Source organism: Mycobacterium sp. MAC_080597_8934, assembly GCF_000523975.1.
GTDB lineage: Bacteria > Actinomycetota > Actinomycetes > Mycobacteriales > Mycobacteriaceae > Mycobacterium > Mycobacterium avium.
On sequence record NZ_JAOS01000013.1, the window covers coordinates 171,619 to 218,608 of the forward strand.

Annotated in this window: 23 protein-coding genes, 1 tRNA gene and 4 pseudogenes (1 of these 28 cut by a window edge); 22 read left to right on the forward strand and 6 right to left on the reverse strand. The window is 68.1% G+C overall.

The window, feature by feature from the left end; translation table 11 throughout:
- The 4 genes from NF20_RS28900 to NF20_RS07305 form a co-directional block, all read left to right on the forward strand.
- Positions 1–91 carry the 3' portion of a DUF1490 family protein gene (locus NF20_RS28900; RefSeq protein ID WP_075362272.1) on the forward strand. 386 nt of this gene lie to the left of the window's left edge, so only the last 91 of its 477 coding nucleotides appear in the window; its start codon lies off the left edge, out of view; the stop codon is at positions 89–91.
- A 5-nt stretch (positions 92–96) separates the two neighbouring features.
- Positions 97–2,463 (forward strand): heavy metal translocating P-type ATPase, encoded by a 2,367-nt coding sequence (locus NF20_RS07295; protein ID WP_224120009.1) that lies wholly within the window; start codon positions 97–99, stop codon positions 2,461–2,463.
- Between the two features lie 48 nt (positions 2,464–2,511).
- On the forward strand, positions 2,512–2,793 hold the full coding sequence (locus NF20_RS07300; protein ID WP_369798138.1) for a DUF1490 family protein: 282 nt from the start codon (positions 2,512–2,514) through the stop codon (positions 2,791–2,793).
- Between the two features lie 423 nt (positions 2,794–3,216).
- The gene (locus NF20_RS07305; RefSeq protein ID WP_033712782.1) at positions 3,217–3,753 is read left to right on the forward strand and encodes an HD domain-containing protein; all 537 of its coding nucleotides are present in this window, start codon (positions 3,217–3,219) and stop codon (positions 3,751–3,753) included.
- 10 nt (positions 3,754–3,763) lie between these two features.
- Here NF20_RS07305 and NF20_RS07310 read toward each other — a convergent pair whose 3' ends face one another.
- Both NF20_RS07310 and NF20_RS07315 read right to left on the reverse strand, forming a co-directional pair.
- On the reverse strand, positions 3,764–4,231 hold the full coding sequence (locus NF20_RS07310; RefSeq protein ID WP_014379999.1) for an NUDIX hydrolase: 468 nt from the start codon (positions 4,229–4,231) through the stop codon (positions 3,764–3,766).
- A 7-nt stretch (positions 4,232–4,238) separates the two neighbouring features.
- Positions 4,239–5,054, reverse strand: a complete 816-nt coding sequence (locus NF20_RS07315) for a helix-turn-helix domain-containing protein (protein ID WP_019733121.1) — start codon at positions 5,052–5,054, stop codon at positions 4,239–4,241.
- 236 nt (positions 5,055–5,290) lie between these two features.
- Between NF20_RS07315 and NF20_RS26115 the strand changes: the two are divergent.
- From NF20_RS26115 to NF20_RS26120, 4 genes and pseudogenes are all read left to right on the forward strand, one after another.
- Positions 5,291–5,634, forward strand: a pseudogene (locus tag NF20_RS26115) (hypothetical protein).
- A gap of 87 nt (positions 5,635–5,721) precedes the next feature.
- Complete coding sequence (locus tag NF20_RS07320; protein ID WP_014380002.1) at positions 5,722–7,155, forward strand: FtsK/SpoIIIE domain-containing protein; 1,434 nt, start codon at positions 5,722–5,724, stop codon at positions 7,153–7,155.
- Entirely contained in the window at positions 7,152–8,657 is a 1,506-nt protein-coding gene (locus tag NF20_RS07325; RefSeq protein ID WP_014380003.1) for a replication initiator, read from the forward strand. The genes NF20_RS07320 and NF20_RS07325 overlap by 4 nt, the downstream gene beginning before the upstream one ends.
- A 186-nt stretch (positions 8,658–8,843) precedes the next feature.
- Complete coding sequence (locus NF20_RS26120) at positions 8,844–10,490, forward strand: recombinase family protein (protein ID WP_023899425.1); 1,647 nt, start codon at positions 8,844–8,846, stop codon at positions 10,488–10,490.
- Here the strand turns inward: NF20_RS26120 and NF20_RS07335 are convergent.
- A tRNA-Leu gene (locus NF20_RS07335) sits at positions 10,472–10,557 on the reverse strand. The two genes, NF20_RS26120 and NF20_RS07335, sit on opposite strands and share 19 nt — an antisense overlap.
- 114 nt (positions 10,558–10,671) lie before the next feature.
- Here NF20_RS07335 and NF20_RS07340 point away from each other — a divergent pair.
- From NF20_RS07340 to NF20_RS07350, 3 genes and pseudogenes are all read left to right on the forward strand, one after another.
- A complete protein-coding gene (locus NF20_RS07340; protein ID WP_003878107.1) occupies positions 10,672–12,027 on the forward strand; it encodes a M20/M25/M40 family metallo-hydrolase in 1,356 nt (451 codons plus the stop codon).
- Between the two features lie 36 nt (positions 12,028–12,063).
- Positions 12,064–12,594 carry a YbhB/YbcL family Raf kinase inhibitor-like protein gene (locus NF20_RS07345; RefSeq protein ID WP_003872213.1) on the forward strand — a complete coding sequence of 177 codons (531 nt, stop codon included), beginning with the start codon at positions 12,064–12,066 and terminating at the stop codon, positions 12,592–12,594.
- Between the two features lie 131 nt (positions 12,595–12,725).
- A pseudogene (locus tag NF20_RS07350) lies at positions 12,726–14,132 on the forward strand (HNH endonuclease signature motif containing protein).
- 1 nt (position 14,133) lies between these two features.
- On the opposite strand, the gene NF20_RS07355 reads toward NF20_RS07350, so the two are convergent.
- From NF20_RS07355 to NF20_RS07365, 3 genes are read right to left on the reverse strand one after another with little or no spacing between them, the layout of a single operon-like run.
- Complete coding sequence (locus NF20_RS07355; RefSeq protein WP_050485452.1) at positions 14,134–15,195, reverse strand: quinone-dependent dihydroorotate dehydrogenase; 1,062 nt, start codon at positions 15,193–15,195, stop codon at positions 14,134–14,136.
- 47 nt (positions 15,196–15,242) lie between these two features.
- Entirely contained in the window at positions 15,243–15,512 is a 270-nt protein-coding gene (locus NF20_RS07360) for a DUF5703 family protein (protein WP_003872209.1), read from the reverse strand.
- Positions 15,509–16,636 (reverse strand): YncE family protein, encoded by a 1,128-nt coding sequence (locus NF20_RS07365; protein WP_224112370.1) that lies wholly within the window; start codon positions 16,634–16,636, stop codon positions 15,509–15,511. The genes NF20_RS07360 and NF20_RS07365 overlap by 4 nt, the downstream gene beginning before the upstream one ends.
- An 81-nt stretch (positions 16,637–16,717) precedes the next feature.
- Between NF20_RS07365 and NF20_RS07370 the strand changes: the two genes are divergently transcribed.
- From NF20_RS07370 to NF20_RS07425, 11 genes and pseudogenes are all read left to right on the forward strand, one after another.
- Positions 16,718–17,020 (forward strand): hypothetical protein, encoded by a 303-nt coding sequence (locus NF20_RS07370; RefSeq protein WP_003872207.1) that lies wholly within the window; start codon positions 16,718–16,720, stop codon positions 17,018–17,020.
- A 46-nt stretch (positions 17,021–17,066) separates the two neighbouring features.
- Positions 17,067–17,861: a histidine phosphatase family protein gene (locus NF20_RS07375; protein WP_019734232.1), complete on the forward strand. Its 795-nt coding sequence runs from the start codon at positions 17,067–17,069 to the stop codon at positions 17,859–17,861.
- Between the two features lie 62 nt (positions 17,862–17,923).
- A complete protein-coding gene (locus NF20_RS07380; protein WP_003872205.1) occupies positions 17,924–18,511 on the forward strand; it encodes a DUF3090 domain-containing protein in 588 nt (195 codons plus the stop codon).
- Positions 18,495–19,340 carry an SCO1664 family protein gene (locus NF20_RS07385; protein ID WP_011724744.1) on the forward strand — a complete coding sequence of 282 codons (846 nt, stop codon included), beginning with the start codon at positions 18,495–18,497 and terminating at the stop codon, positions 19,338–19,340. Before NF20_RS07380 ends, NF20_RS07385 begins: the two co-directional genes overlap by 17 nt.
- An 85-nt stretch (positions 19,341–19,425) precedes the next feature.
- Positions 19,426–20,193, forward strand: coding sequence for a 3'(2'),5'-bisphosphate nucleotidase CysQ (locus NF20_RS07390; protein WP_031347952.1), 768 nt, complete (start codon positions 19,426–19,428; stop codon positions 20,191–20,193).
- 382 nt (positions 20,194–20,575) lie between these two features.
- Positions 20,576–21,822, forward strand: a pseudogene (mshC, locus tag NF20_RS07395) (cysteine--1-D-myo-inosityl 2-amino-2-deoxy-alpha-D-glucopyranoside ligase).
- Positions 21,823–22,565: 743 nt separating this feature from the next.
- Positions 22,566–25,241: a helix-turn-helix transcriptional regulator gene (locus NF20_RS07400; RefSeq protein WP_011724746.1), complete on the forward strand. Its 2,676-nt coding sequence runs from the start codon at positions 22,566–22,568 to the stop codon at positions 25,239–25,241.
- Positions 25,242–25,634: 393 nt separating this feature from the next.
- A complete protein-coding gene (locus NF20_RS07405; protein WP_033717244.1) occupies positions 25,635–28,226 on the forward strand; it encodes a LuxR C-terminal-related transcriptional regulator in 2,592 nt (863 codons plus the stop codon).
- Between the two features lie 483 nt (positions 28,227–28,709).
- The gene (locus tag NF20_RS07410) at positions 28,710–30,437 is read left to right on the forward strand and encodes a thiamine pyrophosphate-binding protein (protein WP_019733795.1); all 1,728 of its coding nucleotides are present in this window, start codon (positions 28,710–28,712) and stop codon (positions 30,435–30,437) included.
- Between the two features lie 444 nt (positions 30,438–30,881).
- Positions 30,882–31,115: an MbtH family protein gene (locus NF20_RS07415; protein WP_003872197.1), complete on the forward strand. Its 234-nt coding sequence runs from the start codon at positions 30,882–30,884 to the stop codon at positions 31,113–31,115.
- 17 nt (positions 31,116–31,132) lie between these two features.
- Positions 31,133–46,990, forward strand: a pseudogene (locus NF20_RS07425) (amino acid adenylation domain-containing protein); the annotation flags it as partial.

Below are 46,990 nucleotides of genomic sequence, written 5' to 3' on the forward strand. Positions count from 1 at the left end.
ACTTGAGCCTCGCAAGCGTCCCGGCAAAGCGGGCAAGCGGCCACCGCAGGCGGCGGCAAAATCCGGCGACGACCACCACCACGGAGGCTGATGATGCTGACCACTGACGTTCGCCCTGATGCCGGCGCCAAGCTGACCGTCGTATCCGACGCGGCGGGCCGGATGCGGGTGCATACCAGTGGGTTTCGGTTCGACGCAGTGCGGGCCGCCGCGATCGAGGACACGGTCGGCAAGGTGACCGGTGTGCGGGCCGTATATGCCTATCCGCGAACGGCATCGGTGGTGATCTGGTATTCGCCGGGGCGCTGCGACAGTGCTGCCGTGCTGTCGGCGATCGCCGATGCCCAGCACATCCCCGCGGCGTCGGTGCCCGCGTATGCCCCGCACTCGGCTGACATCCGCGGTGTAGTGCACAGCGTCATCGACTGGACCGCGCGAACGCTATCGGGCCGTCCGGCGGCTGTCGTCGCCGGGCAGCGACCGCGGGTGGTGAGCGATGCCTGCGGCTGCGACCACGATGACATTGAGTGCGAGCCGGAACGGCTCTGGCAAGTCTCCAAGTTGCGACGAGCCGCGCTGTCCGGGGTGCTGCTGGGCGCCTCGGTGGTTACCGCATGGGTCACCCCAGTTGGGCCGATCGCGCTGGGACTGAAGGTCTTCGCGTTGGCGGTGGGGGCCTCGACGTTTGTGCCCTCCAGTCTGCGACGACTGACCGAGGGCCGTATAGGCGTGGGCACCTTGATGACCATCGCCGCGGCGGGCGCTGTCGCACTGGGTCAGGTCGGCGAGGCCGCCATGTTGGCGTTTTTGTTCTCGATCAGCGAGGGCTTGGAGGAATACGCGGTGGCGCGCACCCGCCGTGGCCTGCGTGCCCTGCTGTCGCTGGTGCCGGATCAGGCCACCGTATTGCGCGAGGGCATCGAAACCGTGGTCGCCGCCGCCGACCTGCGTGTCGGTGATCAGATGATCGTCAAACCGGGGGAACGCCTGGCTACCGACGGCATCATTCGTGCCGGGCGCACAACCCTGGACGTCTCAGCGATCACTGGCGAATCGGTGCCGGTCGAGGCCGGACCCGGTGACGACGTGTTCGCCGCCTCGATCAACGGCTCGGGAGTGCTGCAGGTGCAGGTCACCGCGACCGCAGAGGACAACTCGCTGGCGCGCATCGTGCACATCGTGGAAGCCGAACAGGCCCGCAAAGGCGCCAGCCAGCGGCTGGCCGATCGCATCGCGCGACCGCTGGTGCCCGGCATCATGATCGCCGGGGCGTTGATCGCCGCGACGGGCATTGTCGTCGGTAGCCCGTTGATCTGGGTCGAACGTGCTCTGGTGGTGTTGGTCGCGGCTTCCCCGTGTGCGCTGGCCATCGCCGTGCCGGTATCTGTGGTGGCCGCCATTGGCGCCGCCTCCAAACTCGGCGTGCTGATCAAGGGCGGCGCCGCGCTGGAAGCGCTGGGCACCATCGGCGGGATCGCCCTGGACAAAACTGGAACGTTGACGGCCAACCGGCCTGCTGTCATCGACATCGCCACCACCAACGGCGCCACTCGCGAGGAGGTGCTGGCGGTGGCCGCCGCGTTGGAGGCCCGCAGTGAGCACCCCCTGGCCGCGGCCGTCCTCGCCGCCGCCCCAGCCCCGACGGCCGCCGGCGACGTGCAAGCCGTCCCGGGGGCCGGGCTGACCGGCCAACTCGACGGGCATGCTGTGCGGCTGGGGCGCCCGGGCTGGCTCGAGCCCGCCGACCTCGCCGATGATGTGGCGCGCATGCAACAAGCCGGGGCCACAGTGGTCCTCGTCGAACGCGACACGCTGCTGCTCGGGGCCATCGCCGTGCGTGACGAACTACGCCCCGAAGCCGGCGAGGTCATCGCCGCCCTACGCGCCGCCCGCTACGAGGTGGCGATGCTCACCGGCGACAACCACGCCACCGCTGCCGCTCTGGCGGCCCAAGCCGGAATCAAACATGTGCATGCCGAACTGCGCCCTGAGGACAAGGCGCAACAGGTCAGACAGCTGCGTGCCCGGCGACCGATCGCGATGGTCGGCGACGGCGTCAACGACGCTCCGGCCCTGGCCGCCGCGGATGTGGGAATTGCGATGGGGGCGATGGGAACCGACGTCGCCATCGAAACCGCCGATGTCGCGTTGATGGGCCAAGACCTGCGCCACCTGCCCCAAGCGCTGCAGCACGCGCGCCGCTCGCGGCGGATCATGCGGCAAAACGTCGGACTGTCGCTGGGAATCATCACCGTGCTGATGCCGCTGGCGTTGTTCGGGTTCCTCGGCCTGACCGCGGTGGTGCTGGTGCACGAGCTCACCGAGGTCATCGTCGTCGTCAACGGTGTGCGCGCCGGACGCACCAAACCACTTACAGCTCAGGGCAAGACACCCGAGAGTATTACGACTCACGGTGAGACGAGGATCGTCGCGACAGGTCGGTCGGCGCGGCAACCGACATAGTCTTCGCAGGATAGCGTGAACGGGTGCCAACCAGCAGAAAAAATGGCGGTGGAGATCCAGGAGTCCTTCGGGAAGTCGGGCACGATGGTACTCGCCGGGGTTGTCGGGGTGGGCGCCTACGAGCTGCTATGCAAGGTGGTGGGCAAGGCGCCGATTCATCAAGCCCGTGTGGCGGCGACGGAGTTGGGTCTGCGCGGGACTCGGCAGGCCGAAAGGGCTGCCGAGTCGGCCCGGCTCAAGCTCGCCGACGTGATGGCCGAGGCGCGTGAACGCATCGGTAAGGAGGCGCCGGCGCCTGCGGTCACCGGTGTCGACGAGCATGAACACTGATCCCCCGCCATGACTGTGGCGGCTGTGAGCAACGCTGCCCTGGAATCTGTTTCGGATACCTCGATATCAGTAGAGAAAGTTCTCACACCGTAGGTCGGAGGCGGTGTATGAGCGTTTGCGCGCCTGCTGCCACGGCAGCTCGGCGCGGCGAGGAGCGAGGACAGGTCTGGGTTGTCGTGAGACCCGGGGTGCTGAGGCCTTTGAGGTGTGGGCGCTGACTGGTCGTAGACAGCTGGTGGGGCGGCGGACGGAGGGCGAAGCGTAGCGACCGGCGCGGACGGCAGCGCCAGCGGACGGGAGCAAAGGGAGCGGAGCGAAGCCCGCAGGTAGCCGCCAGATTCCTGCGGGGCCTGTGCGGTCACGGCTGCGCTGAGCATCAGCTGTGGGTCTGCGCGGCGGCGATGAGACTCGTAGGCTGGTGGTGTGAGCGGGGTTCTGGCGCAGCGTGCGCGGCGGGAGGCCGAGGCCCGGTTGGTGGGGCAGCCTGGGCGGTTGGCGCATGTGCGGGGTGTGGTGGCGGCAGCGCAGCAGCTTGGTCGGCATTTCGACGCAGAGACTGCCGATTGTTTGGTGGCGGCGGCGTGGCTGCACGATATCGGCTACGCGCCGTCGGTGCGCCGGACGGGGTTTCATCCGCTCGATGGGGCGGAGTTTGTTCGATCGGCCGGATTTGGGAAGCTGGTTGCGTCTCTGGTCGCGTTTCATACCGGAGCGCATGTGGAGGCATCCGAGCGCGGTCTACAGGGGTTGTCAGAGTTCGGTGATCCGCCCAGCGACGTTCTGGATGCGTTGACGTTTTGTGATTTGACGACCGGGCCGGACGGGTCGCCGGTGTCAGCCGATGATCGATTAAGCGACGTATTGACTCGTTACGCGCCCGAGGATCCGGTGCATCGCGCGGTCGATGCGGGCCGCGAGGAGCTGTTAGCCGCGGTCCAGCGAGTGCGCGACTGGCTCTAACCGCGGTGGCTCAGCCGAGATAGGGTTTGTCGCGGTGTTGGAGGTAGTGGTCGATGCGCAGTCGCATCGACGGGTGCATATCCAGGGTGGGGATGTCGTCGGGATGGGCCCAGGCGATGTCGGTGCTTTCGTGGTCTATGGCTAGCTCACCGCCGATTAGGGTTGTGGTGAAGCACAGGGAGAATTGTTGGCGGACTTCACCGTCGGTGAACGCCACGACGTGGTGCGGGTTGGTGTAGACGCCGACCAGGGCGGTGACTTCGACGTCGAGACCGGTTTCTTCTTTGACTTCGCGCACGGCGGTGCCTGCGATCGTTTCGCCGATGTCGTGCCCGCCGCCGGGTAGCGCCCACAGGGTGTTGTCGCGGCGTTTGACCAACAGAATGCGGCCTTGTTCGTCGGTGACGATGGCCGAGGCGGACGGGACCACGCTGTTGGGCTGGGGGGCGTCGGGGTCGTTGTAGTAATCGGTCCGCATTCCAGAATCAGCCTTTCCTGATCAGTGGGTTGGCACTGTCCCAGATATGGGCAAATGCTTGTTCGAGGGTGGCCCACAGTCGGGGTTCGTGGTGGCGGGAGAGCACGAGCACAGGGTTGTTGCGTCCCGGTGAGCCGTAGATGTGGAAGTTGACGATCATGGTGTCGTCGACCCGGAAGGTTGACGTGTACAGCGTGGTGTCGTGGGTACGGATGTGCAGCCCCGGTGTGCCGGCGTGCGGAGCGAGCAGTTCGACGGAGGTGCGGCAGCGTGCGATGACGGCTTCGCCGATGCCTTCTTCCTCACCGCGCAGGATCGTGGCGGCGGTGTCGGGGTCACCAATGAGGAATCGCACCTGAACACCACGGGCGGCGGCGGCGAGCAGGGTGTCGAGAAATCCGTCGAGCGTGTCGAACAGGAACGTGGCCGCCAAGACGAGTATGTCGATACCTGTGGCGGCGTCGGCGAAATGCTGCTGCCACGCAGTGATCGGTAACTGGGTGCGGCTGGCGTACAGCGTCGCAGTGAACGGCCCACCCGGGTTTGTCGCCAGCGCGCGTGCGGTGGAGGGTTGGAATTGATTGGGCCACAGGTCGTGCGGGGTACAGCCGAGTACCTCGGCGGCACGGTGGGCGTTATCGTCGCGGACCTTGTAGGTGGCGTTGGCCAACCAGCGACGGACCGTTTTGACATCCACACCCGCCTCCGTGGCAAACCGCCGATGGGACAGCCCCTTGGTCCGTAGCCGTTGTGCTAGGCGATCGTTCGGGATTGCTGCGGTGCCAGCATCGCCGTCCTGATTGTCTGTCGTCTCAGCGCACATCTTCCCGTGTCGTCCCTGTCCGTCCCCAGCCCGTGGTTCCTAGTTTGCCACGCGCCGGTCTCAAACTGGGTCGGTGATGTCCCGCAGATGTCCGGCGTCATGTCCCTCTCGTGTCGGAAATGTCTGGGTCGTGTCGGCAATGCCTGCAAACGTCCTCGCAACGTCCGCGGTGTCCATGTGAACTGAGTCCAGCGCCTCACCTGGCGCAGACAGATCACGAAAGGAACAGCAGGACAATGCGTTTGAGAATCGACACGTCAGGAACCCGGTTCATCGTCACGCGGGCGGCCGAACCACGGCTGAACTTCGATACCGGCAGCCCCAAAGTCGACACCGCTACCGGCGTACCGCTCTACGCCGCGCAGCTGCTGGCGCTCGATGACAGCGGCGGTGAGGTGCTCAATGTCACCGTCGCTGGGGATCCGAAAGTAACAGTGACACAGCCAGTGTCGGTGTCGGGACTGGTGGCCATCCCGTGGGCTCAAGGCGATCGCAGCGGTGTGGCGTTCCGCGCCGATGCCATCGGCCCACGAACCCCGCCGCTGTGCAGAGTGACCAGGCGTCCCGCGCGCAGAAGTAACGAGATTGCTGGGGCGCGGCGCTCGTGGGTGTCGCGCCCCCGCACCGGAGCTGCTATCGGCCATTCACTCACGGAGGGACGCCTGTCATGGCATCGAACAACAAGAACGGCAACAACTCTCAATCCAACGATGACGACTGGATCACCGACCTCATCCTCGCACTGTTCAAGGCGCTCGGATATCTGCTGTGGTGGGCGGTGCTCTTCCCGGCCGTCAGCATCCCGATCATCGCCAGCGTGGGGATAGCCATCACCCATGGCCCACGCTCGGGGCTGATCGTCGGTACTGCTCTCGTTGCTGCGTATGGGGTATGGGCGTGGCTGGAGCCGCGATCGTTTCGCGGATGGGTCACCGAGCCGGTGCGGCGGCGCTGGTTAGCCTGGTTGCGCTACACGCGCACCTGGGAATCGCTGTGCACCCTGCACGGGCTGACCGCCACACTTGGCGAACGCACTTTGGTGCCGACCTTGCAGTCGGTGCGCATCGGCAAGACGACCGACGTCCTGGCGCTGCGCGTGGTGACCGGCCAATCCCTGACCGATTGGCACAAGCAATCGGAGGCGCTGGCCGCCGCCTGGCGTGCCGACCGGATCACCATCCGCGCGACCGCGCCCGGAGAGCTACGCATCACCTTGATGCGAGGCGACGCGCTGGCCGACCCGATTGCTCTGCCCATGCCCACGACGACGACTGCGGTGGATGTGGGGTCGGTCCGGGTCGGCATCACCGAAACCCGCCGCTGGTGGCACCTACCTCTGCTCGGCAACCACCTGCTGGTGGCTGGCGCGACCGGCGCGGGCAAAGGCTCGGTGTTGTGGTCACTGATCGCCGGCATCGCCCCCGCAGTGAAAACCGGGCAGGTACGGCTCTGCGTCATCGACCCCAAGGGCGGCATGGAACTGGGCGCTGGAAGACCGATGTTCACGGTGTTCACCCACGACGCGACCGACTCGACCTTGCACCTGCTGCGGCAACTGGTGGAGGTGATGCACGCCCGCGCCAATCGGTTACGCGGCAAGACGCGCCTGCACACCCCCACCTCATCCGAACCGCTTTTTGTCGTGGTTATTGATGAGATCGCCGCTCTGACCGCCTATGTCACCGATCGCAGGGTGCGCAGCGAAATGGAACAACTGCTGGGTCTGCTGCTCTCCCAAGGCCGCGCCGTCGGCATTTCGCTGGTGGCTGCGGTACAAGACCCGGCCAAAGACACCCTGTCAGTGCGGCAGCTGTTCACCGTGCGGATCGGGCTGCGGTTGACCGAAGCCACTCAAACCGCCATGGTTCTCGGCCAGGGAGCAAGGGATGCCGGTGCGGAGTGCGACCGGATCGCTGATGCGACGCCGGGTGTCGGGTACATGATGATCGATGGCACCGCCCGCCCGGTGCGGGTACGGGCATTTCACGTCACCGACCACGACATCACCACCCTGGCAGCACGATTCCGGGCGCCCCGTGCCGCGACCCGCCCCGACCAGGCTAACGGCGAGCGCACTGACACCGATCGGGGTCAGCGGTGACTATTGCAACGACGGCCCCCACGCTGGTGTTGCCCGGCATAGCCGCCACAATCGACACCAACACGGCGGTGGATCAGATGGTGCGCCGCGCGTCCTCGATGGGGTTCGAATCGTGGTGGCGGCGAGCGGAATCCGTTGGCTTCTGCGCCAACCCCATTCAACTCACGGGTATCGACGAGTTCGGCCGCGATCGGGTGGTGTGGACACGGTGCAATAACCGCCGCGCCCAGATCTGCCCGTCGTGCTCGGACCTTTACGCTCGCGACACGTGGCAACTCGTGCACGCTGGCACCGCCGGCGGCCACCACGATATCCCCGAAGCCGTGGCGGACCGCCCGCAGGTGTTCGTCACGCTGACCGCACCCAGCTACGGGCCGGTCCACACCACCGCACGTGCGGGCGACAAGCGCCTCCGGGTGTGCCGCGACCACCACGGGCCTGGCGGCTACCGCCGTTGCCCGCATGGAAAACCACTGTGGTGCAGCACAACCCACGGAGAAGGTGACATCCATGTGGGACAGCCGATCTGCGCGGACTGCTATGACTACACCGGGCATGTGCTGTTCACCTGGCATATGCCAGAACTGTGGCGACGCTTCACCATCACCCTGCGACGCGCGCTGCGCCGCGAGCTACGCGCCTCGGGCGCCGACCCGGATGCGGTGCGGGTCAGCTTCATCAAAGTCGTCGAGCTGCAAGCCCGGCTCGTCCCACATATTCATGCCCTGATCCGTCTCGACCCGCGCGACAGCGACAACTGCGGTGGTCCGGAGTGGCAAGCGCCCCTCACAGCCACTGAACTGGCCACCATCATCCAACAGGCCGCTCGAACCGTAGCCGTGACGGTCACCGACCCATCCTCAGATACCGCGACACGGGTGATCAGGTTCGGCACACAAGTCGACACCCAACCCATCGAGAACCGGCACGCTGGCACGGACAGCCCTGCTGTGCAGGAGGATTCATCACACGGCCGGGTGCTGCCAGGCCACCGCGTAGCTCGCTACCTCGCGAAATACGTCACCAAATCCTTAGCTGACGTCGGGATCAGCGCACGACGCATCTCCACCGAGGCCATCGCCGACCTGGATGTGTCCGATCACGTCCGGGCGATCCTGACCACCATCAGCCAACTCGCCGATAGGGGATTGGCCGGTGTCGGCCGGTGGCTGCACACCCTGGGCTACCGGGGCCACATCACCAGCAAATCCCGCCGCTACTCCACCACGATGACCGCGCTACGCGAACGTCGCGCCACCTGGACACGTGAACAACGTCTGAAAAGCACTGGACACCAACATGGTTTCGGCTTCAACTCCACCGATGGCGATGATCTAGTGGTGTGGGAGTTTGACCGTGCCGGCCTCACCAGTCTCGGCGACCGCACCCTCGTGAACTCCGCGGCCCTCCGACGCATGGAAATCCGCCGGATCGGACTGATGGAAGTCCGTGGCCTAGCCCGCAACCAACGATGGGATTCGCAAGGGGGCAGCGATGGCTGACGGATCCCGAACAGCACATGCCCGGTATGAGCGTGACGCTCGAATCGATGCGCCGACGATGTCAGAGAGGCGTGTTGAAATTGTCGTGCCCGACCACTATCGACTTCCGCGCGAGGCGAACAGCGCGCTGGTAGACGTGATAATGGCTGTGCGGGACCGGATGCTGGGATCAGGGAGGGGAGTGGCGTGAGCCTGAGGTTCGCCTTCTATGGCCGAGTGAGCACGGAGGACGCTCAAGACCCGGAGGCGAGCCGCAGCTGGCAGAAGCGGCGTGCCATAGACCTGATCGCTCCGCACGGCGGAGTCCTCGCCGCTGACTACTTCGATGTGGGACAGAGCCGTTCGCTGCCGTGGAAGCGCAGGCCGGAGGCATCACGTCTCCTTGGTGATGTCGCTTGTCGGGACCGTAACTTTGATGCCGTAGTGATCGGGGAACCCGCCCGTGCGTTCTACGGGCCGCAGTTCGCGCTCACCTTCCCTATCCTCACGCACTACGGCGTCGGCCTGTGGGTACCCGAGGTCGGCGGAGCAGTCGATCCCGGTTCTGAGGCACACGACCTGGTGATGACTCTGTTCGGCGGCATGAGCAAGGGAGAGCGCGCACGAATCCAGATGCGGGTCCGTACGGCGATGTCAGCACTCGCGCAGGACACGTCGAGATACCTCGGTGGTCGACCACCCTACGGTTACCGGCTCGTCGACGCCGGCCCGCACCCAAACCCTGCCAAGGCAAATCTTGGGCAGCGGCTTCACCGCCTCGAACCTGACCCCGCGACGTCGCCGGTCATCGAGCGAATCTACCGCATGTACGCCGACGGAGCGGGCCTGCGCTACATTGCGCAACAGCTCACCGACGATGGCGTGCCGTCACCGAGCCAGTACGACCCGGCGCGGAATCGTCATCGTGACCCGCGAGGCTGGTCCCATTCTGCGATCCGCGCGATACTCGACAACCCGGCGTACCGCGGTATCCGTGTTTGGGGCAAGCAGGAGAAATACGAGGTCCTGGTCAGCCCCGACGATGTCGCGGCGGGGTACGAGACTCGTATGCGGTGGCGTGATCAGGCCGACTGGATCGCACCAGACCGCCGCACGCATGAAGCGCTGATTCCCGATGAACTGGTGCAGGCTGTTCGTCTTCGGACGCAGGCACGGCGTGGTCCCGGTCTCGTGTGCAGCAGAGAATCGACCGTGCCGTATGCGCTGCGCGGGCTCCTGTTCTGTGCCGCGTGTGGACGGCGGATGCAGGGCGCCGCTCGCGTCGGGAAACGAACGACCCGCATCCTCTACCGTTGTGAGCTGGGCAAGTCGCGTTCTGTACCTGTTGACCTGAGTGATCATCCGCGCACCGTCTATCTCCGTGAAGACGAGGTGACTGCGCGACTTGACGAATGGATCGCCACCCTGGCCGATCCGGAAGACCTTGCACGCGGGCAGGACGTGGACCCGGCAGGCGGTACTGGCTACGCCGCCCTACAGCGCCAGCTTCGCGAGGCGAATGCCAAGGTTGCTGCTTTGGTTACCGCCGTGGAGTCTGGCGTGGCCGTGGAGGACTTGACCGCCGCATTGCGTCGCCGCACCGCCGAGCGCGACGAGCTGAAGGCCCGTCTTGAGCAAGCGGAGCGGCCCCGTCTCATGTCTGCCGCACAGATCAGCGAATTGGTCGAGGAACTGGGCGGGCTGTCAGCTGTGCTCGGTGCGGCGACCGGGGCGGAACGCGCCGAGGTGTACGCGACCCTTGGGCTCCGCCTTGATTACGATCCGCATCTGCGACAAGTTAAGGCGACGGCCGATTTGAGTCGTGTCGCCGGCTGTGTCCGAGGGGGGACTTGAACCCCCACGCCCATTAGTAGGGCACTAGCACCTCAAGCTAGCGCGTCTGCCATTCCGCCACTCGGACAAGACCAACCGGCATGGGTTGGCAGCTAAGGCTATCGGATTGCCCGCCGCTAACCCAATCCAGCTGCTCGGGCCCGGGCCCGGGAGCCCTCCGGCAATGGTAGGAAAGGAGGTTGTGACCATCCAGAGCGGGGCGAGCGAGGTGACGGCCAACCCGAGCGACGACGTTGTCGAGGTGGTCAGCACCCTGATCCGGTTCGACACCACCAACACCGGCGAACCGGAGACCACCAAGGGCGAGGCCGAGTGCGCGCAGTGGGTCGCCGAGCAGCTGGCCGCGGTGGGCTATGCGCCGCATTACGTCGAGTCCGGCGCGCCGGGCCGCGGCAATGTGTTCGTCCGCCTGCCGGGTGCCGACAGTTCGCGCGGCGCGCTGCTGATCCACGGGCATCTCGACGTGGTGCCGGCCGAGCCGACCGAGTGGAGCGTGCACCCGTTCTCCGGCGCGGTCAAGGACGGTTTCGTCTGGGGCCGCGGCGCGGTCGACATGAAGGACATGGTCGGCATGATGATCGTGGTGGCCCGGCACCTGAAGCGGGCCGGCATCGTGCCGCCGCGCGACCTGGTGTTCGCGTTCATCGCCGACGAGGAGCACGGCGGGACGTTCGGCGCGCAGTGGCTGGTCGACAACCGGCCGGAGCTGTTCGCCGGGGTCACCGAGGCGATCGGCGAGGTGGGCGGCTTCTCGCTGACCGTGCCGCGCCGCGACGGCGGCGAGCGTCGGCTCTATTTGATCGAGACGGCCGAAAAGGGGCTGTCGTGGATGAAGCTCACCGCCCGCGGCCCGGCCGGGCACGGGTCGATGGTGCACGACCAAAACGCCGTCACCGCCGTCGCCGAGGCCGTCGCCCGGCTGGGCCGCCATCAGTTTCCGCTGGTACTGACCGACACCGTCAACCAGTTCCTGGCCGCGGTCAGCGAGGAGACCGGACTGACGTTCGACACCCAATCGGGCGACCTGCGCGGCGTGGTCGAAAAGCTGGGCCCGATGGCGCGCATGCTCAAGGCCGTGCTGCACGACACCGCCAACCCCACCATGCTCAAGGCCGGGTACAAGGCCAACGTCGTCCCCGCGATCGCCGAGGCGGTGGTGGACTGCCGGATCCTGCCGGGCCGCAAGGCGGCGTTCGAGGCCGAGATCGACGAGCTGATCGGGCCGGACGTGACGCGGGAATGGATCAAGGACTTCTCGTCCTATGAGACCGGCTTCGACGGCGACCTGGTCGACGCCATGAATGACGCCGTGCTGGCGCTGGACCCGGATGCCCGCACCGTGCCGTATATGCTGTCCGGCGGTACGGACGCGAAATCCTTTGCGCGCTTGGGTATTCGCTGTTTCGGTTTCAGTCCGCTGCGGTTGCCGCCCGACCTGGATTTCACCGCATTGTTCCATGGTGTCGATGAGCGGGTACCCATCGATGCGCTGCGGTTCGGCACCGACGTGCTGACCCACTTCCTGACCCACTGCTAGTTGACCGACGCAAGCCGATCACACGAGAGGACCGCCATGAGCACAGCTCCTGACCCGTACGCATCGCTGCCCAAGCTGCCGACCTTCACGCTGACCTCGCAATCGCTGACCGACGGTGGAACCCTGGCCAAGCCCCAGGTCAGCGGGATCATGGGCGCCGGCGGGGAAGACGTCAGCCCGCAGCTGAGCTGGTCGGGTTTCCCGGCCGAGACCCGCAGCTTCGCCGTCACCGTCTACGACCCCGACGCCCCGACGGCCTCCGGGTTCTGGCACTGGGCGGTGGCCAACCTGCCGGCCGACGTCACCGAGCTGCCCGCCGGTGCCGGCGACGGCAGCAATCTGCCCGGCGACGCGCTCACCCTGGTCAACGACGCCGGGCAGCGCCGCTACATCGGGGCGGCGCCGCCGCCCGGACACGGCCCGCACCGCTACTACATCGCCGTGCACGCCGTGGACACCGAAAAGCTGGACCTGCCCGAGGACGCCAGCCCGGCTTTCCTCGGGTTCAACCTGTTCCAGCACGCCATCGCGCGCGCCGTCATCCACGGCACCTACGAGCAGAAGTAGGTCAGCACCCCGGCCGCTGCCGCCGTTCCGGGCGCCCCGGCCGCTCCGGGCGCGAAATCACTTGCGCCACATTCGTCCCGGTGTTCCCAGCGCGGCGGTTTTTGTCGTAGGCCCGCCGTAGTGTTTCGAACATGCATTCGAGCACTCGGGAGGAGATCCGGGCGGACGTCGACGCGCTGCGCGCCGCGGTCTCCCGCGTGCTCGGGCATTCGTATGACGCGCTGACCACGCCGGAGCGGCTGCGGTTGCTGGAGATCTTCGAACGCGAGACGCGCCGGCTGCGCGCGCCCGGGTACCAGCTGATCAACCAGCTTGCCGAGCAGTCGGATCCCACCGAACTCGGCGGCAGGCTGTCGTTCGCGTTGGCCGAGCGGCCGCACATCACTCGCAGCGACGCGAGTCGCCGGATCGCCGAGGCGGCCGACCTGGGCCCGCGCCGGGCGCTGACCGGCGAGCCGTTGCCGCCGCTGCTGCCCGCCACGGCGGCGGCCTGGCGCGACGGGGCGATCGGCACCGACCACGTGGCGGTGATCCGGCAGTTCTTCGACCAGCTGCCGGAGGCGGTGGACGTCGAGACCTGCGAGCATGCCGAACGGCAACTGGCCGCCCAGGCAACCCAGTTCCGGCCGGATCAACTGTCCAAGCTGGCCCGCCGGCTGATGGACTGCCTCAACCCCGACGGCCGCTACAGCGACGAAGACCGGGCGCGGGCGCGCGGGCTGGTGCTGGGCAACCAGCAGGCCGACGGCATGTCCCGGCTGAGCGGATGGCTGACCCCGGAGGCGCGCGCGGGCTGGGAAGCGGTGCTGGCCAAGCTGGCCGCCCCGGGGATGTGCAACCCCGACGACGACGCGCCGGTGGTGGACGGACCGCCGCCGGAAGCGGCGGCGCAGCGCGACAGCCGCAGCGCGGCCCAGCGCAACCACGACGGCCTCAACGCGGCCCTTCGTGCGCTGCTGGCCGGCGGAAAGCTGGGGCAGCACAACGGGTTACCAGCATCGATCATCGTCACCACCACGCTGCAGGAGTTGGAATCTGCTGCCGGACAGGGCCTCACGGGCGGCGGCACCCTGTTGCCGATGTCCGATGTGATCCGGCTGGCCCGCCACGCCCACCATTAGCTCGCCGTCTTCGGCAACGGCAAACTGCTGGCGCTGTACCACACGAAACGCCTGGCCTCGCCGGGGCAGCGAATTGTCTTGTACGCCAAGGACCGTGGCTGTTCGCACCCGGGCTGCGACGTTTCGGGCTATTACTGCGAAGTCCATCATGTCACCGGTTACGCCAAATGCGGCCGCACCGACATCGACCAACTGACCTTCGCCTGCGGCGGCCATCACCCGCTGGCCGAGCAGGGCTGGATCACCCGCAAGAACGGCCGGGGCGAGACCGAATGGATCCCACCACCGCATCTGGAGCGTGGTCAGCCACGGGTGAACTCGTTTCACCACCCCGAGGACATGCTGTGCGACACCGAAGACCAGCAAGATCAGGCTGACCAACAAGACGGAGCCGACGAGGAGGACGGCGCCGCGTGAGTCAACCCGATTCGCACGCCGACGACCCGACGGCATCGTGCAGCGAGGCGAACCCGCCGGCGCGCAGCCGCTGCGCGATGCCGTCGTGAATCTGCTTGGCCCACAAGCCTCCTCCGTACACGAAGCCCGTGTAGCCCTGCAGCAAGGATGCGCCCGCGGTGATCCGCTCCCAGGCGTCGTCGGCGGTCTCGATGCCGCCGACACTGATCAGCACCAGGCGATCGCCGACCCGGCCGTAGAGCCGGCGCAACACCTCGACCGCGCGGCGGGCCACCGGCGGCCCGGAGATGCCGCCGGCACCCAGCTGGTCGACCCCCGCGGTGCGCAGGCCGTCCCGCGACACCGTGGTGTTGGTGGCGACGATGCCGGCCAGGCCGAGTTCGACGGCCAGGTCCGCGATGTCGTCGACGTCGGAGTCGGACACATCCGGCGCGATCTTCACCAGCACCGGTGTGGACGTCTCGGCGAGAACGGCCGACAGGATCGGCCGCAGCGACCCCACCGCCTGCAGATCGCGCAGCCCGGGCGTGTTCGGCGAGCTGACGTTGACCACCAGATACGACGCCAGCGGGCCGAGCAGCCGCGCGCTTGCCCGGTAGTCGTCGACGGCCTGATCCGGCGGCGTCGCCTTGGTCTTGCCGATGTTGACCCCGATCGGGATGTCGGGCTGTCGGCGGGCGAGCCGCACCGCCAGCGCGCCGGCGCCGAGATTGTTGAAGCTCATCCGGTTGAGCAGCGCCCGGTCGGCGGGCAGCCGGAACAGCCGCGGCGCCGGGTTGCCGGGCTGCGGGCCGGCGGTGACGGTGCCGATCTCGGCATATCCGAAACCCAGCGCGCCCCAGGCGTGCAGCCCCAGCCCGTCCTTGTCGAAGCCGGCCGCCAGCCCCAGCGGCCCCGGGAAGCGCACCCCGAACACCGTGCTGGCCAGCACCGGATCCGTCGGAGCCAGCAGTCGGCGCAGCAGTCGCCGGGGCCAGCCGACGGCCGTGACGCCGCGCAGCAGCGCGAACACCAGCGTGTGAATCCGCTCGGCGGGTACCAGGAAAAACAGCTGCCGCGCCACGCCATACCACCGATGGCCGCCGCCGCGCGGTGCCGGGGGCGCCCCGCTCACAGTTGCGGCTGGTCGGGCCGCCGCCCCTCGAAGCCGCCAGCATCGACACGAGATTTCTTGCGGCGCAACAACACTCGCCTGCTGCCGTCGGTGTACAGCCGCACCCTGGTCAACTCCCAGCCGCGGTATTCGGCCTCGATGGACAACCGGGTGGACGCGCTGACCCGGGTCACCTCCGGCGGCAGACGCAGCGGCACCCACTCGTATTCATCGGACAGCTCGCTGTCCCAGCCCGCGGGCAAACGGGCGCGCCGCGCCGCCGTCAACGTTTACCCGCCGCGTGGTCGATCACCTGAACTCCCGCGCCGGACCCGGACACCACGTACAGGGTGTCCGACGCTTCGTCGAAGGCCAGGGAGTTCGGTTGCTGCACGGTCGGGTAACGCACCTTTTCGACGGGAATTCCGGTGGACAGATCGTAACCAATGACGATATTGGAAACGGTCTGCGAAACCCAGGCTAACGCGCGGGAACCGGCCAGGCCGTAGGGCGCCTGAGGAACCGGGTAGGCCTGGCGCAGGATCAGCGGATCCACGCCGTACACCAGCAACTGGCCGCCGCGGGTGTCGGCCACCAGCACCCGGCCCGCCGCGTCGGCGGCCATGGTGGTGGCGCCCCGGCCGGCCCGCAGCGCCTGCTGGGCCCGGCCGTCGGCGCCGATCGTGGTCACCGAGGTCTGCCCGCGGTCCAGCACCACCGTCGTATTGCCTTGGGTGGCAAGCGAATCGACCCGCGCGAAGATCTTGCTCCGGTTGGCGACGGCCGCGGTAGACCCAGTGATAGACCGAGTGGTAGGCCCAGTGGTAGGCACAGCCGGCGTCGGGGAGGCCAGCGTGTAGACGGCGCCGTCGGCGCTGCCCAACACCAGGGCCCCGTCGGCGCGTTGGGCCACCGCGGTGAACTCGGTCTGCGCCGCATCGGCGACGCCCACCCGCACGACGCGGCCGGTCCCCAGATCCAGCACGAAGTAGCCGCCGCGGGTGGCCAGGTAGACCGTGCCGCGGCCGTCGCCGGTCAACGCGGTCGCCGGGCCGGGCAGGGCGGCGACCCGCGGCGGGACCTGCGGGTCGCCGAACAGGGTGACGCTGGCCGGATCGGAAGCCGCGGCCAGCACCGCCAGCTGGTGGGTGCCGGCGTCGAACACCGCCGCCGCGGCGTGCGTGGCCAGTGGCCGCACCGACCCGGCCGGCTGCTGCGCTGACGGCGGCGACACGGCCGCGCCCGCGGGTTCGATGGTCGGGGGCGCGCCGCGCAGCGGATTCGACGAACACCCGCTCAGCAAAAGCGCGACACCCCAAATGCAGCCTTGAATCGCCAGCTTGTGGCGCCCTCGCCGGAGCAGCGCGTGTGGTAACAGCAATGGGTTTCCCTGGGTGCGACGGCGGGTCAACACAAATTCTAGGGAACGGTTTCGCATCCAACCGGGCCGTGCTGCCTGCGTCCGGGCCCGGGGGCGAGGTATGGTCGGCCTATGGCCGTCACCGCTGACCGTCATATGGCGCAGAAAGAGTTTGCTGTCGAAGACATGTCGACAGGAATTTTCGCTAGCGGATATGGACAAGTCGGAGATGGACGCAGTTTTTCGTTCCATATCGAAAACCGCTCACTTGTCGTCGAGGTTTACCGGCCGCGCCTGGCCGGGCCCGTTCCGCAGGCCGAAGACGTGGTCGCCACCGCAGTCCGCAGCCTGGTCGACATCGACCTCACCGACGAACGCAGCTTGACCGCTGCGGTGCGCGACTCCGTGGCCCACGCGGAGCCCGTCTCCCGGTAGTCGTTTCGGGTCCGGGCGCCGCCCACCGGGTAGCGTCGGGGTCGACATGACCGTCATCCTGTTACGACACGGCCGCTCCACCTCGAACACCGCGGGCGTGCTCGCCGGCCGTTCCGAGGGTGTCGACCTCGACGACAAGGGCCGCGAACAAGCCGCCGGCCTGATCGACCGGATCGGTGACCTGCCGATCCGCGCGCTGATCAGTTCGCCCCTGCTGCGCTGCCGCCGCACTCTCGAGCCGCTGGCCGACACGCTGTGTCTGGCGCCGCTCGTCGACGACCGGCTCGCCGAAGTGGACTACGGCGAATGGACGGGCCGCAAGATCGGCGAGTTGGTGAGCGAGCCCTTGTGGAAGGTGGTGCAGGCCCACCCCAGCGCGGCGGTATTCCCCGGCGGTGAGGGCCTGGCGCAGGTGCAGGCGCGCGCGGTGGCGGCGGTCCGGGAACACGATCGGCGGCTGGCGGCAGAGCATGGCGCCGACGCGCTGTGGGTGGCGTGCACACACGGCGACGTCATCAAGGCGGTGATCGCCGACGCGTACGGCATCCACCTGGACGGCTTCCAGCGGGTCACCGCCGACCCGGCGTCGATCAGCGTGATCCGGTACACCGAGCTGCGCCCGTTTGTGTTGCACGTCAACCACACCGGCGCGCGGCTGTCCGCGCCGCTGCGGGCCGGACCGGCGCCGCCACCAGACCAGCACGACGACCAACACGACGACCAAGACCACGACACAGGCGACAAAGCGCACACGGATCCTAAGTCCAACGGCGAATCGCAGGCGGCGCCGGCGACCTCGGTGCCGTCCAGCGACGCGGTGGTCGGTGGTTCGACGGATTAATTCGGCTGCCACCTCGATCGGATCGCACAGCGATGGCGGCAGCCGGTATTTTGGAGGTTGCCATGGCCCGCGCAATTCACGTCTTCCGCACACCCGACCGCTTCGTGGCCGGGACCGTTGGCCAGCCGGGAAACCGCACCTTCTACATCCAGGCGGTGCACGACTCCCGGGTGGTGTCGGTGATCTTGGAGAAGCAGCAGGTTGCGGTGCTCGCCGAACGGATCGGCGCGCTGCTGCTGGAGGTGAACCGCAGGTTCGGCACGCCGGTGCCGCCGGAGCCCGACGAGGTCGAGGACCTGAACCCGTTGATCACGCCGGTGGACGCCGAATTTCGGGTCGGCACCATGGGGCTGGGCTGGGACTCCGAGGCGCAGACCGTGGTGGTCGAGCTGCTGGCCGTCACCGACGCGGAGTTCGACGCCTCGGTGGTGCTCGACGACACCGAGGAGGGCCCCGACGCGGTGCGGGTGTTCCTGACGCCGGAGTCGGCGCGGCAATTCGCCACCCGCTCCAACCGGGTGATCTCGGCAGGCCGTCCGCCGTGCCCGCTGTGCGACGAACCACTGGACCCGGAGGGCCATATCTGCGCACGCGCCAACGGCTATCGGCGCAGCGCGCTGCTCGGGTCTGACGATGACCCCGAGATATGACGACCGTGAGGTGTTGCGCGACGGCGAGCTGACGGTCATCGGACGGATCCGCTCGGCCAGCAACGCCACCTTCTTGTGCGAGGCGACGCTCGGCGACCGCGCCGTGCACTGCGTCTACAAGCCGGTCGCGGGGGAGGCGCCGCTGTGGGACTTTCCCGACGGAACGCTGGCCGGCCGCGAACTGGGCGCCTACCTGGTGTCCACGCAGCTGGGCTGGAACCTGGTGCCCTACACGGTGATTCGGGACGGCCCGGCCGGTCCCGGCATGCTGCAGCTGTGGGTGCGGCAACCCGGCGATGCGGTCGGTGAGGTCAGTGAGGCCGGCGAGTCGGGTGCTGAACAGCCCGATCCGGGACCGGACCTGGTCGACCTGTTCCCCGTCGGCGCCTCGCCGCCGGGCTACCTGCCGGTGCTGCGCGCTTACGACTACGCCGGCGACGAGGTGGTGCTGATGCACGCCGACGACCCTCGGCTGCGCCGGATGGCCGTGTTCGACGTGCTGGTCAACAACGCCGACCGCAAGGGCGGGCACATCCTGTGCGGCGTCGACGGCCGGGTCTACGGCGTCGACCACGGGGTGTGCCTGCACGTGGAGAACAAGCTGCGGACGGTGTTGTGGGGCTGGGCCGGCAAGCCGGTCGACGACGACAGCCTGGCCGCCGTCGCCTGCCTGGCCGAGGCGCTCACCGGCCCGTTCGGCGACGAACTGGCCGAGCAGATCACCCGGGCGGAGATCGCCGCGCTGCGCCTACGCGCGCACGCGCTGCTGGACAATCCGGTGATGCCCGGCCCCAACCGGCATCGCCCGATCCCGTGGCCGGCCTTCTAGGCTTTCCGGGCTTTTCGGGCTTTTCCGGCCGGGCGCCGCCGTCGGCGATACTGAAGCGGTGACCCCCCGCAACCCGTCGGACGAGATGACCGACGCCGCGCTGGCCGCCGATCTCGCCGCCGAAGCGGGGGAATTACTGCTGAAGGTCCGCGACGAGGTCGGCTTCGGCTATCCGTGGGCGCTCGGCGACGCGGGCGACAGCCTGGCGAATGCGCTGATCCTGGGACGGTTGCAGGCCGAGCGGCCGGACGATGCCGTGCTCAGCGAGGAGGCCTACGACGACCTGTCCCGGCTGCAGCACGACCGGGTGTGGATCATCGACCCGCTGGACGGCACGCGCGAGTTCTCCACGCCGGGCCGCGACGACTGGGCCGTGCACGTCGCGCTGTGGCAGCGCCCGACCAACGGCCGGCGCGAGATCACCGACGCCGCGGTGTCATTGCCGGCCCGCGGCAACATCGTCTACCGCAGCGACACCGTCACCGCCAGCGCCGCGCGCGTCGGCGTCACCGACACCATCCGCATCGCCGTCAGCGCCACCCGGCCGCCCGCCGTTTTGCACCGGATGCGCCAGCGGTTGCCCATCCAGCCCGTCGCGATCGGTTCGGCCGGCGCCAAGGCGATGGCGATCATCGACGGCGTGGTCGACGCCTATCTGCACGCCGGGGGTCAGTGGGAGTGGGACTCGGCCGCCCCGGCCGGGGTGGTGATGGCCGCCGGGATGCACGCATCGCGGCTGGACGGTTCGCCGATGCGCTACAACCAGCTCGACCCCTACCTGCCGGACTTCGTCATGTGCCGCGCCGAGCTGGCGCCCGTGCTGCTGGGCGCGATCCGCGACGCGTGGCGCTAGGTGATCGAGCATCCAGTCCCGCCACTTGCCCAGCCACCGGGCACGGCAGCCGACCCCCATTTGCTGCCGCAGCGGCTGCGCGGCCCGCAGCCGGGCGGCCACCGCCTCGACTGCGGCGGGGCCCGCCACCGGGAGGCGGCCCACGACCTGTCCGGTGGCAGGGCAGGTGACGACGATTTCTTGGGGAGTGCCCGGGCCCGCGGTGTCGGTTCGGTCAGTTTGTGTCGGTCGACATGACAACCACCCCGTTCGGCGGCCTCGACCGGATTTGCTCGATACCCGACCCAGCAAACCACAAATCGGGCGGGGGTGATAGCGCGGCCCGGGCGCCGCGCGGCGGGCGACGCAGCCCCGCCGAGCGGCCCCGCCTAGGCTGATTGTCATGCGGTCGTGGTCCTCCCCACAGGTTCCCCAATTACCGGGACGCGGCCCCGAGCTTCGGCTGTATGACACCTCCGATCGGCAGGTGCGCCCCGTGGCGGCCGGCGCCGGGCCCGGTTCGGCCGCCACCATGTACGTCTGCGGCATCACCCCCTATGACGCGACCCACCTGGGCCACGCCGCAACCTATTTGGCGTTCGACCTGATCTACCGGCAGTGGCTCGATCTCGGGCACGACGTGCACTACGTGCAGAACGTCACCGACGTCGACGATCCGCTGTTGGAGCGCGCCGCGCGGGACGGCATCGACTGGCGGGCACTGGCCGAGCGCGAGGTGTCGCTGTTCCGCGAAGACATGGCCGCGCTGCGCATCTTGGCGCCCCGCGACTACGTCGGGGCGACCGAGGCGATCGCCGACGTGGTCGAGCTGGTCGAGAAGATGCTGGCGTCCGGCGCGGCCTATGTCGTCGACGGCGAATTCCCCGACATCTACTACCGCGCCGACGCCACGCTGCAGTTCGGTTACGAATCGGGCTACGACCGCGAGACCATGCTGCGACTGTTCGCCGAGCGCGGCGGCGACCCGCAGCGGCCCGGCAAGACCGACGCGCTCGACGCCCTGCTGTGGCGGGCGGCGCGGCCCGGCGAGCCCAGCTGGCCGTCGCCGTTCGGCAACGGCCGGCCGGGTGGCACGTCGAGTGCGCGGCGATCGCGCTCAGCCGCATCGGCAGCGGCCTGGACATCCAGGGCGGTGGCAGTGACCTGATCTTCCCGCATCACGAATTCACCGCCGCGCACGCCGAATGCGTGCGCGGCGAGCGGCGATTCGCCCGCCACTACGTGCACGCCGGGATGATCGGCTGGGACGGGCACAAGATGTCCAAGAGCCGCGGCAACCTGGTGCTGGTGTCGCAGCTGCGCGGCCGCGGGGTGGAGCCGGCGGCCATCCGGCTGGGCCTGCTGGCCGGGCACTTCCGCGGGGACCGCTACTGGAGCGACCAGGTGCTCGACGAGGCGACCGCCCGGCTGCGGCGCTGGCGCACCGCGACCGCGCTGCCCGCCGGACCGGACGCCACCGACGTGATCGCCCGAGTGCGCCAATACCTGGCCGACGACCTCAACACGCCTAAAGCGCTTGCCGCACTTGATGGTTGGACCACCGATGCGCTCGACTACGGCGGCCACGACACCGCGGCGCCGCGGCTGGTGGCAACCGCCGTCGATGCGCTCCTGGGAGTGGCCCTGTAGCCGATGCGCCTCGGTCCGTCCTGAAAGAGGCTGCCGCGCAATATCATTCGATGGGCGCCTGGACGCGAACCCGAAGCGACAGCGGCCGGCTCGTGCCGCGCGTTTCGATGACGCTTCCGGTGCAGACGGGTCCGGTGCATACGCCTGGGGCGCCGTTTCGGCAAGTCGCCGGTGAACAGTGCGGCGCTTCGGGGCGGTTATCCACAGCCGGGCGGCATTGGCGATTTCTGTTGTCGGTATCGCGCGGTTGAATGTCGAGCGTGGAGCTGGACCGGGCGGTGAGGCTGCGAGGCGGCGTGTGTCGACGTCACCGCAAATTGTGTCGATGTTTGCTAGAAATTGATCTTGGTACGTCCCGCGAGCCTATGAAACAGCTGTATAACTGCAACAATAATTAACACAGACGTCGAAACAGGGCGGCTCACTAAATTTGCTGTGAAGTCTAGCCCGGGAGTATATTTCTCGGCAACTGCTGGACCCTAGAAGGAGTAAGTCCGGTGCATACGACGAGTGGGCTCGCGGGGCCGTCACCAGACGGTCTGTCGCGTCGACCGCCGCGTCGTGATCGTCGGCCACAAGAGCGTCGCGTGGCCGCTACCGCTCGAGTCGAACGTGGGCCCGAGTCGGATTTTGGACGCGCTCCACTGGGCTCGCGCCTGGCTTCGCGGAACGCGAACGCGCCAGTGCTTTCCCACACCAGCTAGGGGTTTCCGATGCCTGGGGAAGTCGGGTCGTGGCCCATCGTGGGCCGAGAGGCGGAGCTGCGCCGGTCACTGGCGGCGCTGAGCAACGCGGAGTTCCACGGGGTGGCGTTGGTCGGTGACGCCGGTGTGGGCAAGTCGACGCTGGCGCGCATGCTGGCCAAGACCGTCGAGTCTGCGGGGCGCACGGTCCGATTCGCGCTGGGCACCCAGACGGGCTCCGCCGTGCCTCTGGGCGCGTTCTCGCATGCCGTCAGCCTCATGGCGGTGAACGAACCCGCGGTCATGCTGGCGGCGGCGCACAACACCTTGAGCCAGGACAAGAACTTGGTGGTCGTGGTCGACGACGCGCAACTGCTCGACCCGTTGTCGGCCACCTTGGTCAACCAACTCGCGGCCTGGCGCAGCGCGCGGCTGATCGTGACGATCCGCTCCGGCGAGCCGGTGCTGGATGCGGTGACCGCGTTGTTGAAAGAGCGCCTGCTGCTGACGGTGCACGTCGATCCGTTCACCCGCGAACAGACCGAGCTGCTGGCCGGCACGGTGCTGGGCGGGCCGGTCGATCCCTGGGTGGTCGACGAGCTGCTGCAGCGCAGCTCCGGAAACCCGTTGCTGCTGCGTGGCTTTCTGACCGCGGGCCGTGACACCGGGGCGCTGTTCCGCACCGCGGAAGGCTGGCAACTGCGGGGACCGCTGCGCGGGGATCGCGAACTGCACGACGCTCTGGAGTACCGGCTGCAGTCGCTGAGCTCCGAGGAGCGCGAGGTGGTGGAGATTCTGGCCACCGCCGGCTTACTCAACTGGGACATACTGCGTGACATCTGTGATGCCGAGGCGGTGGCGGCCCTGGAGCGCCGCGGCTTGATCCGGTTGGTGACCGACGGATCTCACGCCGTGGCACAGCTGACCCACCCGATGCTCGGCGAAGCGGCGACCCGCCACGCCGGCATGGTGCGCACCCGCCAACTCAACGGCAAACTGGCGCGAGCGCTGCAAAAGCATGAGCGGACCGGGAGCCGACACCTGCGGTTGCCCCATCTGCAAAGCCGGATCCGATTGGCGGAGTTCATGCTGCACAGCGACATGGAGCCCGACCTCGACGTGATCACCGAAGCCGCGCGGGACGCGCTGGCGATGTCGAACGTGCAGCTGGGCGAGGAACTCGCGAGGTTCGCACTCGATCGTGGTGGTGGCCTGCCGGCCGCGTTGGTCCTCGCCGAGGCGGTGAGTTGGCAGGGCCGTGGCGAGGAAGCCGGTTTCGTGCTGGCCCACGCCGAACCCGACGGCGACGACGACTGGCTGATCGCGCGGTGGGGCTGCCTGCGCGCCGCCAACCTGTTCTGGGGTTGCGGTGACGCCGAAGCCGCCCGGCGCGAAGCCGACACCGTGAAGAAGCGTGTTTCGTCCGAGGCCGGCCTGCACCTCATCGACGCGCTCGAGCTGTCCATGGCCTTCTTCCGTGGCGACGTCGAGACGACGACCGAGCTCGGGCCCGGCCTGTGCGAATCCGATGCGGTGCCGATGGCGACGACGTGGGCGGCGGTGCCGACCTGCGCCGCGTTGGCCGCGACCGGCCGCTATTCCGAAGTCGGCCGCATCGCCGACATCGGGGTGCGTGCCGCCATGTCGTGCGGGATGGGATTGCATCGATTCAACATCGGGATCAGCGAGATCATCGCGGCGACGGACGCCGGGGACGACCGCGCGGCCGAACGGATCTACAAGCGTTACGCCGCGATGGCCGAAGGCCTTCCCGGCGCGGAGGCCATGGTCGACGCGATGCTCGGGGTCGTCCGGCTCGCCCGCGGCGAATTCCCCGCGGCCTGCGCCGCGTTCACCCGTTCGATCTCCTTGTTCGCCAAGGGCTTTCCGTCGCCCTGGCTGGTGGTCGTGGGTGCCTTTCAAGCCCAGGCCGAGGGGGCGCGCGGCGACAGCACGGCGGCCGCCGCGGCGTTATGGCGGGCGGACCGGGCCTACGGGCCGCACGCGGCGGTGTTCCTCCCCGAACTCGAGCTCGCCCGGGCCTGGGAAAGGGCCGCCGCCGGCGACACCCAGGCCGCCACGACCCATGCCACGCAGGCGGCGGAGATCGCGCGCGCCGCCGGGATGCACGCGGCGGAGATGCGCACACGCCATGCCGCGGTGCGATTCGGCGACCGTTCACAGACCGCGCGGCTGGAGCGGCTTGCTCGCATCCTGGATACACCGCTGGCCGAAGCGGCCGCGGACCATGCCCGCGGTCTGACGCAACGCGACGGCGATCTGCTCGATGCCGCGGCGCAACAATTCGCCGACCTCGGTGCCCTGGCGTGCGCCGCCGACGCGGCGGCTCAGGCGGCCGGCGAACATGCCCGTCGGGGCGACCGCGGGAAGAAATTCGAATCGTCGGCCTGGGCGCATGCGCTGGCCAGCCGGTACGAGCTGCACACGCCGGCGGTCGAGGCGGCGGCGCGCCCGCTGCCCTTCAGTGGACGGGAACGTCAGATCGTGAATCTGGTGGCGGCCGGCCTGTCCAACCGCGAGATCGCCGACCGGCTGGTCATCTCGGTGCGCACGGTGGAGGGGCACCTCTATCGCCTTTTCACCAAACTCGGGATCAACAGTCGCGAGCAGCTCACCCTACTGGTGGCCCGAGAGCCGCGCGGACGAAGAGAGCTATTGGGCCACAGCAACCCGTCGCTTGGTGATCAGGACGACGTTCACCCCCACGCGGGCTAAGTTCTTATCGGCACCCTATGGAGCCTTTGAGAGTCGCTACTCTATCTCGACGCGCGCACCACTCGACTTGCCGACAGAGTCCGGCGACGCCCGCTCCACCCGCCATACGCTCCCGCGCATGACAGGCAGTCGGAAGCATACGGCGGTAACCGCTCGTGATGGCGACCCGTCCGGACCCGCGGCTGCGGTTTCGTTGCGGAGATCCCAGCTGGGCGAGGACGCACCGGGGTCGGTTTGTTCGGGCAGGACCGCGATTTCGGACAGCTCCTTCCGGCTTTATCTGGCTGCGGCTCGTTCCGGCTTCATGTAGTGCCGGGCCGCCCAGCAGGTGAGGGAGATATATCCGTGACGCAGCGGGTAAATGGGTCAACCTGGCCCATTGTGGGACGCGATGTGGAATTTCGGCGATCGCTCGCGGCGCTCAACAACGGGGAATTCCACGGGGTGGCGTTGGTCGGCGACGGCGGTGTGGGCAAGTCGACGCTGGCGCGCATGCTGGCCAAGACGGTCGAGTCCGCCGGGCGCACGGTGCGATTCGCGCTCGGTACCCAGACGGGCTGGGCGGTGCCGCTGGGCGCGTTCTCGCGCGCGGTGAGCCTCGGGGTCGGGCACGAACCGGCGATCATGCTGGCCGCCGCGCACAACACCTTGGGTCAGGACAAGAATTTGGTGGTGGTGGTCGACGAGGCGCAGTTGCTCGATCCGTTGTCGGCCACCTTGGTGAATCAGCTTGCGGCCGGGCGCAGTGCGCGGCTGATCGTGACGATCCGCTCCGGTGAGCCGGTGCTGGATGCGGTGACCGCGTTGTTGAAAGAGCGCCTGCTGTTGACGGTGCACGTCGATCCGTTCACCCGCGAACAGACCGAGCTGTTGGCCGGCGCGGTGTTGGGTGGGCCGGTCGACACGCGGTTGGTGGATGAGCTGTTCGAGCGCAGCGCGGGAAACCTGTTGCTACTGCGTGGTTTTCTGACGGCGGGCGTGGAAAGCGGCGCGCTGGTTCACACCGAACAGGGCTGGCAACTGCAGGGTCCGCTGCGCGGGGATCGCGAACTGCACGATGCCCTGGAGTACCGGCTGCAGTCGCTGAGTTCCGAGGAGCGCGAGGTGGTGGAAGTACTGGCCACCGCCGAGCTGCTGGAGTGGGAGATCTTGCGCGACATCTGCGATGCCGACGCGATGGCAAGCCTGGAGCGCCGCGGCCTGATCCAGTTGGTGACCGACGGATCGCACACCCTGGTGCAGTTGAATCACCCGATGCTCGGCGAAGCGGCGACCCGCCACGCCGGGGTGGTGCGCTCGCGGCAGCTCAACGGGATCCTGGCGAAGACCCTGCGCAAGCACCTACGGGCGGCGGGGCGGCGCTCACAAATCTCCGACCCCCGCGGTCGAATCCAGTTGGCGCAGTTCATAATGCGCAGCGACTTGGAGCCCGATCTGGATGTGGTCATCAAGGCGGCGGCCGATGCGATGGCCATGTCGAACGTCGTGCTGGGCGAGCAGCTGGCGACGTTTGCGGTCGACCGTGGTGGTGGCCTGCCGGCCGCGTTGGTGCTCGCCGAGGCGGTGAGCTGGCAGGGCCGCGGCGAGGAGGCAGATTCCATCCTGCTGGGCGCCGACGTCGATGATGCCGACGAATGGCTGATCGCGCGATGGGGCTGCCTGCGCGCCGCCAACCTGGCCTGGGGATGCGGGGACGCCGAGGGTGCAACGCGGGTACTGGCCGAGGTGAAACAGCGCCTGGCGACCGAGGGCAGCCTGCAGCTGATCGATGCGCTGGATGTGTCGATCGGGTTCTTCCGCGGCGACATCGCCCGGACGATCGAATTCGGGCCGGGCCTGTGCGAACCGGATGTCGTGCCGATGGCGACCGTGTGGGCGGCTGTCGCGACATGCGGCGCCTTGACCGCGGTGGGACGTTTTTCCGAGGTCGGCCGCATCGCCGCTGCCGGCGTGCGCGCGACGGCGCAGTGCCGGGCGGGAGCGCAGCGGTTCGCCATCGGACTGGCCGAGGTCATGGCCGCGACCGCTGCCGGTGACTATCCGGCGGCCGAGCGAATCCACAAGCGTTACGCCGCACTGGCAACCGGCCTTCCCGCAGCGGAGGCCATGGTCGACGCGATGCTCGGCGTCCTGCAGCTCACCCGCGGTGAGCTGCAGGAGGCCTGCGCCACCCTCGACCGGTCGATTTCCCAGCTTTCCCAAGGCTTTCCATTACCGTGGCAGCTCGTCGTGGGCGCCTTGCAGGCACAGGCCGAAGGGGCCCGCGGGGACAGCGCGGCGGCCGCCGTGGCGCTGCGGCGGGTCGAGGAAGCCTACGGACCGCACGTCGCGGTGTTCCTGCCGGAACTCGAGCTCGCCCGGGCCTGGGAGCGGGCGGCGGCCGGCGATACGGCGGGCGCTCAGACGCAGGCAATGCAGGCGGCGCAGACTGCGCGGAAAGCCGGCATGCACCTGGTCGAGATGCGGGCACGCCATGCGGCCCTTCGCTTCGGCGATCGTGCGCAGGCCGCGCGAGTAGACGAGTTGGCCAGCATCCTGAACTCCCCGTCGGCCCAGGCGGTCGCCGACCATGCCCGCGGTCTGGCTCAGCACGACGGCGATCTGCTCGACGCCGCGGCCCACCGCTTCGCCGACCTCGGCGCCTTGGCCTTCGCCGCCGATGCGGCGGCTCAGGCGGCCAGCGAACATGCCCGCCGGGGCGACCGTCGCAAGGAGGTCGAGTCGTCGACCTGGGCGCACGCGTTGGCCGGCCAATGCGGGTCGCGCACACCGGCGCTCGACGCGGCGGCGCGCCCGCTGCCGTTCAGCGGACGGGAACGTCAGATCGTGAATCTGGTGGCGGCCGGCCTGTCCAACCGCGAGATCGCCGACCGGCTGGTGATCTCGGTGCGCACGGTGGAGGGACACCTCTATCGCCTCTTCACCAAGCTTGGCATCAACAATCGCGACCAACTCATCCAACTGATCCGCCGCGACGCATCGTGACCACACACGCTCTTCGGACACTCGCGTGGGGTCTCGGCCGATCGGGTGCGGCTGCCGCGCAGGTCGCCTCGACCTGGCGGGGCCCAGGCCGTCCATGATCCGAAAGACGCTCGTGCGCAACCGCATAGCCCCGGTGCTGCCCGCCGCGACTCCGGGGCGCGGAATGCATGCCTTTCGCTGATCGCCGACCCGTCGAGCGCTCGGTGACCACTGGTCAAAACCGCCGCCCGCGGGCCGTTACGCACCACCGGAAGGATGACTACTCGATCTGTGCGCGCGTGGCACTCAAGTCGAATCAATCCGTCCGTGAGGCCCGAGCGAGCAAACTTAAGCTGCCGCACATGACATCATGCCTGGCGGGCATGGCCGGTTGGACTCGCATGGTTGCGGAATTCGGCCGGATCCTCCAGCACCCGCCACAATGCCTCGACCGAGCCGGGGCGGGCAGGCACTACACCCACGCCGTTTCTCGAGGTTGAAATCATGTCTCACAGCCACCGGTTGGTCGACCATATCGTCGGGTATCTCGCGTCGATCGGAGTGGACTGCATCTTCGGCGTCGATGGCGCCAACATCGAGGACCTGTACGACGCCGCATTCCTGCACTCGGACATGGACGCGGTGCTGGCCAAACACGAGTTCTCCGCCGTGGCGATGGCCGACGGATACAGCCGCAGCGGCGGCGGCTTCGGCGTGGTGGCCACCTCCGCGTGGGGCGCGCTGAACCTCGTTGCCGGCCTCGGGGAATTGTTTACCAGCCGCGTGCCGCTACTGGCGTTGGTGGGCCAGCCGCCGTCCACGATGGATGGTCGCGGCGGCTTTCAGGACACCAGCGGCCGCAACGGTTCACCGAATGCCGAGGCGCTGTTCTCCGAGGTGTCGGTGTTGTGCCGACGAGTCCAGACCCCGGCGGACATCGCATTGGCGCTGCCCGCCGCCGTGGCGGCCGCGCGAACCGGTGGCCCCGCGGTGCTGTTGCTGCCCAAAGACATTCAGCAAGCTGACGTGACCAGCAACGGCTACCTGCCCGAGCCCGGAATCGAGCGGCCACGAGACATCGGTGATCCACGCCCGATCGTGGCAGCGCTGCGCCGGGCGAGCGGTCCGGTGACGATCATCGCCGGTGAGCAGGTGGTTCGAGACGATGCGCGAGCCGAACTGGCGTCGTTGCGGGCGGTGCTGCGCGCGCGGGTGGCGTGCGTGCCCCATGCCAAGGATGCCGCCGGCACACCGGGTTTCGGGTTGTCGTCGGCGCTCGGCGTCACCGGCATCATGGGCCACCCTGGCGTGGTGGAAGCGGTGGCCGACAGCGCGTTGTGCCTGGTGGTGGGCACCCGGCTTGCGGTGACCGCCCGCGCCGGCCTGGACGATGCCCTGGCCGCGGTGCCCACCATCTCGCTAGGGTCGGCGCCGCCGTACCTGGCCTGCACTCACATCCACACGGACGATCTGCGGGCTTCGCTGCGAATGCTGACGAGCGCGCTGACCGGCCGTGAGCGCCCGACCGGAATCCGGGTACCCGATGCGGTGTCCAGAACCGAGTTGAATCCGCCGCGATTCGACGGCCCCGGCGTGCGCTACCGCGAAGCGATGAGCATGCTCGACCGCGTATTGCCCGACGGGTCCGACATCGTCGTCGACGTCGGCAGTTGCGGGGCAGCCGCCGTCCACTACCTACCGGTCCGGCGCGGCGGCCGATTCGTGGTCGCACCCGGCATGGGCTACAGCTTTGGCGCCGGCATCGGAATGGCCGTGCGGCGGAGGAAATTCGGGCGGCGCGGACATGTCGTGGTGATAGCCGGGGACGGCGCGTTTTTCATGCACGGCATGGAGGTGCATACCGCTGTGCAATACCGACTGCCGGTGGCGTTCGTCTTGATCAACAACAACGCGCAGGCCATGTGCGCAATGAGCGAAAAGTTGTGCTACGGGAATCGGCACAGTTACAACACGTTCGCGCCCAGTCGGCTCGGCGCCGGCCTCGCCGCAATGTTCCCGGAACTTCCCTCGGTCGACGTCGACGACGTCGATGGCTTCGGCGCTGCCGTGCAGTCGGCGCTGGAGGTCGAGGGGCCGTCAGTGATCGGCGTCGAATGCTCCGCCGAGGAAGTGCCGCCCGTCTCGACCTTTCTCGGGCCTGTGACGCCGAAATCAGTTGAGTGCCAACATGGCATGGCGCAGGACAGAATCGATGCCATCGTCGGCGCCTGACGGCACGCCGACCCCACCGGCACCGGCGCCCTGTCAATGCATGCCCGAGCCCAGGTAGAGCCCCGATAGAGACCAGATAGCGAATGCTCGACGCAGGGTTCAACCCCTGGCCCGTCGGGGATCCGCTCTGTCGTCGTCATGATCGCGCCCCAAACCTGCGCTCTCGACGGAAACGACTGTCGCAGAATCGATTCCGCAGACCACGTGCATATCAGGTGAGAGCTTGTTTGTCACTACGTAAGCCGCGCTGCGGGCTTGCGTTCGCCACTCTATGTACTCGCAGTTACTACGCTACCCGGCTTGATGGGCCATGCAACAGGATTGAAACCCATACGCTCCCGGTCATATCGAGATCGTTGCTCGGTCAAGCCCCCGAGTGCCCGATCGAAACCAACAGGCGCACCGAAGTGCCCGACTCATGTCAAACGAGGACCTGGAGGACAAGTGAGTACCAATCCGTTCGACGACGACAATGGCAGCTTTTTCGTCCTGGTCAACGACGAAGAACAACACAGCCTGTGGCCGGCGTTCGCCGACATTCCGGCCGGCTGGCAGATGGTTTACGGCGAAGCGGATCGCGCTGCGTGCCTGGACTACATCGAACAGAACTGGCCCGATATCCGCCCGAAGACTTTACGGGACAGGCTGGCGGCGCAGCGCCGCGGTGCTGGCAAGTAACCCGCAAAGGAATTCCGATGACGATCGATGACCGGGCACTGCACGTTGGGCGAGAACGACTGACGGAACTCGATGGTGGGCCATTCCCGCTAACACGCGGACAGCTCGACATCTGGCTCGCACAGGAAACGGATCAGCAGGGTGCGAGGTGGCAGCTGGGCTACCTGCTGCGAATCGAAGGCACCGTCGACCCGTGGTTGCTGGAGCACACGATCCGGCAAGTGGTGCGCGAAGCCGAACCACTCCGAGCCGCCTTTTTCCAGGTGGATGGCCAGGTTTTCCAGAAGGCCGTCGATTACCCGGACGTCGAGCTCGCGTGCTATCAGCGGATGGGCTCGCAAGATCCGGTCCAGGAAGCCTACCGGCTGGCGGCCTCGATTCAGCGCACCGTGATGCCGCTCGATGGCCCGCTGTTCAAATTTGCGTTGTTGCAGACCCGCGTGGACGAATTCTATCTATTCGTGTGCTGCCACCACATCGTGGCGGACGGAATCGGTCTTGCTCTCATTTGCCACCGCATCGGGGATGTCTACAACGCGTTGGCCTCGGGCGCGCCGATTCCCCCCGCCTATTTCGGGTCGCTGAGTGATTTGATTGCCTGCGAGGCCGAATACCAAGCGTCCACCGATTACCTCGATGATCGGGCCTATTGGGCCGAGAACCTGCCGTCGGAAAGCGAACCGGGTTATCGGTTCGCGCCCGCCTCGGAGCGGGAACCGTACGAATCTTCCGCGCCGATCGAGTTGGACCCGGTCGCCGTCGCCGGGATACAGAAGTTGTCACAGGAGCTGGGGGTGCGTCGCTCGTCGGTGCTGGCCGCGGCGTGCGCGCTGCTGGTGGGCGGGTGCGACCTGGAAAATTCGGAGATCGTGTTCGAGTTTCCGGTGAGTAGGCGGGTGCGTCCGGAAGCGCAGACGGTGCCCGGAATGATTACCGGATTCGTCCCCCTGGTCCTGAAAGCTTCGCCGGGCTCGTCGGTCACGAGTTTTTGTGAGCATGTCGACACACGGCTGGGAGAAGCGCTCCAACATCAGCGGTTCCCGGTGCACACCATCGAGAACAAGCGTCGCGGGTCCACGCAGACGTCAAATCGGGTAATTCTCAATTTCATTCCGACGACAAACCTGGCCAACATCGCCGGTGCCAGGGTTTCGGGAACCCTGACCCACACCAACCTCGTCGACCAGCTTGGACTGGACTTCTTCAGCGACCACGATCGGCTATTCCTCGGCATGCAGCCCGGCGCGACAACGGGTGGATTCGGCGGCGCCGGGCAATGGCTTTCTGATTGTGACGTCCACGATGTGGTCGGGCGGTTGGAGCGGGTGTTGGTGGCGATGACGGCTGATCCGGGGCGGCGGTTGTCGTCGGTGGATGTGCTGGGTGTGGGTGAGCGGGTGCGGTTGGATGAGCTTGGTAACAAGGCGGTTTTGGCCGGCCCGCAGGGTGGTTCGGTGTCGATTCCGGATTTGTTTGCTCGGCATGTGGCCGGGACGCCGGATGCGGTGGCGGTGAGCTTCGATGGCCGTTCGGTGAGCTATCGGCAGCTGGATGAGGCGTCGAATCGGTTGGCGCATCTGCTGGTCGCTCGCGGGGTGGGTCCGGGTGAGCGTGTGGCGCTGCTGTTTTCGCGGTCGGTCGAGGCGGTCGTGGCGATGTTGGCGGTGCTCAAGACGGGGGCGGCGTATCTGCCGATCGACCCGGGGGTGCCGGACGAGCGGGTCGGGTTTGTGTTGGCCGATGCCGCGCCGATCGCCGCGATCACCGGCGCCGGGCTGGCGGAGCGGTTGGACGGGCATGACGTGGAGGTCATCGACGTCGACGATCCCGCTGCCACCGGGGTGGTGGAGGCCTATCCCGGCACGGCACCACCGGCGCCGGCCCCTGACGATGTCGCCTATGTGATTTACACGTCGGGCACCACGGGTGTGCCCAAAGGCGTTGCGGTCACTCACCGCAACGTGACCCAGCTGTTGGGGGCGTTGGATGCCGGGTTGCCGGCCCCGGGCGTGTGGGCGTTGTGTCACTCGTTGGCGTTCGACGTGTCGGTGTGGGAGATATTTGGTGCGCTGTTGCGCGGTGGGCGGTTGGTGGTGGTGCCGGAGTCGGTGACCGTTTCTCCGCAGCAGCTGCACGGCATGTTGGTGGCCGAACAGGTCAGCGTGTTGACCCAGACCCCCTCGGCGGTGGCGGCATTGCCGGTCGAGGGGTTGGAGTCGGTGGCCTTGGTGGTGGTCGGTGAGGCGTGTCCGGTGGAGGTGGTGGATCGGTGGGCGCCGGGTCGGGTGATGGTCAACGCCTACGGGCCGACCGAGACCACCATGTGCGTGGCCATCAGCGCACCACTAGAGCCCGGATCGGGCGTGCCACCCATCGGTGCGCCGGTATCGACCGCCGCACTGTTCGTCCTCGACCGGTGGTTACGCCCTGCTCCCGCCGGGGTGGTCGGGGAGTTGTACGTCGCCGGCGTGGCGTGGCGATCGGGTATACGGGCCGGGCCGGGTTGACCGCCTCACGGTTCGTGGCGTGCCCGTTCGCCAGTATGTCGGGGCAGCGGATTTATCGGACCGGGGATTTGGTGCGTTGGCGTGCCGACGGGCAGCTGGATTATCTGGGGCGGGCCGATGAGCAGGTCAAGATCCGCGGCTATCGCATCGAGCTGGGTGAAATCCGTTCGGCGCTAGTGGATTTGGACGGTGTGGAGCAGGCGGCGGTGATCGCCCGCGAGGACCGCCCGGCGACAAACGACTGGTCGCCTACGTCACCGAAGCAGGAACCGGAACCGCCGACCCGCCGAGATCCGCGCCCGGCTGGCGAAGCGGTTGCCCGAGTACATGGTGCCGGCCGCGGTGGTCGTGCTGGACGCGCTGCCACTGACGGTCAACGGCAAACTCGACACCCGCGCCCTGCCCGCACCCGAATTCCGGAACGCCGGTTATCGCGCACCGTCCAACGCGATCGAGGAGATCCTGGCCGGCATCTATGCCGACGTGCTCGGACTGGACCGAGTCGGCGTGGACGACTCGTTCTTCGATCTGGGCGGGGATTCGCTTGTGGCGACACGTCTTATCGCCGCGATCGAAACCACGCTGAATGCCGACCTTTCGGTGCGTGCGGTGTTCGAGGCGCCGACGGTGAGCCAGTTGGCGCTGCGTGTCGGTTCCGATCGGGGCCGGCGGGAACCGTTGGTGGCCGCGGAGCGGCCGGCGGTGGTGCCGTTGTCGTTCGCCCAGCAGCGGTTGTGGTTCATCGACCAACTGCAAGGGCCTTCGCCGATCTACAACATGGCTGCCGCGTTGCGGCTGACCGGACGCCTGAACGCCGACGCGTTGGGGACGGCGTTGGCGGATGTGGTGGCCCGCCAGGAAAGCCTGCGCACCGTATTCCCGGCCGTACATGGAATACCCGAGCAGGTGGTGATCCCGGCCGAGCGGGCCGACTTCGGCTGGCAGGTCGTCGATGCCAGCGGCTGGCCGGAAAGCCGGCTGGGTGAGGCCATCGAGGCTGCGGCGCGCTATTCGTTTGATTTGGCTAATGAGATCCCGTTGCGGGCAAGGCTTTTCCGGATCGCCGACGATGAGCATGTGTTGGTGGCCGTGCTGCATCACATCGCCGCCGATGGTTTGTCGATGGCCCCGCTGGTGGCCGATCTGGGCATGGCCTATGCCAGCCGGTGTGCCGGGCATGCACCGGGCTGGGCGCCGTTGCCGGTGCAGTATGCCGACTACTCCTTGTGGCAGCGCGCGCTGCTGGGCGATGTGGCCGATGCCGAGAGCCCGATGGCTGCGCAGCTGGCGTATTGGGAGCAGGAGTTGGCCGGGTTGCCCGAGCGGCTGGCGTTGCCCACCGACCGGCCCTATCCGCCGGTGGCCGATTACCGCGGGGCGAGTGTGATGGTGGAGTGGCCGGCCGAGCTGCAGCAGCGGGTACGCACGGTGGCCCGCGAGCACAACGCCACCAGCTTCATGGTGGTCCAGGCCGGCCTGGCCGTCCTGCTGGCCAAACTCAGCGCCAGCCGCGATCTCGCGATCGGATTCGCCATCGCCGGGCGGCGTGAGCCGGCGCTCGACGAGTTGGTGGGATTCTTCGTCAACACCCTGGTGCTGCGAGTGCAGGTGGCCGGCGATCCCAGCTTCACCGAAATGCTGGCTCAGGTGCGCGCGCGCAGCCTGGCCGCCTACGACCACCAAGACGTGCCCTTCGAGGTACTGGTGGAACGGCTCAACCCCACCCGCAGCCTGGCCCATCACCCGCTGGTACAGGTGCTGTTGGCCTGGCAGAACTTCACCGGCCTGGATGACGCCTCGGCGGCCGGGTTGGCCGTCGGCGACCTTCGAGTCACCCGGCTGCCGCTGGATACCCAGTCGGCGCGCACGGATCTGACATTCACGCTGTCCGAACGTTTCACCGAGTCCGGTGAGCCCACCGGGATCGGCGGTTCGGTGGAGTTTCGCACCGACGTGTTCGACCCGGAAAGCATCCAGACGCTGATCGAGCGGTTGCGGCAAGTGTTGATGGCGGTTACCGCCGCGCCCACACGTCGGCTCTCGTCGGTTGACGTGCTCGTCGAAGCTGAATACGGCCGCCTGCATCGGTGGAGCAATCGGGCGGCGTTGGCCAGGCCCGCACCCGCACCGGTATCGATTCCCACGCTGTGGGCAGCCCAAGTCATGCGCGCGCCCGAAGCGCCGGCGGTGACTTTCGATGGCCGTCGCATGACCTACCACGAGCTCGACGAAGCTTCTAACCGGTTGGCGCACTGCCTGATCGGCCTCGGGGCGGGCCCGGGGGAGCGCGTGGCGCTGCTGGTGCCACGGTCGGTCGAGGCCATCGTGGCGATATTGGCGGTGCTCAAAACCGGGGCGGCGTATCTGCCGATCGACCCGGCCCACCCGACCGCGCGCATTGAGTTCATGGTTGCCGATGCCGCACCGATCGCCGCGATCACCACCGCCGAGCTCGCCGAACGGCTGGACGGCTACAACCTGGCCGTCATCGATGTCGATGACCTCCAGGAATACTCGTGCACGAGCTTGCCGGAGCCGGCGCCCGAAGAGATCGCCTACCTGATCTACACCTCGGGCACCACCGGTGTCCCCAAAGGCGTTGCCATTCCTCACCACAACGTGACGCGGCTGCTGAGGGCGCTGAACGCCGACCTGGAAATGCCGCAGGGGCAGGTGTGGTCACAGTGCCATTCGTTGGCCTTCGACTTTTCGGTCTGGGAGATCTTCGGCGCGCTGCTGCATGGCGGGCGGCTGGTGGTGGTGTCCGACGAGGTGGTTCGCTCGCCGGACGACTTCCACGCCTTGCTGGTCGCCGAACAGGTCAGCGTCTTGAGTCAGACCCCGTCGGCGTTTTATGCGCTGCAAACCGCCGATGCGCGGGCACCCGGATCGCAGGATCGGCTCACGCTACAGACGGTGGTCTTCGGCGGTGAGGCGCTGGAACCTCCGCGTCTCGGGACATGGTGGGACAGGCACCCGCGGTCACCGCGTCTGATCAACATGTATGGCATTACCGAGACCACGGTGCATGCCTCGTTCCGTGAGATCACCGTGGCCGACGTCGGCCGTAACGTCAGCCCCATCGGAGTGCCGCTGGTGCACCTCGGCTTTTTCGTGTTGGACGGGTGGTTGCGTCCGGTGCCGGCCGGTGTGGTCGGCGAGTTGTATGTGGCCGGCGGCGGGCTGGCGTACGGGTATGTGGGTCGACCCGAGCTGACCGGGTCGCGGTTTGTGGCCTGCCCCTTCGGAGCACCCGGGACACGGATGTATCGCACCGGGGATTTGGTGCGGTGGGGCACCGATGGGCAGCTGGATTACCTGGGTCGGGCCGACGAGCAGGTCAAGATCCGCGGCTACCGCATCGAACTGGGCGAAATCCGTTCGGCGCTGGCCGGTTTGGACGGTATCGAGCAAGCGGCGGTGATCGCCCGCGAGGACCGCCCCGGCGACAAACGACTGGTCGCCTATGTCACCGAATCAGTCACCGGAGCCGCTGACCCGGCCGATATTCGGGCCCGGCTGGGTCAGCGGCTGCCGGCCTACATGGTGCCGGCGGCGGTGGTGGTGCTCGACGCGCTGCCGTTGACGGTCAACGGCAAACTGGACACCCGCGCCCTTCCCGCGCCCGAGTACATCGAGCACGAAAACTACTGTGCACCAAGCAATTCCACCGAGGAGACCGTGGCCGGCATCTACGCCCAGGTGCTCGGGCTCGAGCGGGTCGGGGTGGACGACTCCTTCTTCGACCTGGGCGGGGATTCGCTCTCGGCGATGCGGGTCGTCGCCGCCATCAACAGCGCCCTGGATGCTCACCTTGCGGTCCGCACCGTGTTCGAAGCGCCCACGGTGGCCCAGTTGGCGCTCCGCATGGGCGGGGACGGGGAGGGGCGTCGGCCGTTGGTGGCCGGCGAGCGGCCGACGGTGGTGCCGTTGTCGTATGCGCAGAGCCGGTTGTGGTTCCTCGACCGGTTCGAGGGCGGGGTGGCGACCTACAACATGCCGACCGCGTTTCGGATCAGCGGGCCCCTGGATGTCGAGGCGTTGACGGTGGCCATCGATGATGTGATCGCCCGACACGAGTCGCTGCGCACCGTATTTCCCGATATCGACGGTGTGCCGTTCCAGAAGGTGCTGCCCGCCGAGCCGGGGATGTGGCGACCCGGGCGCCAGCCGGTCGTGTCGTTGCCGGAGCACGACGTGGTCGGCGAGCTGGTGGCGCTGGCGGGCCACCGGTTCGATTTGGCAACCGAAATCCCGATCCGTGCGCAGATCTATGCGGTGTCGCCCGAGCAGCATGTGGTGGGGATCGTGGTGCACCACATCGCTTTTGACGGGTGGTCCTTGGCGCCGATGGCCAGAGACATCAGCGAGGCCTATCGGGCCAGGCGGCAGGGCCGGGCCCTGCAGTTGGCGCCGTTGCCGGTGCAGTATGCGGATTACACGCTGTGGCAACGTGATTGGTTGGGCGCCGAGTCTGACCCCGACAGCGTGATCGCCGGACAGTTGGCTTATTGGCGGCAGGAGTTGGCCGACCTTCCCGAGGTGGTGTCGCTGCCGGCGGACCGGGCGCGCCCACCCGTGCCCAGCTACCGCGGTGATGCGGTGGAGGTGCGCCTCGACCCGCGGCTGTGGGCGGGGATCAAGGCGCTGGCGGCGGCGCACAACGCGACCGCCTCGATGGTGTTGCAGGCTGCCATGGCGGTGGTGTTGCACCGGGCCGGGGCCGGCGAGGACATCGCCATGGGCACCCCGATCGCCGGGCGGATGGATGCGGCGCTGGACGAGCTGGTCGGGTTCTTCGTCAACACCTGGGTGTTGCGGGTGGGGGTGAGCCCTCCGCACCGGTTCAGCGAGGTGCTCGAGCGCGTGCGTCAGAAGGCGCTGGACGCCTACAGCAACCAGGACCTGCCGTTCGAGCGGCTGGTCGAGCAACTCAACCCGGTGCGCTCCACGGCGCATCATCCCCTGTTCCAAGTGGCCCTGGCCTTCCAGAACAATGTGCGCCCGGAAATGACGCTCGACGGGGTCAGCGTGGAGCCGCTGACGCTGGACAGCCGCACCGCCAAGTTCGACCTCGATGTCGATCTGCGGGAGGTGCCCTCCGAGGACCCGACCGCGCCGATGGCCAGCGGGGTGGTGACCTATGCCACCGATTTGTATGACCGTGTCACCATCGAGCGCTTCGTCACATGGTTTGAGCGGGTGATCGAGGCGGTGGTGGCGGATGCGTCGGTGGTGGTGGGCGACCTGGCGTTGCTGGACCGCGACGAGCGTGACCTGGTGCTGTCGCGGTGGTCCGGCGCTGGGGTCGAGGCACCGACGGGGGTGGCGCCGGACCTGTTGGCCGCGGCGGTGGCCGCCGACCCGGACGCGGTGGCGGTTGTCGATCGCGCCGAGAACGTGTCCTATCGCGAGCTCGACCAGTGGTCCAGCCGACTGGCGCGGGTGCTGATCGAGGCGGGGGTGGGTCCGGAACGCGCCGTCGGCGTGGCCATGGGCCGGTCCGTGGAGTTGGTGGTCGCGTGGTGGGCGGTCGTGAAAGCCGGCGGCGTGTATGTGCCGGTGGATCCCCATCACCCCGTGGAGCGCATCGCTACGGTGCTGGACTCGGTGGGCGCGGTGTGCGTGTTGACCCGCGATGTCGACACCCTGGCCGGGGCCGGGACGCGACCGGTGCTGCGCATCGACGGCCTGGACCTGTCCGGGCGGTCCGCCGAGGCGATCACCGATGCCGACCGCCTGGCGGCGCTGGGAGCGGACCACACCGCCTACGTGATCTTCACCTCGGGGTCCACCGGCACCCCGAAGGGCGTGGCGGTCACCCACGGCGGTCTGCCCGGGGTAGCCGCGGCACACCGCGATGTGTTCGGGCTGGGCCCGGACACCCGGATGCTGGCGGTGCTCTCGCCAACGTTCGACGCCGCGCTCGGGGAGTTGTTGGTCGCGGTGGGCGCGCGAGGCGCGCTGGTGGTCGCGCCGCCGGAGGTGTATGCCGGCGAGGCGTTGACCGCCTTGCTGCAGGAGCAGCGGGTCAACGCGGCGATAATGACCCCGACGTTGCTCTCGACGCTGGATCGGACCCGGCTGGACGGGTTGTCGACGCTGGTCGTCGGCGGTGAGGCCTGCCCGGACGAGTTGGTGACCGCGTGGGCGCTGGGCCGGCGCATGTTCAACGGCTACGGCCCCACCGAGGCCACCATCTGGGCCACCACCGCGCCGCTGCGGGCCGGACAGCCCGTCCGCATTGGCACCCCCCTGCCCGGGATGCGCGCACTGGTGCTCGACGCGCGGCTGAAGCCCGCCCCGATCGGGGTCGTCGGTGACTTGTACCTGGGCGGGCCGGCGGTGGCGTCCGGCTATCTGGGCCGGGCGGAGTTGACCGCGGAACGGTTCGTGGCGGATCCGTACGGGCCCGCGGGCGCGCGGCTGTATCGCACCGGCGATTTGGTGCGCTGGGCGCCCGACGGAACCCTGGACTATCTCGGCCGTGCCGACGCGCAGATCAAACTGCGCGGACACCGCATCGAGCTGGGCGAGGTCGAAAACACCTTGCTGGGCTGCCCGCAGGTGGCCCGGGCGGCCGCCGCAGTGCACGAGAGCAAAACCGGCTCGCATCTGGTCGCCTACGTCACCCTCGAGCAGACCACGACCGCCGAGCACGACGCCGAAACCGTCGAGGCGTGGCAACACCTGTATGACGAGGCGTACGGCGCCGACGCGGAGGCGCCGGAGTTCGGGAGGGATTTCCGCGGCTGGAACAGCAGTTACACCGACGACCCGATCCCGCTCGAGGAGATGGAAGAGTGGCGTTCGGCCACGGTCGATCGGATCCTTCGGTTGCATCCCGCGCGGGTGCTGGAGATCGGCGTGGGTTCGGGACTACTGCTTTCGCAGCTGGCTCCGGTCTGCGCCGAGTATTGGGCGACGGACTTTTCGGCGCCGACGATCCGGCGGCTGCAGGCCGACGTGGCCGGCCGGCCGTGGGGCGATCGGGTGCGGTTGCGGGTGCAGCCCGCCGACATGGCCGACGGGCTGCCGGAGGGCCACTTCGATCTGGTGGTGCTCAACTCGGTGGTCCAGTACTTCCCGAGCGCGCGGTATCTGACCGAGGTGCTGGCCGTGGCGATGCGATTGCTGGCACCGGGCGGGGCACTGTTCGTCGGCGATGTGCGCAACCACAGCCTGCAGGGCGCGTTTCAGACCGGGGTCGCGATCGCCCGCACCACCGGCGACGCCGATGCCGACGAGATCCGCCAACGAGTTCACCACGCCGTGCTCGGCGAAGCCGAATTACTGCTTGCCCCAGAGTTTTTCACCACCTGGGCTGATGGTCATGGGTCGGCGGCCGGGCTGGGTATCGAGGTCAAGCGCGGATTGGCCGACAACGAACTCAACCGGTATCGCTACGACGTCGTCGTCTACAAGGCCCCGGCAACCGTGCGCTCGGCGGCCGGCGCGGACAGCTGGGCGTGGACCCAGTGCGCCGGCCTGGACGGGCTGCAGCATCGATTGGCCTCCCAGCGTCCCAACGCCATTCGCGTCACCGAGATACCCCGCGCCGGAGTGATCAGCGACGTCCACATCCAGCACGGCCTCGACGGGGGCCTACCCCTGACCGACGCACTGGCCCTGGCCGACGACGCGGATGCCGTTGTCCCCGAACAACTCCACCGCATTGGTGAGACGGCCGGGTACCACGTCTCGGTCACCTGGGGCGCCCAACCAGGCACCGTGGATGCGGTGTTCGTCACCGCAGCGGACGCGAGGCAGACGCCCGCGCTGACCGATCTGTATCTGCCGCCTACGGGGTCCCACCGAGTCACCAATTACGCCAGCGACCCGCAGACCAACATCAAGCTCGCTGCGGTGCGTCAGCAGTTGAGTGCGTGGCTGCCCGAGTACATGGTGCCCACCCACATCGTGGTGCTCGAGAAGTTTCCGATGACGTCGTCGGGCAAGATCGACCGTAAGGCATTGCCGGCACCGGTGTTTGCCACCACAGCGTTCCGGGCGCCGCAGACCCCGACCGAAAAAATCCTCGCCGGCCTGTTCGCCGACGTGCTGTCGGTCGACAAGGTCGGAGCCGACGACTCGTTCTTCGACCTGGGTGGGGATTCGCTGTCGGCGATGCGTCTCATCGCCGCGGTCAACACCGTTCTGGATACGGACCTGTCGGTGCGTGCGGTGTTCGAGGCGCCCACCGTTGCGCAGTTGGCGCCCCGAATCGGCAGCGGAGGTGGCCTGGCGCCGCTGATGCCGGTTGAGCGGCCGGCGGTGATTCCGTTGTCGTTCGCCCAGAGCCGGCTGTGGTTCATCGACCAGTTGCAAGGGCCTTCACCGCTTTACAACGTGGTGCTGCCGCTGCGGCTGAGCGGGCGCCTGGACGCAGACGCGCTGGGCGCGGCCTTGGTCGATGTGGTGGGCCGCCACGAAAGCCTGCGCACCCTGTTCCGGGCGGTCGACGGGATACCGCAGCAGCTGGTGGTGCCCGCCGAGCAGGCTGACTTCGGCTGGGACGTCGTGGACGCCACCGAGTGGCCGGCGGACCGACTAGAGGACGCCGTCGGCGCCGTCGTGCGCTACGCGTTTGACCTGGCCACCGAGATCCCGCTGCGGACAAGGCTTTTCCGTGTCGCCGAGGACGAACACGTGATGGTGGCCGTGCTGCACGAAATCGCCGCCGACGGTTGGTCGACCACTCGCCTGGTACGAGACATGAGTCTGGCCTACGCGAGCCGGTGCGCGGGCCGCGCCCCCGACTGGGCGCCGCTGCCGGTGCAGTACGTCGATTACACGCTGTGGCAGCGCGCGCAATTCGGCGATCTCGATGACAGTGAAAGCCGCATCGCCGCGCAGCTGGCCTACTGGGAGCAGATGCTGGCCGGGATGCCCGAGCGGCTCGAGCTGCCCACCGATCGCCCCTACCCGCCGGTGGCCGATCAGCGCGGCGCCAGGGTGACCGTCGAATGGCCGGCGTTGTTGCAGCAGCAGATTGCGCGGCTGGCTCGCGAACACAACGCGACCGGATTCATGGTGATGCAGGCCGCCCTGGCGGTGTTGCTGTCGAAGCTCAGCGCCAGCAGCGACGTGGCGGTGGGATTCGCGATCGCCGGGCGTCGCGATCCCGCGCTGGACGAGCTGGTCGGATTCTTCGTCAACACCTTGGTGCTGCGCGTCGATCTCGCCGGCGACCCCACCGTGGCCGAACTTTTGGCCCAGGTGCGATCGCGCGGCCTGGCCGCCTACGAGCACCAGGACGTGCCCTTCGAGGTGCTCGTCGAGCGGATCAACCCCAGCCGCTCGTTGGCCCACCACCCGCTGGTCCAGGTGATGTTGGGCTGGAACAACTTCCCCGGACAGGTCAGTGTCCCCGCGACCGGGCTGAGCCTGGGCGATCTGCAGGTCACGCCGCTGCTCGGGGACACCCAGACCGCGAAGATGGATCTGGTCTTCTTCCTCAAGGAATCCTGGACCGACGCCGGTGAGCCCGCTGGGATTTCCGGACAGGTGGAATTTCGCACCGACGTCTTCGAGGCCGACACCATTCAGACGCTGGTCGGGCGGTTGGAGCGGGTGTTGGTGGCGATGACGGCTGATCCGGGGCGGCGGTTGTCGTCGGTGGATGTGCTGGGTGTGGGTGAGCGGGTGCGGCTGGATGAGCTTGGTAACAAGGCGGTTTTGGCCGGCCCGCAGGGTGGTTCGGTGTCGATTCCGGAATTGTTTGCCGCCCATGTGGCCCGGACGCCGGATGCGGTGGCGGTGAGCTTCGGCGGCCGTTCGGTGAGCTATCGGCAGCTGGATGAGGCGTCGAATCGGTTGGCGCATCTGCTGGTCGCTCGCGGGGTGGGTCCGGGTGAGCGTGTGGCGCTGCTGTTTTCGCGGTCGGTCGAGGCGGTCGTGGCGATCCTGGCGGTGCTCAAGACGGGGGCGGCGTATCTGCCGATCGACCCGGGCGTGCCGGACGAGCGGGTCGGGTTTGTGTTGGCCGATGCCGCGCCGATCGCCGCGATCACCGGCACCGGGCTGGCGGAGCGGCTGGACGGGCATGACGTGGCGGTCATCGGTGTGGACGATCCCGACGTCGTTCCGGCTGTCGACGCCCAGCCGAGCACGGGTCTGCCGGCACCGGCCCCTGACGATGTCGCCTACCTGATTTACACGTCGGGCACCACGGGTGTGCCCAAAGGCGTTGCGATCACACATCGCAACGTGACCCAGCTGTTGGGGTCGTTGGATGCGGGGTTGCCGGCCCCGGGCGTGTGGGCGTTGTGTCATTCGTTGGCGTTCGACGTGTCGGTGTGGGAGATTTTCGGCGCGCTGTTGCGCGGTGGGCGGCTGGTCGTGGTGTCCGAGCCGGTGACCGGTTCACCGCAGGACTTCCACGATGCGCTGGTCGCAGCACAGGTCGATGTGCTCACTCAAACCCCCTCGGCCGTGGCGGCATTGCCGGCTGACGGGCTGGAGTCGGTGGCCTTGGTGGTGGTCGGTGAGGCGTGTCCGGTCGAGGTGGTGGATCGGTGGGCGCCGGGTCGGGTGATGGTCAACGCCTACGGCCCGACCGAGACCACCATGTGCGTGGCCATCAGCGCACCACTAAAGCCCGGATCGGCGGGCTCGGGTGTGGTGCCCATCGGCTCACCCGTCCCCGGGGCGGCGTTGTTCGTCCTCGATCGGTGGCTACAGCCGGTGCCGGCGGGGGTGGTCGGCGAGCTGTACGTGGCCGGTCGTGGCGTGGCATGTGGATACCTGGGCCGGCCGTCACTGACCGGGTCACGTTTCGTGGCCTGCCCGTTCGGAGCGCCCGCGACACGCATGTATCGCACCGGGGATCTGGTGCGTTGGCGTGCCGACGGGCAGCTGGATTATCTGGGGCGGGCAGATGAGCAGGTCAAGATCCGCGGCTATCGCATCGAGCTGGGTGAAATCCGTTCGGCGCTAGTGGATTTGGACGGTGTGGAGCAGGCGGCGGTGATCGCCCGCGAGGACCGCCCCGGCGACAAACGACTGGTCGCCTACGTCACCGAATCAGCCACCGGAACCGCCGACCCCGCCGAGATCCGCGCCCGGCTGGCGAAGCGGTTGCCCGAATACATGGTGCCGGCCGCGGTGGTCGTGCTGGAAACGCTGCCACTGACCGCGAACGGCAAACTCGACGCCCGCGCCCTGCCCGCCCCCGAATTCCAGAACGCCGACTACCGTGCACCCGCGAGTCCGGTCGAGGAAATTCTGGCCGGCGTATTCGCCGACGTGCTGGGGCTGGACCGCGTCGGCGTGGACGACTCGTTCTTCGACCTGGGCGGCGACTCGTTGTTGGCGATGCGGGTGATCGCCGCGATCGAAACCACGCTGAATGCCGACCTTTCGGTGCGCACCGTGTTCGAGGCGCCCACCGTTACCCAGTTGGCGCAGCGCGTCAGCGGCGATCGGGGCCGGCGGCAACCGTTGGTGGCCGTGGAGCGGCCGGCGGTGGTGCCGTTGTCGTTCGCCCAGCAGCGGTTGTGGTTCATCGACCAACTGCTCGGGCCCTCGCCGATCTACAACATGGCGGCCGCGTTGCGGCTGACCGGACGGCTGGACGCCGACGCGTTGGGGACGGCCCTGGCCGATGTGGTGGCCCGCCAGGAAACCCTGCGCACCCTGTTCCCGGCCGTCGACGGGATACCCGAACAGGTGGTGATCCCGGCCGAGCGGGCCGACTTCGGCTGGCAGGTCGTCGACGCCACCGGCTGGCCGACGGACCGGCTACAGCAGACCATCGAGGCCACGGTCCGCCACTCGTTCGATCTGGCCACCGAGATCCCGCTGCGGGCAAGGCTTTTCCGGATCACCGACGATGAGCATGTGCTGGTGGCCGTGCTGCACCACATCGCCGCCGATGGTTTGTCGATGGCCCCGCTGGTGGCCGATCTGGGCATGGCCTATGCCAGCCGGTGTGCCGGGCACGCACCGCAGTGGGCGCCGTTGCCGGTGCAGTACGCCGACTACACCCTGTGGCAGCGCGCGCAGCTGGGCGACGTCACCGATAGCGACAGCCCGATCGCTGCGCAGCTGGCGTATTGGGAGCAGCAGTTGGCCGGGTTGCCCGAGCGGCTGGCGTTGCCCACCGACCGACCCTATCCGCCGGTGGCCGATTACCGCGGCGCCAGCGTGCTCGTCGACTGGCCGGCCGAGCTGCAGCAGCGGGTACGCACGGTGGCCCGCGAGCACAACGCCACCAGCTTCATGGTGATCCAGGCCGCCCTGGCCGTCCTGCTGGCCAAACTCAGCGCCGGCAATGACGTCGCGATCGGATTCGCCATCGCGGGCGCGACGATCCCGCCCTCGATCAGCTGGTCGGGTTCTTCGTCAACACCCTGGTGCTGCGGTCGACCTGGCCGGCGATCCCAGCTTCACCGAATCGCTGGCTCAGGTGCGCGCGCGCAGCCTGGCCGCCTACGACCACCAAGACGTGCCCTTCGAGGTACTGGTGGAACGGCTCAACCCCACCCGCAGCCTGGCCCATCACCCGCTGGTACAGGTGCTGTTGGCCTGGCAGAACTTCACCGGCCTGGATGACGCCTCGGCGGCCGGGTTGGCCGTCGGCGACCTTCGAGTCACCCGGCTGCCGCTGGATACCCAGTCGGCGCGCACGGATCTGACATTCACGCTGTCCGAACGTTTCACCGAGTCCGGTGAGCCCACCGGGATCGGCGGTTCGGTGGAGTTTCGCACCGACGTGTTCGACCCGGAAAGCATCCAGACGCTGATCGAGCGGTTGCGGCAAGTGTTGATGGCGGTTACCGCCGCGCCCACACGTCGGCTCTCGTCGGTTGACGTGCTCGTCGAAGCTGAATACGGCCGCCTGCATCGGTGGAGCAATCGGGCGGCGTTGGCCAGGCCCGCACCCGCACCGGTATCGATTCCCACGCTGTGGGCAGCCCAAGTCATGCGCGCGCCCGAAGCGCCGGCGGTGACTTTCGATGGCCGTCGCATGACCTACCACGAGCTCGACGAAGCTTCTAACCGGTTGGCGCACTGCCTGATCGGCCTCGGGGCGGGCCCGGGGGAGCGCGTGGCGCTGCTGGTGCCACGGTCGGTCGAGGCCATCGTGGCGATATTGGCGGTGCTCAAAACCGGGGCGGCGTATCTGCCGATCGACCCGGCCCACCCGACCGCGCGCATTGAGTTCATGGTTGCCGATGCCGCACCGATCGCCGCGATCACCACCGCCGAGCTCGCCGAACGGCTGGACGGCTACAACCTGGCCGTCATCGATGTCGATGACCTCCAGGAATACTCGTGCACGAGCTTGCCGGAGCCGGCGCCCGAAGAGATCGCCTACCTGATCTACACCTCGGGCACCACCGGTGTCCCCAAAGGCGTTGCCAT

Bases quoted from the DNA above. Each gene is read 5' to 3' on its own strand.
- NF20_RS07310 (WP_014379999.1), bottom strand. From the start codon at position 4,231: ATGCGGACCGATTACTACAACGACCCCGACGCCCCCCAGCCCAACAGC.
- NF20_RS07315 (WP_019733121.1), bottom strand. From the start codon at position 5,054: ATGTGCGCTGAGACGACAGACAATCAGGACGGCGATGCTGGCACCGCA.
- NF20_RS07320 (WP_014380002.1), top strand. From the start codon at position 5,722: ATGGCATCGAACAACAAGAACGGCAACAACTCTCAATCCAACGATGAC.
- NF20_RS07345 (WP_003872213.1), top strand. From the start codon at position 12,064: ATGAGCACAGCTCCTGACCCGTACGCATCGCTGCCCAAGCTGCCGACC.
- NF20_RS07370 (WP_003872207.1), top strand. From the start codon at position 16,718: ATGGCCGTCACCGCTGACCGTCATATGGCGCAGAAAGAGTTTGCTGTC.
- NF20_RS07375 (WP_019734232.1), top strand. From the start codon at position 17,067: ATGACCGTCATCCTGTTACGACACGGCCGCTCCACCTCGAACACCGCG.
- NF20_RS07380 (WP_003872205.1), top strand. From the start codon at position 17,924: ATGGCCCGCGCAATTCACGTCTTCCGCACACCCGACCGCTTCGTGGCC.
- NF20_RS07385 (WP_011724744.1), top strand. From the start codon at position 18,495: ATGACCCCGAGATATGACGACCGTGAGGTGTTGCGCGACGGCGAGCTG.
- NF20_RS07390 (WP_031347952.1), top strand. From the start codon at position 19,426: ATGACCGACGCCGCGCTGGCCGCCGATCTCGCCGCCGAAGCGGGGGAA.
- NF20_RS07410 (WP_019733795.1), top strand. From the start codon at position 28,710: ATGTCTCACAGCCACCGGTTGGTCGACCATATCGTCGGGTATCTCGCG.